The organism is Cryobacterium sp. Hh7 (genome assembly GCF_004403155.1).
Taxonomy (GTDB): Bacteria; Actinomycetota; Actinomycetes; order Actinomycetales; family Microbacteriaceae; genus Cryobacterium; species Cryobacterium levicorallinum.
Genome location: NZ_SOHG01000014.1, coordinates 1 through 56,816 on the forward strand (window position 1 = coordinate 1; position 56,816 = coordinate 56,816).

At 65.7% G+C, this 56,816-nt stretch carries 54 protein-coding genes and 2 tRNA genes (1 of these 56 running past the window's edge); 30 read left to right on the forward strand and 26 right to left on the reverse strand.

Translation table 11 applies throughout. The features are described from left to right. Window positions 1-94: 94 nt before the first annotated feature. From E3T43_RS03255 to E3T43_RS03265, 3 genes are all read right to left on the reverse strand, one after another. A complete protein-coding gene (locus tag E3T43_RS03255) occupies window positions 95-1,738 on the reverse strand; it encodes a DNA repair helicase XPB (RefSeq protein ID WP_092451068.1) in 1,644 nt (547 codons plus the stop codon). Between the two features lie 91 nt (window positions 1,739-1,829). Further along, window positions 1,830-3,692: a helicase-associated domain-containing protein gene (locus E3T43_RS03260; RefSeq protein WP_134471317.1), complete on the reverse strand. Its 1,863-nt coding sequence runs from the start codon at window positions 3,690-3,692 to the stop codon at window positions 1,830-1,832. Further along, a complete protein-coding gene (locus E3T43_RS03265) occupies window positions 3,692-3,964 on the reverse strand; it encodes a multidrug ABC transporter ATPase (RefSeq protein ID WP_134443801.1) in 273 nt (90 codons plus the stop codon). The genes E3T43_RS03260 and E3T43_RS03265 overlap by 1 nt, the downstream gene beginning before the upstream one ends. Window positions 3,965-4,057: 93 nt before the next feature. On the opposite strand from E3T43_RS03265, the gene E3T43_RS03270 reads away from it, so the two are divergent. After that, window positions 4,058-4,438, forward strand: coding sequence for a cold-shock protein (locus E3T43_RS03270; RefSeq protein WP_092451191.1), 381 nt, complete (start codon window positions 4,058-4,060; stop codon window positions 4,436-4,438). After that, window positions 4,431-5,009, forward strand: coding sequence for a DUF3027 domain-containing protein (locus tag E3T43_RS03275; protein ID WP_134471318.1), 579 nt, complete (start codon window positions 4,431-4,433; stop codon window positions 5,007-5,009). Before E3T43_RS03270 ends, E3T43_RS03275 begins: the two co-directional genes overlap by 8 nt. On the opposite strand, the gene E3T43_RS03280 is transcribed toward E3T43_RS03275, so the two are convergent. Next, a complete protein-coding gene (locus E3T43_RS03280) occupies window positions 5,006-5,260 on the reverse strand; it encodes a DUF2530 domain-containing protein (RefSeq protein ID WP_134443799.1) in 255 nt (84 codons plus the stop codon). The genes E3T43_RS03275 and E3T43_RS03280 overlap by 4 nt on opposite strands. 28 nt (window positions 5,261-5,288) lie before the next feature. Next, window positions 5,289-6,407, reverse strand: coding sequence for a phosphoserine transaminase (gene serC, locus E3T43_RS03285; RefSeq protein WP_134470121.1), 1,119 nt, complete (start codon window positions 6,405-6,407; stop codon window positions 5,289-5,291). A 133-nt stretch (window positions 6,408-6,540) separates the two neighbouring features. On the opposite strand from serC, the gene E3T43_RS03290 reads away from it, so the two are divergent. From E3T43_RS03290 to E3T43_RS03315, 6 genes are all read left to right on the forward strand, one after another. Further along, window positions 6,541-7,260 (forward strand): metal-dependent transcriptional regulator, encoded by a 720-nt coding sequence (locus E3T43_RS03290; RefSeq protein WP_134471319.1) that lies wholly within the window; start codon window positions 6,541-6,543, stop codon window positions 7,258-7,260. Window positions 7,261-7,593: 333 nt separating this feature from the next. Next, window positions 7,594-8,346: a C40 family peptidase gene (locus E3T43_RS03295; protein WP_241978788.1), complete on the forward strand. Its 753-nt coding sequence runs from the start codon at window positions 7,594-7,596 to the stop codon at window positions 8,344-8,346. Window positions 8,347-8,689: 343 nt separating this feature from the next. Then, on the forward strand, window positions 8,690-9,187 hold the full coding sequence (locus tag E3T43_RS03300) for an HNH endonuclease (RefSeq protein ID WP_092451054.1): 498 nt from the start codon (window positions 8,690-8,692) through the stop codon (window positions 9,185-9,187). Window positions 9,188-9,373: 186 nt separating this feature from the next. Then, window positions 9,374-9,445, forward strand: a tRNA-Arg gene (locus E3T43_RS03305). Window positions 9,446-9,839: 394 nt separating this feature from the next. Further along, window positions 9,840-13,739, forward strand: coding sequence for a Pls/PosA family non-ribosomal peptide synthetase (locus E3T43_RS03310; protein WP_241978797.1), 3,900 nt, complete (start codon window positions 9,840-9,842; stop codon window positions 13,737-13,739). Window positions 13,740-13,746: 7 nt separating this feature from the next. Then, complete coding sequence (locus tag E3T43_RS03315) at window positions 13,747-15,075, forward strand: M1 family metallopeptidase (protein WP_134471320.1); 1,329 nt, start codon at window positions 13,747-13,749, stop codon at window positions 15,073-15,075. Window positions 15,076-15,285: 210 nt separating this feature from the next. Here E3T43_RS03315 and E3T43_RS03320 read toward each other — a convergent pair whose 3' ends face one another. Further along, window positions 15,286-15,927: a 4'-phosphopantetheinyl transferase superfamily protein gene (locus E3T43_RS03320; protein WP_134471321.1), complete on the reverse strand. Its 642-nt coding sequence runs from the start codon at window positions 15,925-15,927 to the stop codon at window positions 15,286-15,288. A gap of 47 nt (window positions 15,928-15,974) precedes the next feature. Between E3T43_RS03320 and E3T43_RS03325 the strand changes: the two genes are divergently transcribed. From E3T43_RS03325 to E3T43_RS03335, 3 genes are all read left to right on the forward strand, one after another. Further along, the gene (locus E3T43_RS03325; protein ID WP_134471322.1) at window positions 15,975-16,991 is read left to right on the forward strand and encodes a magnesium and cobalt transport protein CorA; all 1,017 of its coding nucleotides are present in this window, start codon (window positions 15,975-15,977) and stop codon (window positions 16,989-16,991) included. Window positions 16,992-17,058: 67 nt separating this feature from the next. Further along, window positions 17,059-20,838 carry an ATP-binding protein gene (locus tag E3T43_RS03330; RefSeq protein WP_134471323.1) on the forward strand — a complete coding sequence of 1,260 codons (3,780 nt, stop codon included), beginning with the start codon at window positions 17,059-17,061 and terminating at the stop codon, window positions 20,836-20,838. Next, entirely contained in the window at window positions 20,835-21,053 is a 219-nt protein-coding gene (locus tag E3T43_RS03335; protein WP_241978043.1) for a hypothetical protein, read from the forward strand. Before E3T43_RS03330 ends, E3T43_RS03335 begins: the two co-directional genes overlap by 4 nt. On the opposite strand, the gene mscL is transcribed toward E3T43_RS03335, so the two are convergent. The 3 genes from mscL to E3T43_RS03350 all read right to left on the reverse strand — a co-directional run bounded on the left by mscL (window position 21,054) and on the right by E3T43_RS03350 (window position 22,575). After that, the gene (mscL, locus tag E3T43_RS03340) at window positions 21,054-21,539 is read right to left on the reverse strand and encodes a large conductance mechanosensitive channel protein MscL (RefSeq protein WP_241978789.1); all 486 of its coding nucleotides are present in this window, start codon (window positions 21,537-21,539) and stop codon (window positions 21,054-21,056) included. It abuts the gene before it with no gap. A gap of 3 nt (window positions 21,540-21,542) precedes the next feature. After that, window positions 21,543-21,887 (reverse strand): FmdB family zinc ribbon protein, encoded by a 345-nt coding sequence (locus E3T43_RS03345; protein WP_134470107.1) that lies wholly within the window; start codon window positions 21,885-21,887, stop codon window positions 21,543-21,545. Between the two features lie 109 nt (window positions 21,888-21,996). Beyond that, window positions 21,997-22,575, reverse strand: coding sequence for a 5-formyltetrahydrofolate cyclo-ligase (locus tag E3T43_RS03350; RefSeq protein WP_134471324.1), 579 nt, complete (start codon window positions 22,573-22,575; stop codon window positions 21,997-21,999). A 34-nt stretch (window positions 22,576-22,609) separates the two neighbouring features. On the opposite strand from E3T43_RS03350, the gene galU reads away from it, so the two are divergent. From galU to E3T43_RS03370, 4 genes are all read left to right on the forward strand, one after another. Further along, entirely contained in the window at window positions 22,610-23,503 is an 894-nt protein-coding gene (galU, locus tag E3T43_RS03355) for a UTP--glucose-1-phosphate uridylyltransferase GalU (protein WP_134471325.1), read from the forward strand. A gap of 51 nt (window positions 23,504-23,554) precedes the next feature. Continuing rightward, window positions 23,555-24,214, forward strand: a complete 660-nt coding sequence (locus E3T43_RS03360) for a GNAT family N-acetyltransferase (RefSeq protein WP_134471326.1) — start codon at window positions 23,555-23,557, stop codon at window positions 24,212-24,214. A gap of 105 nt (window positions 24,215-24,319) precedes the next feature. After that, window positions 24,320-25,249 (forward strand): hypothetical protein, encoded by a 930-nt coding sequence (locus tag E3T43_RS03365; RefSeq protein WP_134471327.1) that lies wholly within the window; start codon window positions 24,320-24,322, stop codon window positions 25,247-25,249. Between the two features lie 65 nt (window positions 25,250-25,314). Continuing rightward, window positions 25,315-25,387, forward strand: a tRNA-Ala gene (locus E3T43_RS03370). A 402-nt stretch (window positions 25,388-25,789) separates the two neighbouring features. Here E3T43_RS03370 and E3T43_RS03375 read toward each other — a convergent pair. Further along, on the reverse strand, window positions 25,790-26,572 hold the full coding sequence (locus E3T43_RS03375) for an IclR family transcriptional regulator (protein WP_241978798.1): 783 nt from the start codon (window positions 26,570-26,572) through the stop codon (window positions 25,790-25,792). Between the two features lie 402 nt (window positions 26,573-26,974). Between E3T43_RS03375 and E3T43_RS03380 the strand changes: the two genes are divergently transcribed. The 5 genes from E3T43_RS03380 (at window position 26,975) to E3T43_RS03395 (ending at window position 29,572) form a co-directional block, all read left to right on the forward strand. Beyond that, the gene (locus E3T43_RS03380; protein WP_134471329.1) at window positions 26,975-27,703 is read left to right on the forward strand and encodes a CoA transferase subunit A; all 729 of its coding nucleotides are present in this window, start codon (window positions 26,975-26,977) and stop codon (window positions 27,701-27,703) included. Between the two features lie 3 nt (window positions 27,704-27,706). After that, window positions 27,707-28,357, forward strand: a complete 651-nt coding sequence (locus E3T43_RS03385; protein ID WP_134471330.1) for a CoA transferase subunit B — start codon at window positions 27,707-27,709, stop codon at window positions 28,355-28,357. Window positions 28,358-28,447: 90 nt separating this feature from the next. Next, a complete protein-coding gene (locus E3T43_RS03390; protein WP_241978799.1) occupies window positions 28,448-28,594 on the forward strand; it encodes a DAK2 domain-containing protein in 147 nt (48 codons plus the stop codon). A gap of 10 nt (window positions 28,595-28,604) precedes the next feature. Then, window positions 28,605-28,997 (forward strand): hypothetical protein, encoded by a 393-nt coding sequence (locus E3T43_RS19015; protein ID WP_198414296.1) that lies wholly within the window; start codon window positions 28,605-28,607, stop codon window positions 28,995-28,997. Continuing rightward, the gene (locus tag E3T43_RS03395) at window positions 28,931-29,572 is read left to right on the forward strand and encodes a PDR/VanB family oxidoreductase (protein WP_198414297.1); all 642 of its coding nucleotides are present in this window, start codon (window positions 28,931-28,933) and stop codon (window positions 29,570-29,572) included. Before E3T43_RS19015 ends, E3T43_RS03395 begins: the two co-directional genes overlap by 67 nt. Before the next feature lie 127 nt (window positions 29,573-29,699). On the opposite strand, the gene E3T43_RS03400 is transcribed toward E3T43_RS03395, so the two are convergent. The 9 genes from E3T43_RS03400 to E3T43_RS03440 form a co-directional block, all read right to left on the reverse strand. Then, complete coding sequence (locus E3T43_RS03400) at window positions 29,700-30,590, reverse strand: sugar phosphate isomerase/epimerase (RefSeq protein WP_166791221.1); 891 nt, start codon at window positions 30,588-30,590, stop codon at window positions 29,700-29,702. A 19-nt stretch (window positions 30,591-30,609) separates the two neighbouring features. Beyond that, window positions 30,610-31,392 carry an SDR family NAD(P)-dependent oxidoreductase gene (locus E3T43_RS03405; protein WP_134471332.1) on the reverse strand — a complete coding sequence of 261 codons (783 nt, stop codon included), beginning with the start codon at window positions 31,390-31,392 and terminating at the stop codon, window positions 30,610-30,612. Between the two features lie 95 nt (window positions 31,393-31,487). Then, a complete protein-coding gene (locus tag E3T43_RS03410; RefSeq protein WP_134471333.1) occupies window positions 31,488-32,321 on the reverse strand; it encodes an SDR family NAD(P)-dependent oxidoreductase in 834 nt (277 codons plus the stop codon). Between the two features lie 81 nt (window positions 32,322-32,402). Further along, window positions 32,403-33,371: a sugar ABC transporter substrate-binding protein gene (locus E3T43_RS03415; RefSeq protein ID WP_134471334.1), complete on the reverse strand. Its 969-nt coding sequence runs from the start codon at window positions 33,369-33,371 to the stop codon at window positions 32,403-32,405. A 78-nt stretch (window positions 33,372-33,449) separates the two neighbouring features. Continuing rightward, entirely contained in the window at window positions 33,450-34,436 is a 987-nt protein-coding gene (locus tag E3T43_RS03420) for an ABC transporter permease (RefSeq protein ID WP_134471335.1), read from the reverse strand. Window position 34,437: 1 nt separating this feature from the next. Further along, window positions 34,438-35,952: a sugar ABC transporter ATP-binding protein gene (locus E3T43_RS03425; RefSeq protein ID WP_134471336.1), complete on the reverse strand. Its 1,515-nt coding sequence runs from the start codon at window positions 35,950-35,952 to the stop codon at window positions 34,438-34,440. After that, entirely contained in the window at window positions 35,949-37,019 is a 1,071-nt protein-coding gene (locus E3T43_RS03430; protein WP_134471337.1) for a zinc-binding dehydrogenase, read from the reverse strand. Before E3T43_RS03430 ends, E3T43_RS03425 begins: the two co-directional genes overlap by 4 nt. 47 nt (window positions 37,020-37,066) lie before the next feature. Then, entirely contained in the window at window positions 37,067-38,032 is a 966-nt protein-coding gene (locus E3T43_RS03435; protein ID WP_134471338.1) for a transketolase family protein, read from the reverse strand. After that, on the reverse strand, window positions 38,032-38,910 hold the full coding sequence (locus E3T43_RS03440; RefSeq protein WP_166791222.1) for a transketolase: 879 nt from the start codon (window positions 38,908-38,910) through the stop codon (window positions 38,032-38,034). The genes E3T43_RS03435 and E3T43_RS03440 overlap by 1 nt, the downstream gene beginning before the upstream one ends. Before the next feature lie 380 nt (window positions 38,911-39,290). Here E3T43_RS03440 and E3T43_RS03445 point away from each other — a divergent pair, with 380 nt between their 5' ends. The 4 genes from E3T43_RS03445 to E3T43_RS03460 all read left to right on the forward strand — a co-directional run bounded on the left by E3T43_RS03445 (window position 39,291) and on the right by E3T43_RS03460 (window position 42,774). Beyond that, a complete protein-coding gene (locus E3T43_RS03445; protein WP_134471340.1) occupies window positions 39,291-40,778 on the forward strand; it encodes an aldehyde dehydrogenase family protein in 1,488 nt (495 codons plus the stop codon). Between the two features lie 73 nt (window positions 40,779-40,851). Continuing rightward, window positions 40,852-41,442 carry a MarR family winged helix-turn-helix transcriptional regulator gene (locus E3T43_RS03450; RefSeq protein ID WP_134471341.1) on the forward strand — a complete coding sequence of 197 codons (591 nt, stop codon included), beginning with the start codon at window positions 40,852-40,854 and terminating at the stop codon, window positions 41,440-41,442. Between the two features lie 184 nt (window positions 41,443-41,626). Next, a complete protein-coding gene (locus E3T43_RS03455; RefSeq protein ID WP_134471342.1) occupies window positions 41,627-41,881 on the forward strand; it encodes a hypothetical protein in 255 nt (84 codons plus the stop codon). 146 nt (window positions 41,882-42,027) lie between these two features. Continuing rightward, a complete protein-coding gene (locus E3T43_RS03460) occupies window positions 42,028-42,774 on the forward strand; it encodes an IclR family transcriptional regulator (protein ID WP_198414298.1) in 747 nt (248 codons plus the stop codon). Between the two features lie 39 nt (window positions 42,775-42,813). Here E3T43_RS03460 and E3T43_RS03465 read toward each other — a convergent pair whose 3' ends face one another. From E3T43_RS03465 to E3T43_RS03480, 4 genes are all read right to left on the reverse strand, one after another. Beyond that, window positions 42,814-43,650, reverse strand: a complete 837-nt coding sequence (locus tag E3T43_RS03465) for an ABC transporter ATP-binding protein (protein WP_241978790.1) — start codon at window positions 43,648-43,650, stop codon at window positions 42,814-42,816. Further along, window positions 43,640-44,425 (reverse strand): ABC transporter permease, encoded by a 786-nt coding sequence (locus E3T43_RS03470; RefSeq protein WP_241978791.1) that lies wholly within the window; start codon window positions 44,423-44,425, stop codon window positions 43,640-43,642. Before E3T43_RS03470 ends, E3T43_RS03465 begins: the two co-directional genes overlap by 11 nt. Further along, window positions 44,422-45,261, reverse strand: a complete 840-nt coding sequence (locus E3T43_RS03475) for an ABC transporter permease (protein WP_134471343.1) — start codon at window positions 45,259-45,261, stop codon at window positions 44,422-44,424. The genes E3T43_RS03470 and E3T43_RS03475 overlap by 4 nt, the downstream gene beginning before the upstream one ends. Window positions 45,262-45,353: 92 nt before the next feature. Next, window positions 45,354-46,466: an ABC transporter substrate-binding protein gene (locus tag E3T43_RS03480; protein ID WP_134471344.1), complete on the reverse strand. Its 1,113-nt coding sequence runs from the start codon at window positions 46,464-46,466 to the stop codon at window positions 45,354-45,356. A gap of 155 nt (window positions 46,467-46,621) precedes the next feature. Between E3T43_RS03480 and E3T43_RS03485 the strand changes: the two genes are divergently transcribed. The 6 genes from E3T43_RS03485 to E3T43_RS03510 all read left to right on the forward strand — a co-directional run bounded on the left by E3T43_RS03485 (window position 46,622) and on the right by E3T43_RS03510 (window position 53,583). Further along, entirely contained in the window at window positions 46,622-47,785 is a 1,164-nt protein-coding gene (locus E3T43_RS03485; RefSeq protein WP_198414299.1) for an NDMA-dependent alcohol dehydrogenase, read from the forward strand. Continuing rightward, a complete protein-coding gene (locus tag E3T43_RS03490; protein WP_134471345.1) occupies window positions 47,782-49,245 on the forward strand; it encodes an aldehyde dehydrogenase in 1,464 nt (487 codons plus the stop codon). The genes E3T43_RS03485 and E3T43_RS03490 overlap by 4 nt, the downstream gene beginning before the upstream one ends. Window positions 49,246-49,356: 111 nt before the next feature. Beyond that, entirely contained in the window at window positions 49,357-49,842 is a 486-nt protein-coding gene (locus E3T43_RS03495) for a MaoC family dehydratase (RefSeq protein WP_134471346.1), read from the forward strand. A gap of 23 nt (window positions 49,843-49,865) precedes the next feature. Then, window positions 49,866-50,777, forward strand: a complete 912-nt coding sequence (locus E3T43_RS03500; protein WP_134471423.1) for an SDR family oxidoreductase — start codon at window positions 49,866-49,868, stop codon at window positions 50,775-50,777. Continuing rightward, a complete protein-coding gene (locus E3T43_RS03505) occupies window positions 50,774-52,390 on the forward strand; it encodes an AMP-binding protein (RefSeq protein ID WP_166791223.1) in 1,617 nt (538 codons plus the stop codon). The genes E3T43_RS03500 and E3T43_RS03505 overlap by 4 nt, the downstream gene beginning before the upstream one ends. Continuing rightward, window positions 52,387-53,583, forward strand: coding sequence for an acyl-CoA dehydrogenase family protein (locus tag E3T43_RS03510; RefSeq protein WP_134471348.1), 1,197 nt, complete (start codon window positions 52,387-52,389; stop codon window positions 53,581-53,583). The genes E3T43_RS03505 and E3T43_RS03510 overlap by 4 nt, the downstream gene beginning before the upstream one ends. A 115-nt stretch (window positions 53,584-53,698) precedes the next feature. Here the strand turns inward: E3T43_RS03510 and mdlC are convergent, their stop codons facing one another. The 3 genes in view from mdlC to E3T43_RS03525 are tightly spaced (at most 9 nt apart) and all read right to left on the reverse strand, a layout consistent with a single transcriptional unit that may run on beyond the window. Next, window positions 53,699-55,285 carry a benzoylformate decarboxylase gene (gene mdlC / locus E3T43_RS03515; protein WP_134471349.1) on the reverse strand — a complete coding sequence of 529 codons (1,587 nt, stop codon included), beginning with the start codon at window positions 55,283-55,285 and terminating at the stop codon, window positions 53,699-53,701. A 9-nt stretch (window positions 55,286-55,294) separates the two neighbouring features. Beyond that, window positions 55,295-55,735 carry an aconitase X swivel domain-containing protein gene (locus tag E3T43_RS03520; RefSeq protein ID WP_134471350.1) on the reverse strand — a complete coding sequence of 147 codons (441 nt, stop codon included), beginning with the start codon at window positions 55,733-55,735 and terminating at the stop codon, window positions 55,295-55,297. Beyond that, window positions 55,732-56,816 carry the 3' portion of an aconitase X catalytic domain-containing protein gene (locus E3T43_RS03525; protein ID WP_134471351.1) on the reverse strand. It continues 199 nt past the right edge of the window, so the window shows 1,085 of its 1,284 coding nt (coding positions 200-1,284); its start codon lies beyond the right edge, outside the window; the stop codon is at window positions 55,732-55,734. Before E3T43_RS03525 ends, E3T43_RS03520 begins: the two co-directional genes overlap by 4 nt.

Below are 56,816 nucleotides of genomic sequence, written 5' to 3' on the forward strand. Positions count from 1 at the left end.
CGAAGAAAAGTTAGGTCATACAAAACCCAGCCGCCAAAACCCGAGTTGACCAGCACTTCTGGAACTCTGACCGAGGCTAGCTAGGAAACTCCCGCTAGGCGGCCTCGAGGCTGTGCGAGTCGAGGATCGTGTAGCTGTAGCCCTGCTCGGCGAGAAAGCGCTGGCGGTTCTGGGCGAAGTCCTGGTCGACCGTGTCGCGGGCGACGAGGGTGTAGAAGTTCGCCGACAGGCCGGACTCCTTCGGGCGCAGCAGCCGGCCGAGACGCTGGGCCTCTTCCTGGCGGGAGCCGAACGAGCCGGACACCTGGATGGCCACGGTCGCCTCGGGCAGGTCGACCGAGAAATTGGCAACCTTCGACACCACGAGCACCTTGACCTCGCCCACCCGGAACGCCTGATACAACCGTTCTCGCTCGTCGATTGGGGTGGCACCGGTGAGCTGGGGAGCGTTCAAGACCTCGGCGAGTTCGTCGATCTGGTCGAGGTACTGGCCGATCACCAGGATACGTTCGCCCTCGTGCTTCTGGATCAGGGCCTGCACCACGCCGAGCTTGGCCGGTGCGGTTGCGGCCATGCGGTACCGCTCGTCGTCCGCTGCCGCGGCATAGCTGAGCCGCTCCGACTGTGGCAGGTCGATGCGCACCTCGTAGCAGTTGGCGGGCGAGATGAAGCCCTGGGCTTCGATCTCCTTCCACGGTGCGTCGAACCGCTTGGGGCCGATCAGGCTGAACACGTCGCCCTCGCGGCCGTCCTCGCGCACCAGGGTGGCGGTCAGGCCGAGGCGGCGGCGCGCCTGCAGCTCGGCGGTGAGCTTGAACACGGGTGCTGGCAGCAGGTGCACCTCGTCGTAGATCACCAGGCCCCAGTCCATGGCATCGAGCAGCTCGAGGTGGGCGTACTCACCCTTGCGCTTCGCGGTGAGAATTTGGTACGTCGCGATGGTGACGGGCTTGACCTCTTTGACCTGCCCGGAGTATTCGCCGATCTCGTCGGGCGTGAGCGTGGTGCGCTTGAGCAGTTCGTCGCGCCACTGTCGCGCCGAGACGGTGTTGGTCACCAGGATGAGGGTGTTGGTCTTCGCTGTGGCCATGGCTCCGGCACCGACCAGTGTCTTACCGGCGCCACAGGGCAGCACGACCACGCCGCTGCCACCGTCGAAGAAGCTCGCGACGGCCTTGTTCTGGTAGTCGCGCAGCGCCCAGCCGTCTTCGCGCAGGGCGATGTCGTGCGGGGTGCCCGGCGTGTACCCCGCGAGGTCCTCGGCCGGCCAGCCGAGCTTCACCAACTCCTGCTTGAGCTGCCCGCGCGCCCACGGCTCCACCAGGTACGTTTCCGGCGACGGATGCCCGATCAGCAGCGGCGCGATGCGCTTGGCTCCTGCTATCTCGGTGAGAACGGCCTGGTCGCTGCTGTGCAACACGAGAGCGCCCTCGGAGTCGCGTTCAATGACGAGACGCCCGTAGCGGCCGACCGTCTCGGTGATGTCCACGCTGACCGTCTGGGGTATGGCGAATTTAGAATATTTCTCCAGCGTGGCGAGCATGTCCGAAGCGTCGTGGCCGGCCGCCCGGGCATTCCACAGACCCAGCCGCGTGATGCGGTAGGTGTGGATGTGCTCGGGGGCGCGTTCGAGCTCGGCGAAGACGGCGAGGTCGTGACGAGCATCCTCGGCAAGAGGGTGGGCGACTTCGAGCAACACCGTGCGGTCACTTTGGACAATCAGGGGGCCATCAGACATAGCGCCTAATCCTACTCGCGTCGGGTGACGTCCCCGGCACCCGGCTGGTTCCGCGCACTCAGCCAATGCTCGCGCTGGGTGTCGCGATCGGTCAGGGTGCCGGGGTGATGCTCAGGATGCTCTTGAGCGGCAGGGTGCGCTCGATGTCGGCGCGTCGGTCGCGAGCTCGGAAGCGGCCGTTGCTGACACTGGCCGGTTGCAGCAGATAGTCCACGACCGAGCCGCCGGGCATCGCGATGCTGACCAGGATGGTCTGCTTCGCTTTGATGGCGGAGTCGAGCTGGCGGGCGAGCCAGGCATCCGCTACCGACACGCCGTGGCCGTCGCCGGCGCGGAGTTTCTCGACCAGGTTCAGGGCCGGATCTTTCGGCGGCGTCTCGGTGATCCGGGCGACCTGGTGTCGCCGCAGGTGCACGATCTCGCCGTGTTCATTCTCGGCGGCAACGGGATAGCGCGCATCGCTGAGCGCCCAAAACACCGCGTCGCCGCCGAACCGACTGAGCAGGCGCTCGCCGTCGTCGGCGCGCACCAGCCCGAGTGGGGCGAGGGTCTGATCGACCGCGATCGTGTTCAGCAGCGCGGCATCCGCTGAAGAGACATAACTCAACGCGAGGGCGGCGTCCTCGGCCAGGGTACCCACCCGCACACGACCGTAGCGGGCGGCCGACTCGTTGATGAGGTAGTCCACCGGCTGGGGAATTCCGGTGAGCGAGATCGATGCCAGGAAGGCCAGCAGGGACTTAGCGTCCTCGCCCGCGGCCAGCGCACGATTGACGGATGCCGCGGTGATGCGATAGCTCGACGCCAGTTCCCGACTCTCCACGTCGGCCATCCCGCGCAGGCGGGCATCGATCGACGGGGCCAACGGGCCGGGGGACACCATTGACAGGTCGTGCTGGAGATACACGGCACCGACCTCGGTGGGCAGGGCGGCCACCATGGTCGCCACGGCCGCCTCGGGGTCGCCGCGCAGCACGCTCGCGCCGGCGGTGCTCGTGGTGTCGTGGGCGGTGATTCCGATCAGTTCGGCGTCACGGGCAAACTCGGCCAGCTGCGTCTGCATCCACTCGCCGCCTGCCGGATAGAGCCAGGCTATGAATCCCGATAGCGCCTCGCCCCAGAACAGTCCAGCCTGCCGCGGCAGAATGTCAGCGACGATCGGCGGAAGGGCCGCCTGCCAGGCCGCAGCCAGGGCGGCCCAGCGGGAGGTAGTGCCCTCGAGCAGCCAGGCCTCGCCGGCCTCGGTTTCCATCCAATACCCGTCGGAGCGGGCCAGCAGGTCTGCGCGCGCGGCCAGAGCCACAATCGGGGCGACCAGCTCGAGTTCGACGGTCATAATGGCGGCCAGGCGCTTCGTGTCGGGCAGGCCGAGTCCGCCGCGGCTGAGCTCGCGGGCCGGCTCGCGGCTGAGCTCATTGACCAGCTCGGCGATCGACGATACAACCGAGAAGGCGCGCTCGGCGGCGAGCTGGTCGATGAAGGGGATATCGGCGTCCGGCACGGCGGCTACGGCGGCGGGGGAGACCGTGATGGCCAGATCGGCGGCTCCCGGAAGGCCCTGGGCTGGCCATTTAGCCAGGTGAGCCGAGACGGCGTCGTAGGGGATGCAGCATCCGTCCGCGCGAACGGTGAGCAGCAGGGCGTCGAGGGAGTCGGCGCGGGCGGCCACATCGACGGCCGTGACCTCGGCGGAACTCAGTGCTGAGAGCCGCCCGGCGACGGCGTGCAGGCTGGGTACCGAATCAGCGCTCGTGCACTCGCCGGCGACGGCCAGGACGGCCAGGACGGACCGGTCCAGGTGGCTGAGCGCCAGCTGGATGCTGTCGGGGTGCAGCAGTGCCTCGGCCAGGTCAAAGAAATCGTGGATGCCGCTCGCGCTCACACCGCGCACCCCGATCACGTGCCGCAGCTCGGCATCGGACAGGGCCCGGAGTCGTGACGCGAGGCCGAGCATTACTCGCGGTCTCGTCGGGCTTCGCGACTGCGGCGAACTCCCACCGTGACCATGAGCGCGATGACCAGCAGGAATCCAACCGGCAGGCCGAAGGTCGGGAGCACGATAACGGATGGCCAGATGCCCTGCCCGAATTGCGCAGCCTTGACGCCCATCGCCGTAGCCGCGATCACCGCGATGAAGGCGAGGATCGACAACCCGACCACGCTCGCAACCATGTAAGCGAGAACACGTTCTATCCGGCTGACGGGTCGTGGAGTTTGATTGGTCACAGCCTAAGGATACGGGCACGCTGCGGCCGTAACCGAATATGCTGGGTGCACACCCCGCACTTTTTCGTGCGCCCAAAACTCAGTGAGGTTCAGATGCCTACCGGCAAGGTCAAGTTTTACGACGAGGAGAAGGGTTTTGGCTTCATCACTTCCGATGACGGCCAGGAAGTCTTCCTCCACGCTTCCGCCCTGCCTTCCGGCGTTACCGTCAAGGCCGGCGCGAAGCTCGAATTCGGCATCGCCGATGGCAAGCGCGGCGCTCAGGCGCTCTCGGTGCGCGTGATTGAAGCTCCGCCAAGCTTGTCCAAGATCAACCGCAAACCCGCCGACGACATGGCGATCATCGTCGAAGACCTGGTGAAACTGCTCGACGGCATCGGCACCAATCTCAAGCGCGGGCGCTACCCCGAGTCGAGCCATAGTAAGAAGATCGCGGCGATGCTGCGCAAGGTCGCCGAGGAACTGGATGCCTGACCTGCCGGACGTCCAGCCGACCGACGCCCAGCCGACCGACGCCCGGCCGACGACGGCGAAACCGACCGACGCCACCCTGCTGGCGGCTGTCGATCTGGCCCGCGCTGCGCTTTTGGAGATCACCGACGAGGACACGGTCGGCGAGGTGATCGGGCACCTCGATGAGGGCGAACTCGTGATCTCGCTGCTGTTCGACTGCCTGATGACGGGCTATCCGGGCTGGCGCTGGACGGTATCCCTGGCCCGAGTCGATGAAAACGCCGCGCCGACGGTGCTCGAGACAGAGCTCACCCCCGGCGACGATTCCCTGCTCGCACCCGAGTGGGTGCCGTGGTCGGATCGACTGGTCGAGGACGACTCGGAGGCGGATGTCGACGATTCAGATTCAGAGAATTACGACGACTCTGACGACGACGACTCTGACGACGACTCGGACGACGACAACGACGATGAGTCCGACGACGACGACGACAACGACGATGAGTCCGACGACGACGACGACGACGACGACGATGANCCAACGACGACTCGCTTGACGCCCTCGACGGCATCGATTTCGATGAGGCGCTAGCGGCGGCGGAACTGAACCCAGGCGAGACCGGCGAGTCCGAGCCCGACGCCGATCACAGCGCACCACAGCCACCAACCCGGTCCCGCCGCGCTCGCCGCCCCTGACGCCCGCGGCGCCGTGAACTCAACGACGAGTGCGGCGCCGAGGGCCATCAGCCAGAGCAGCGTGCCCACGACCAGTGCCGTGCGGGCATCCGTCCTGGCGGGCAGCGGATCGGGTCGCCGTTCACTGTCTTTCAACCAGAGACGCATGGCCCGATCCTTTCTCCCGCGGTTCGCGCTAGTTGCCGAGGTGGCCGACGACGTGTTCGATCGACGCGACGAGCTTCTTGACGTCCTCAGGATCGATCGCGGTGAAGGTCGCGATGCGCAGCTGGTTGCGGCCGAGCTTGCGGTACGGCTCGGTGTCGACAATGCCGTTGGCGCGCAGCGTCTTGCTGATCGCTGACGCATCGATGGCGTCGTCGAAGTCGATCGTGACGACGACCTGCGAACGGTGGGTCGGGTCCGCCACGAACGGGGTCGCGTAATCGACGCCTTCCGCCCAGTCATACAGAACGGATGACGATGCCTGGGTGCGCGCGGACGCCCACGCCAGTCCGCCGCTCTGGTTGATCCAGTCGATTTGGTTCTCCATCAGCAGCAGCGTGCTGAGGGCTGGAGTGTTGAGCGTCTGGTTCAGGCGCGAGTTGTCGACGGCGTTCTTGAGGCTGAGGAATTCCGGAATGTAGCGGCCGCTCGCAGCGATACGTTCAACTCGTTCGAGGGCCGCCGGGGAGAACAGGGCGATCCACAGGCCACCGTCGGAGGCGAGGTTTTTCTGCGGGGCGAAGTAATAGACGTCCGCCTGGCTGGCGTCGAAGTCGATGCCGGCGGCGGCGCTCGTTGCATCGATGACGGTGAGGGCGCCAGCATCGCCGGCGACCCGGGTGACCGGGGCCATGACGCCGGTCGAGGTTTCGTTCTGGGGCCAAGCGTAAACGTCGATGCCGCCCTTCACGATGAAGTCGCTGCGCGAGCCGGTGTCGGCCTTGATCACGTCGGGGGCGTCGAGCCACGGGGCGGCAGCCGCCTTGGCGAATTTGCCGCCGAACTCGCCGAAGACCAGGTTCTGCGCGCGCTTCTCGATCAGGGAGAACGCCGCGGCGTCCCAGAAGGCGGTCGAGCCGCCATTGCCGAGCACGACTTCATAGCCGTCCGGAATGCTGAACAGCTCGGCGAGGCCGCCACGTACTCGGCCGACGAGGTCCTTCACGGGGGGCTGGCGGTGCGAGGTGCCGAGCACTCCCGTGCCGAATCCGAGCAGGTGGTCGAGCTGTTCTCGCCGGATTTTCGATGGGCCGCAGCCGAATCGTCCGTCGAGGGGGAGCAGATCGGTGGGTATCAGAAGGTCGGCCATGCCGTAATTCTAGTTGCCCTCCCACTGACAGGTAGGCTTGTGACGCTGTGCGGGCCATTGCCGAGGCCGCCAACGAAGCACCCTTCCGTCACCAGATGAGCGGTGCGCGCACGAGCTGAACGAAGGGCTGCGGATGAGCGATCTGATCGACACCACCGAAATGTATCTCCGCACCATCCTCGACCTGGAGGAAGAGGAGATCGTGCCGTTGCGGGCGCGCATATCCGAGCGCCTCGGGCACTCCGGCCCCACGGTCTCTCAGACCGTCGCGCGCATGGAACGGGACGGCCTCGTCGTCGTCTCCGGCGACCGGCACCTGGAATTGACGGTGGCGGGCCGCAGTAAGGCCGTGCACGTGATGCGCAAGCACCGTCTGGCCGAGCGCCTGCTCAGCGACGTGATCGGGCTCGAGTGGGAGTTCGTGCACGATGAGGCCTGTCGCTGGGAGCACGTGATGAGCGAACAGGTGGAACGTAAGATTTTGGAGTTGCTCGGTCACCCCACCGAGTCTCCGTATGGCAATCCGATTCCGGGTCTCGACGAGTTCGGCGAATCGGCGGCGGTGGCGTTCATGGCGGGAGTGACCAGCGTGGTGGCGGTGGTGGCGAGTTCACCCGATCCGGTGACCGCGGTCATCCGTCGCCTGGGGGAACCGGTGCAGTTCGACCCCGAGCTGCTGCTGCAGCTCAAGCAGAGCGGCGTCATGCCCGGCGCCACCGGAGTCTTCTCGGTGGCCGGATCATACGTTCTAGTACAGGTCGAAGGTTTTGGTGCCGGCCTGGAATTGCCCAGCGAGGTCGCCAGTCACATTTTCGTCAGCACACCGGACGGCTACATCCCGGTCGTTCACTGAGATCCAGCCGGCATCGCTGGTCGACGGATGCCGCCGGTCGCCTCCCGGGGACACTCGTTCCGTTACCAATTCGTTAGAAAAATGGTATTTCAGGGTGACAAATGGGTGTGCTTCTTGTAGCCTCGGGGAGTCCCACAGATCAGAAACGGTCGAAGGACTCTAGTTAGGACGCCTGTTCGCCCCGTCTCTTGACTAGGAACACACCCGCGATTAGCGAAGTGGACGGGACAACAACCTAGTGTTGTCGAGGCGCCGGAGGTTAAAACTTTGGCTGCATTAGGAACGAGAAGGTCCCGCCGCGGGCTGAGCCGAACATCCGATGCCCTGGCAACAGTGGAATCGACGGCACACACCCACCGAGCGCTGCCCCGCGCGGCCCCGAAGAAGCGCCGCAGCCGCCTCGGCAATGCCGTCGTCATGACCCTCGCTACCGGCATGATCGCCACGATGGCCCTCCCGGCCTATGCCTTCGCCCCCGGTTCGAACGAAGCCAGCTTTCAGGCCAGTGAATCCTCCGAGATGTCCAAGGCTCAGGCTCAAGCCGTTGAAGTCGACGCGCAGGCAGCGACCGTGAGTGTTGCTCGCGAGGGATTCACCGCCACCACCCCGGAGGAACTGGAAGCTGCCGCTGCTGCTGCCGCGGCCGAAACCCGCCGCATCGAAGTTGCCGCGCAGATGACCTCGTACGCCGCGAGCTACTCCGGCCCGAGCGTCGCCGACTACCTGGCCAACCCGACCTACCCGAATTTTGATCTCGCATCCGTTTTCAATGTGGCCTCGCAGTATCAGGGCGTGCCCTATGTCTATGGCGGCGCCACCCCGGCCGGCTTCGACTGCTCCGGCTTCATTATGTACGTCTATGCGCAGTTCGGTATCAGCCTGCCCCACTCCTCGACGGGCCAGGGTGCAGCCGGAACCAAGATCGCGATCGAGGATGCCGTGCCCGGCGACCTCGTGATCATGGACGGCCACGACGGTTTCTACGCCGGCAACGGCAACATTTTGCACGCGCCCTATACGGGCCAGTCCGTGCGGATCCAGCCCATCTGGACCAGCGACTACTACATCGTGCGGATCGGCATCTAAGTCGCCCCCGCGGTGAACACTGGGTAACAGCTCACACCGATGGCGCACACAGGTTTCCCTGTTGCGCCATTTGTGGGTTAACCTAGTGCCCTGATGTAGTTGTAGGTCTTTAGGAGAGCCCATGCATGAGCGACGCACTATCCACACCATGGATGTGCGCGGTCGCGAGTGCTTTCGGCATAGTTGTCAGAGCGAGAAGAGCTGCGTGAGCAGCCGTAAGGCGTTGTCATTGTGACGGCGCCTTTTTTTGTACCCTCTCTCGCGCTGTCACGCTCCTGTTCTGTACGCATCGGATGTAGTTCGAATGGCTGGAAGCCGTCCAGCCTCCTTCGAAAGGGAGCGCATGCGCACACTGGTACTCAATGCGGGCTATGAGCCCCTCGCCGTTGTCTCATTCAAACGAGCACTCATTCTGGTGATGAACCAGAAGGCGACGATCGTGCAGTCCGATCAGAATCACCCCGTTTTCGCGGCCTCGGGCTCGTGGGATCGGCCGAGCGTTATTCTGCTCACGCGGTACGTGCGCATTCCCATGTCGAGACTCGTGCCGGTCAGTCGCCGCGGAGTGTTGCGCCGTGACGATCACCGCTGCTGTTACTGCGGTAAGTCCGCGGCCACGATCGACCATGTGCTGCCGCGCTCGCGCGGTGGCCGCGACACCTGGGACAATCTCGCCGCCTGCTGCCTGCGCTGCAATAACCTCAAGAGCGACCACACACCGGCCGAAATGGGGTGGGAACTGCGCTTCACCCCGCGGATGCCGCAAGGCACGACCTGGGTCGTGCGCGGTATCGAGCGACCGCTGGAGGACTGGGACGCCTATCTGGCACCCGCCGCCTGACGGCAGCAAAGCGGATGCGCTGGCGTGCGCCCTTAAGGTACGTCCGCGCGACTGCTGCAGTCCGACTCCTGCAGCGGGGCTACTGCAGTGCGACTCCTGCAGCGGGGCTACTGCAGCGTCCTCGGCACGTGGGGGACTGCGGGCTTTCGCGTCAGCGACGTTGCGCAGGCTAAACTTGCCCGGCCAGCCTCTGTAGCTCAACGGAAGAGCAGTTCCGTCCTAAGGAAACGGTTGGGGGTTCGAATCCCTCCAGGGGCACACCGGTTTACGACCCTGCATCCCTCGCAAAATCTGAGATGCAGGGTTTTTGTGTTTCTCGGGCGCCGGGGGCCAACACCTCGCTGACACACGTTGCCGTGGAGACGCTCGCGGTGAAGGCCGCTGCGAGCCGGGAAATGCTGTTGCGACGCTCCCCGAGGTGTCGACCCAGGGGGAGCGGATGCGCAAGCACGCTTCATTGAGACTCTGCACGCCACTGCCAGGCCGGATGACCCCCGGTGGCGGGGTTGTTCACCTGCGCGTTACCGGTGAGTTCTAGACTGGTGTTTTGGCGCCGTGCACCACTGCCACGACCTGATCAAGGAGCAGTGTGAGCGAGCACCAGAGCCAAAATCACCCGATCACGTCCGACCGGGGCGGGCACGGCCAGGAGGTGCTGGCGGCGGGCCACCGGGCCAAGCCGGCCCGCACCCTCGCCGACATTATTGCGGAAACCGCGGCGCAGCATCCGGAGGCTTTGGCCCTGGAAGATGCGGCCGGAACGATCAGCTATCGCGGCCTGCTGCGACGCGTGCAGGCACAGGCAAATGCGCTGAGCCTGGCCGGGGTGCGGCGCGGCGACACCGTGGGAATTCGCATTCCCTCCGGCACCCGCGACCTGTATGTGTCGATCCTGGCCACGCTGCTGGTGGGTGCCGCCTACGTGCCGGTCGACGCGGACGACCCGGAGGAACGCGCCCGGCTGGTCTTCGCCGAAGCCCACGTGGTCGGCATCATCGGGGAGGGCGGCGTGTTTGCGCCTCGCGACGGCCTCGACGTGCAGGCCCTGCGCGCTCGCCGTGTCGGACCGCACGAGGATCCCGCGCTGGTCTTTCCGACCGGCAACATTCCGACGCCCGATGACGACGCCTGGGTCATCTTCACCTCCGGCTCGACCGGCGTGCCCAAGGGCGTCGCCGTCACCCACCGGTCGGCGGCTGCGTTCGTCGACGCCGAGGCCGGACTGTTTCTGCGGGACGAACCGATCGGGACCGGAGACCGCGTGCTGGCCGGGCTCTCTGTGGCCTTCGACGCGAGCTGTGAGGAAATGTGGCTGGCCTGGCGCAACGGCGCCTGCCTGGTTCCCGCCCCGCGCTCGCTCGTGCGCAGCGGTGCCGACCTTGGCCCGTGGCTGATCACCCACGGCATCACCGTCGTCTCGACCGTGCCGACCCTCGCCGCGCTCTGGCCGGAAGAGTCGCTCGAGGCCGTTCGGCTGCTCATCTTCGGCGGTGAGGCCTGCCCGCCCGAACTGGTCGCCCGCATTGCCACCCGCGGACGCGAAGTGTGGAACACCTACGGCCCGACCGAAGCGACCGTCGTGGCCTGCGGCGCCCTCGTCGACGGCATCGGCGAGATGCGCATCGGCCTCCCGCTCGACGGCTGGGACCTCGCCGTCGTCGACGCGGCCGGGCACCGGGTCGCCGCGGGGGAGACCGGCGAGCTCATCATCGGCGGTGTTGGTCTGGCCCGCTACCTCGACGCCGAGAAGGACGCCGAGAAATATGCGCAGCACCCGCAGCTCGGCTGGGATCGCGCCTACCGCAGCGGGGACCTGGTGCGCTTCGAAACGGCGGGCCTTGTCTTTGCCGGGCGCGCCGACGACCAGGTGAAACTCGGCGGCCGCCGCATCGAGCTCGGTGAAGTGGATGCGGCCCTGGGTGCTCTTCCCGGAGTCGCCGGCGGCGCCGCCGTGGTCCAGACCACTCCGGCCGGCAACCACATTCTGGTCGGCTATATCGCCCTCAATGCGGACGCCGCGTTCGACCGGCCGGCCGCGATTGACCGGCTGCGCGAGGAACTCCCCGCCGCACTGGTGCCGCTGCTGGCCATCGTCGACGCGCTGCCAACCCGCACCTCGGGCAAGGTCGACCGGTCTGCATTGCCCTGGCCGTTGCCTCAATCGGCCGACGAGACCGCGGCGCTGTCACCGACAGCCGAGTGGCTGGCCGAGGCGTGGGCATCCATTTTGGGCGTGCCGGTGACCGGCCCCGACGATGATTTTTTCGCCCAGGGCGGCGGTTCGCTCTCAGCCGCGCAATTCGTGTCGGCTGTGCGGGCCCGGCACCCCGAAACCACCGTCGCCGACCTCTACGACCACCCGCGCATCGGCTCCCTGGCCGAGGAACTCGACGCGCGCACTCCCGTGGAAGTCCCAGTCGTGCGCACCGTGCTGCCGACACCGGCGCGCAGCCAGCTCGCCCAGACCCTGCTCGGCATTCCCCTGCACGTGCTCAGCGGCGCCCGCTGGCTGGTCTACCTCGCCATCGCGAACAACCTGCTGAGCCTGGCCGGGGCGACCTTTGCGCCGACTCTGTCCTGGTGGTGGGTGGCACTCGGTTTTGCGCTGTTCGTGACGCCGCCCGGCAAAATGCTGATCGCGGTGATCGCATCGAGGCTGCTGCTGCGCAACCTGGTGCCGGGTAACTATCCGCGCGGCGGCTCCGTGCACCTGCGGCTGTGGCTCGCCGAGCAGGTGGCGCTGCTCGTTGACGCAGCGAGCCTGGCCGGTGCCCCCTGGATCAGCTATTACGCCCGGGCGTTGGGCGCCGAGATCGGCCGCGACGTCGACCTGCACTCGCTGCCACCGGTCACCGGTCTGCTCACCATCGGCGCCCAGGCCTCGATCGAGCCCGAGGTCGACCTGGCCGGCCATTGGATCGACGGCGACGTGCTGCGGATCGGCCACCTGCACGTCGGTGCCGACGCCCGAATCGGTTCCCGCAGCACCCTGCTCGGCGGGGCCCACGTCGGGAACGGCGCGGAGATCGAACCCGGCGCTGCAGTTTCGTCCCGCGTGCCGCCGGGGGAGCGCTGGGCTGGTTCCCCGGCCCGCCGGGCGGGGTCGGCAAGGCGTCCGTGGCCGGCCGAGCGGCCGGCAAGGGCCAGCCGGTGGCTCGGCGCGTTCGCCACCGGGTCCGTCGCGATGACGGCCATTCCCACGCTGGCCCTCGCGCTCGGCGCCGTCATCGTCGGCGGTGCCGTCGGCGACGCCAGCAGTCTCGGTGTCGCCGCGCTGCGGGCAGCGCTGATCATGCCGGTCGCGGTTCTGGCCGGTGGACTCGCCTACGCCCTGCTCGTGATCGCCTTCGTGCGAGCCCTCGGTATCGGGCTGCGCGAGGGCTACTATCCGGTGCGCAGCCGCATCGGCTGGCAGGTCTGGATGACCGAACGTATCCTGGACGGCGCTCGCAACGTGCTGTTTCCGGTCTACGCGAGCCTGATCACCCCGACCTGGCTGCGCCTGCTCGGCGCCAAGGTGGGCGCCGACGTCGAGGCGTCAACCGTGCTGCTGCTGCCCTCGCTGACGACGATCGCGCCGGCCGCTTTTCTCGCCGACGACACCATGGTCGCCTGCTACGAACTCGGCGGCGGCTGGATGCACATTGGCCCGGCCAAGATCGGCCGCAAGGCTTTTCTCGGCAACAGCGGCATGGCCGGGCCCGGTCGTACCGTGCCGCGCAACGGGCTCGTCGCTGTGCTCTCCTCGACGCCGCGCAAGGCCAAGCGCGGTTCCAGCTGGCTCGGTAACCCGCCGGCCCGCCTGCGGCGCAGGCAAACGGATGCCGACGACTCGCGAACGTTCCACCCTCCCGTTCGCCTGAAAGTTGCCCGGTCACTCTGGGAACTGCTGCGGATCGTGGCCGGCTTCACGACCGCCTGGATCGCGCTGCTCGTGCTTGCCCTGCTCGACCTGGTCTGGCTCTGGCTCGGACTTGGCGCGGCCATCGCCCTGTCCGGCGTGGTCATGCTCGTGGCCGGCGCGGTCGCCGCCGGGGTCACGACGGTGGTCAAGTGGACGCTGGTCGGGCGGATCGACGCGTCGGAGCATCCGCTTTGGTCATCGTTCATCTGGCGCAACGAGGTGTCGGACAGCTTCGTGGAGATGGTGGCTCGCCCGTGGTTCGCCGAGAAAGCATCGGGCACGCCGGCGCTCGCCGTGTGGCTGCGCACCCTCGGCGCCACGGTGGGGCGCGGTGTCTGGTGCGAAACCTATTGGCTGCCCGAAGCCGATCTCGTGCGACTCGGTGCCGGCAGCACGGTCAACCGCGGCTGCGTCGTGCAGACCCACCTGTTTCACGATCGGATCATGCAGCTTGACGCCGTCGAACTCGCCGAGGGTGCCACCCTGGGCCCGAACGGTGTCATTCTGCCAGCGGCGTCAATCGATGCCGGAGCGACCGTCGGCCCCGGCTCGCTCGTGATGCGCGGCGAACGCGTGCCGACCGGGTCGCTCTGGTCCGGCAACCCGATCACGCCGTGGCACCAGCCGCCGTGGTCGAGCGTGGAATAGTTGACTGATGGGCCAGACTCTGCAGACCACTTACGGTGCCGCCAGCGCCGGCGATCCCTATATTCCCACCTCCGGCAACGGCGGCTACAGCGCCGAGCACTATGAGCTGACCCTCGACTACCGAGTGGCCACCAACCGGCTGAACGCCACCGCGATCATCACCGCGCGGGCGCTGATGCGGCTGGACCGATTCAGTCTCGATTTCGCCGGCCTCAGCATGGAAAAAGTCACAGTGAACCGCGCGCGGCCGGCGAGGGTGACGCACACGGCCCGCAAACTCGTGATCACGCTCGCCACACCGGTGGAAGCCGGGGCCCTGTTTGAGATCGTGGTGCGTTATCGCGGGGCGCCGCATCCGGTGCGCAGCAATTGGGGTGATGTCGGCTGGGAAGAACTCGACGACGGCGTACTCGTCTCCGGGCAGCCCTGCGGGGCCCCCTCCTGGTTTCCGTGCAACGACCATCCGAGCAACAAAGCCACCTTTCGCATCACCGTCGGCTGTGAATCCGGGTACACCGTGGTGTCCAACGGGGCGCTGTCGGCACAGTCGAGCCGCTCCGGGCGCACCAGCTGGACCTTCGACGTGCGGGAGCCAATGGCCACCTACCTCGCGACCGTGCTGATCGGTCGGTACCGCCGCCGCGACCTCGCCGCCCGGCCGGTCGCGCACAGCCTGTACTTTCCGGCTGAACTGGCCACCCGGGTCGGCACCGACTTCGCCCGCCTCACCGAGATGATCGCGTTCTTCGCCGACCGATTCGGGCCGTATCCGTTCGCGTCATACTCCGTCGTCGTCACCGAGGACGAGCTGGAGATTCCGCTCGAGGCGCACGGCCTGGCCGTGTTCGGCAGCAACCACGTCGACGGCAACCACGGCGAAGACCGGCTGATCGCCCACGAACTGGCGCACCAGTGGTACGGCAACAGCCTCACCGTGGCCCGCTGGCAGGACATCTGGCTGCAGGAGGGTTTCGCCTGCTACGCCGAATGGCTCTGGGAGGAGGAACGCGGCGGTCGCACCGCCGACGTTCTGGCCGCCCTGCACCGCGGCAAGGTCGCTGCGCTGCCCCACGACATCGTCGTCGGAGACCCGGGCCCGCACGCCATGTTCGACGACCGCGTTTACAAACGGGGAGCGCTCGCCCTGCACGCCATTCGCAAGTCGCTCGGCGACGAGGCCTTCTTTTCGGCCCTGCGCGCCTACACGTCGGCCCGGCGGCACGGGTATGTCTCCACCGATGACTTCATCGAGTTCTTCGCCGAGCACACCGGCAGTCGGGCAATCGGCGGGTTCGTGGCTCGCTGGGTGCAGGAGCGGCCCCTGCCAAGCCTCTAGCTGCGCTGGGTGCGGTAGCGGGCTCTGCCGAGCCGATAGCCGCGCTGGGCGGGTCGCACGTATCGCGGGTGTTGCGCCAGTGCGCGGGAGTTGGGCGGTAGTTGTCGGTAGTTGTCAACCTGCGCAGCGGCGCAAGTCCCGCGCAGCATGAAATGGATGCCGGCGGCGGCGCCTGTGGGCACCAGCAACAGGCATCCGTTACGCTGCGCCTCACGTTTGGGGGAGCAGCACGATCCGGGGCGCGTCCGGGCCGAGGGTGGCCACCGTGCCGACCAGGCCTGGGCCGGCGTCGAAGCCCGCCAGGTGCAGGTCGGCCAGATCGAGGGAAGCGCCCGGCCAACTCAGCAGCTGCCACCGCGGCTCCATCACAAAAACGGATGCCGCCGCTTTCGGGTATACAACGGTCAGCTCCCGCGGGTCCACCGTCAGCCCCGCCCCGGAAAGCTTGAGCACCGCTTCCTTCGCCGTCCAGAGCGTCGCGCGCACCCGGTCGCGTGCCGCCATCGGCGCCGCCCGCAGGGCTTCTTGCTCGGGCCCGTTGAACGCGACGTCGTCGAACCCGGCCCGGCCGACCGCGCTGACGCTCTCGATATCGACACCGATCGGCCCGGCCAGCGACACGGCGACGGCGACGGTCGAGGCGGCGCGGCTCAGGCTCACGAAGGTGCCCGGCGGCCGCAGCACGCGGGGTTTTCCGTGTGCGCCGCCGCAGCGCTCGCAGCGCTGCGCGATGGTGACCTCGGTGAGCTCAACCCGGCAGACCCGGGCGACGGCCTCGGCCAGGTGCAGACGGTCGGTCTCGGGGAGCGGCGCCCGCGGAGCCAGGAAGAGGGAGACATCCGTTTGCGTCACTCTGCAACCGTACGCGGTGGCAAACTAGGAGCGAACAAGGAGAGCCCATGGCCCTGGTGGACAACGCGGTTTACGTGGACGGGCATCGGGTTTCGACACCGCCCAGCCTCGACGAGACCTTCGAGGTCATGAAGGAGCATAAGGGCTTCGCCTGGATCGGACTGTACCGGCCGAGCGAGGAGGAAGTGCGGGCCGTCGCCACCGAGTTCAGCCTGCACCACCTGGCCATTGAGGATGCTTTCAAGGGCCATCAGCGGTCGAAGATCGAGCGGTTCGGCGATATTTTGTTCGTGGTGCTGCGCCCCGCTCGCTATATGGACGACGAGGAACGCGTTGAATTCGGTGAGCTGCACGTCTTCGTCGGCCCGGACTTCGTCGTCACCATCCGTCACGCGGAATCGCCCGACCTCGCCCAGGTGCGCCAGCGGATGGAGCAGGCACCGCACCTGCTCGCCCTCGGCCCGGAAGCCGTGCTGTATGCGATTCTCGACCAGGTCGTCGACGAGTACGGGCCGGTCGTGGCCGGCCTCGAAAATGACATAGATGAGATCGAAGACCAACTTTTCGACGGTGACCCCGAGGTCAGCCGACGCATCTACGCCCTGTCCCGCGAAGTGATCGAGTTTCAACGAGCCACCCAACCGCTCGTGGGTATGTTTGAGTCCATGCAGCGTGGCTTCGACAAATACAACGTCGACCTGGAACTGCACCGGCACCTGCGCGATGTGCTCGACCATACCCTGCGCATCGTTGAACGTGGCGACGCCTTTCGGCAGCTGCTGCAAAACGCGCTGACCGTGCACAGCACCCTCGTGGGACAGGCCCAGAACGACGAAATGCGGCACCTGTCGGAGACCAGCCTGGCGCAGAGCGAAGAGGTCAAGAAAATTTCCAGCTGGGCGGCGATCCTGTTCGCGCCGACCCTGGTCGGAACCATCTACGGCATGAACTTCGACCACATGCCCGAACTACATTGGACCCTGGGCTACCCGTTCGCGCTCGCCCTGATGCTCGCGATGGGATGCGCCCTGTACATCGTCTTCAAGCGTCGGGACTGGCTGTAAGGGCCAAATCACGCGAAACCCCGGCCGCCTCAGGCAAAAACAGTGGTTTCGCAATTAGGGTATCCCTGTGTGGCACCTCGATAGAAAACAAGACGACGACGACGTGCTTTCCAAGTACCTGGACGTCGTCCCCATCGACCCGCAAAACGTGACCAGTCCCCACAATCTCAGTCTGGGCGATCCGGCGTTCACCGCCGGTAACATCGCCGAGCCGGTCTGGCAGCGCTGGCGCGATGAACTCGCCGCGCTCGGCGGGCGCTCCCCGCTGCTGCACTTCACCGACGAAGCCCGCACCCGCATCGAGCTCAGCGCCACCCATCCCGGGGGCCTGCCGCAGTTCATCATCGGCAAGACCACCCTGCTGTCCAACCTCATTCGCGATGAACTCGCGCTCCGCAACGCCCGGCTGGCCGCGAACGAGATCACCCAGAAGGGCATCGAACTGCGCTCGATGCGCGGCATCGAGTCGGTCAACCTCGCCATCGGCCTCGCCGAGTGGCGTTACCAGGACGTCGAGTACAGTGCCCCGGTGCTGCTGCGCCCGCTTGCGATCCGCCGCTACGGCCGTGACTACGAGCTCAAGCTCAAGGGTCAGCCCTTTCTCAACCCCGAACTGGCCCGCGCTCTGAAGGACCAGTTTCAGATCGTCCTCGACGCCGACGCTTTTGTGGCGCTCGCCGTCACGAACGGTGCGTTCAAACCGCAGCCGGTCATCGACCGCCTGCGCGGCTTGACCTCCCACCTGCCCTGGTTCAACGTCGTGCCCCGGCTCGTCGTCTCGAGTTTCGCCTCCTGCGGCCAAGCACTCGCCGCCGACGCCTCGAACCTCGACCACCCGCTGCTCGACGCCGTCGCCGGCAACATGACCGCCAAGCGCAATATCGGGTCCGCCTACAACCCGGTGGTGCCGATCGGCCAGGATGCCCGCCCGCCCGCCACCGACACGCTGCTCGGCGACGCAGACCCCGAGCAGGAGAATGTCGTCGCGCAGATCGCGGCGGGAAACTCCCTGGTCGTGAAGACCCTGCCTGGAACCGGCGGCACCCAGACCATCGTCAACGCGATCGGCTCGCTCGTCGCCCAGCATAAGCGCGTGCTCGTGGTCAGCGCCCGCCGCTCCAGCCTCGACGGAATCGCCGGTCGCCTGGTGCAGGTGGGCCTGCCCGGCATCGCCGTGACTCCGCGCACGCTGCGCCGCGACCTGATCCAGTCGATCACACGCAACGAGAAGGCCACCCAGCCGCGGGTCGGCGACGTGGACGATGCCCTGGTGCGCTTGCGCAAGGTGCTGCTCGACTATCGCTCGGCGCTCACCCGCCGCGATTCAGCGCTCGGCGTCTCTGTCCTCGACGCCCTCGGTGAGCTCGCGCGCCTCGCGCAGCTGCCGCAGCCGCCGTCGACGACGGCCCGGCTCGACCGGCACGCTCTCGAACTGCTCGCTCACTCCCGATCCGCCGCCGCCAATACCCTGATCAAAGCCGCTATCCTCGGCGAGTTTCGGTACGGCCCCGGCGACTCACCCTGGTACGGCGCCTCCTTCACCTCCTCAGCGGATGCCGCCAACTCGCATCAACTCGCCAAGCGCATCAACCAGGTTGAACTTCCGCGGTTGCTTGAACGCGCCAACGGCCTGATCGGCCAGACCCGGCTGCGCCCGTTCGAGACGATCAACGAACTCGGCATCTACCTGCGCCTGCTGCTCGATATTCGGGAAACCCTCGACAAATTCCAGCCGGGCGTCTACGACCGCTCGCTGACCGAACTGATCGCCGCCACGTCGTCGCGGCGTGAATCCTCCGAGATGAGCTCGGCCAGCCGGCGCCGCTTGCGCAAGCTCGCCGAGGAGTACCAGCGCCCCGGCGTGCGGGTCAGCGATATGAACGAGAGCCTGCGCCGCATCCAGGACCAGCGCACCCTCTGGCAGCGCTACGCCGCCGCGGGAGTCACGCCCGAGGTGCCGGTCGGCATCAACGATGTGCACGTCGCTTTTCAGCGCGTCTCCGAAGACCTCGGTCTGCTCGACGTTCCGCTGGGCACCACTGGCACACCGCGCATCCTCGCCGGGCGTCAGATCGGTGAGCTGACCGCGATGATCTCGGGCCTCGCCGCCGAGAGTGAGGTGCTCGCCAACCTGCACGAGCGCACCGCGCTGCTCGCGACGCTGCGCGAGCACAACCTCGACCCGCTGATGACCGACCTGTCCCAGCGGCACGTGTCGGAGGAGAACGTCGCTGCCGAACTCGAACTGGCCTGGTGGCAGTCCGTGCTCGAGATCATGCTCGCGAGCGACCGGGCACTGCTGAACGCGAACACGGCGGTACTGGACCGCCTCGAAGCCGATTTCAAACTCGTCGACGAGGCGCACGCATCCGCTTCGGGCAAGCTGCTGGCCTGGCTGCTGGCCGAAACCTGGAAGATCGGTGTCGTCGACTTTCCCGAGGAGGCCGACCAGCTGCGCCGCCTGCTGCGCGCCGACCGGGCCACGCCGGCGCGGCTGAACGAGGTCGCCCCGCACCTCGGCCGCGTGCTCGCGCCGGTCTGGCTCGCCTCGCCCTACGAGATCGCCGGCATCAGCGACCAGATCACCTTCGACACCGTGCTGCTCGTCGATGCCGGAGCGACGACCCTCGCCGAAAACGTCGGCGCGATTCGCCGCGGACGCCAGATCGTGGCGTTCGGTGACCCGGTCACCCAGACACCGTCAGCGTTCGAGACCGGAATTTCGGCCTCGGGCGAGGCCGCGCCGACCCCCGACGTGTCGGTCGACGCCCTGCACGCCGACTCCGCCCTGGCCCGGCTCGGCGAACTACTGCCGACGCTGACGCTCACCCGCAGCTACCGGGCCGGCGGCGAAGACCTCGCCGAACTGGTCAACCACCGCTTCTACGGTGGCCGCATCGATTCGCTGCCCTGGGCCGGAAGTTTTCTCGGTCACGGCAGCCTCACCATCAACTATGTGGCCGGCGGTCGCGGCATGCCCGACGCCGACAGCGGCGCGATTGAGAGCGTGGATGCGGAGGTCGTGAAGGTCGTCGACCTCGTACTCGAACACGCCTCGAAGCGCGCGCGCGAATCGCTCATGGTGATCACCGCGAGCACCCGGCACGCCGTCCGCGTGCAGCAGGCGGTGCTGGCCGCGTTCGCCAAGCGCACCGACCTGTCCGACTTCATTCTGAAGGACCGCAGCGAACCCTTCACCGTGCTCACCCTCGAGCAGGCCGTCGCGCAGAGCCGCGACCGGGTCATCTTCTCGATCGGCTACGGCCGCACCCCGCACGGGCGCCTGCTGTCCAACTTCGGTTCGCTCGGCGAACCCGGCGGCGAACGCCTGCTCGCGATCGGCATGACCCGGGCGCGCCGCGCGCTCGACATCGTCTCCTGCTTCCGTCCAGCTGACATCGACGAGGATCGCCAGCGCCACGGCATCCTGGCGCTGTCGCAGGTGCTCAGCGAGACCGAGGCACGCCGCGACGAGGTGCAGGTGCCCGACGCGAGCGAGGCCATGCTCGTCGACCTAGGCGGCCGCCTCGAAAAGCTCGGCCTCAGCGTGCGTCTCGGGCACCGCGGCAAGCTCGCCCTGGCCGCCTCCTACGGCACGCGCGCCATCGTCGTTGAAACGGATGCCGTGGTCGGCCGCGCGAGCCTGCGCGAGTCCCTGCGGCTGCGCCCCGAAGTGCTGCGCCGCCTCGGCTGGCACTATCTGCGCGTGCACAGCTTCGAACTGTTCAGCAATCCAGACGCCGTCGCGGCACGCGTGGCCGCGATCGCCGGCGTTCCTCAAGCGGATGCTCGTCCCTTTGCGACCGGTGACGCGCCCACCATCGACCCGAGACGGCCCAACGCGTGAGCGCTTCAGAAGGTGCACAGCGCCTGGGTACCGAGCGTCAGCCGATCGTGAAGGCGGCCGGCAATGCTCGCCGCGCCAAGCTGCTGCCGGCACCGGACACCGACCCGAACCCGCACCCGCCGGTGCTGCGCGAAGAGGGTGGCGTTGCGCACACGGGAAGTGGGCCCAGCGCGAATGAGGCACAGTTGCGGCAGGATCGCCCGCCGCACTGGTAGTTAGTGCTTGGGACCCTGGTCGGGCGGCGTTGCGGCGGCGTTTTTGGCCAGCAAGTCGCGGATCTCGGTGAGCAGGTCGAGCTCGGTCGTGGGGTCGGCGACGACCTCGGAGGGAACCCCGGCGGCGCGGCGTCGGTCCTGGGCTTCCTTGAGCTTGTTCAAGGGCAGCACGATCAGAAAATAGACGACCGCGGCGATCAGTAGAAAGTTGATCAGGGCACCGATGACGGCGCCGAACAGAATTTTGTCGCCACCGGGAAGAGTCAACGGGAGCGCTTTAGCGAGCGAGTCCGCCTTGAAGATCGACGCGATGAGCGGGTTGAAAATGCTCGTGACGATCGACGTGACGAGGGCGGTGAACGCCGTGCCGATGACGACGGCGACGGCGAGGTCGATGACGTTGCCGCGCATGATGAATTCTTTGAAACCATTGATCACGGGGTGCTCCAAACGAATGACTCGGGCGACCGTCTTGGTCAGCGCCATGCTCTAGGACGCCTTGGCGGCCGGAACGGAGGGGGCCGCAGACTTGGCGGGTGTGCTGTCCGCCTTCTTCTCGGTCTTGGTTTCGGCCGGTTTACTCGCCGAGGAGTCGGACTTGTCGCTCGAGCTTTCGCTCGGCTTGCGGTCGAGATTCGGGTTGGACCGCTTCGCATCCGATTTGGAGTCGTTGCTGTAGAAACCGGAGCCGCTGAAGGTCACGCCGATCGACGAAAACACCTTGCGCAGTTTGCCCTGGCAGGTCGGGCACACCGTGAGCGAGTGGTCGGTGAAGGCCTGCTGGATGTCGAAGGCGGTGTCGCACTCGGTGCAACGGTAAGAGTAGGTAGGCACTGCATCTCCAGCTGGTTGAGCCGACAGGCAAAATGCCCGCCAGAACTAAGGTTAGGCGCGCTGGCGCCCCGTCACATGCAGAACGGGGTTCACGAGCGGTATTAAATGGTCAGAACGCGATGATTCTGGTCGGGGTGACGAGCCCGTTGACCGGTTGGTCGTGCACCTCGCGGGGAACCTCGTCGAGGTATTCGCTGTCGAAGACGACGGCGTAGACCGGCGGGCACTTTTCCATCGAACCGAGGGTCTTGTCGAAGTAGCCGCGGCCCCAGCCCATGCGCAGACCGGACTCGTCGATGGCCGCTGCCGGCGCGATGATGAGGTCGACATCGTTGATGGCGATCGGGCCGAGCAGGGTTCCGACCGCTTCGGGAACCCCGGAAATGCCGGTGAATTCTTCTTCGCCGTCGCCGACGGTCCAGTCCAGCAGACCGTCTTCGCGAGAAATGGGAAACAGAATACGTATGCCCTCTGCCGTTGCCCAGTTGAGAAAGGGCCGGGTATCGGGTTCATTGCGCGCCGACAGATAGCACGAAATCGATCGGGCGGAGAGGTCCAGGACGAGGCTCTGCAGGTTTGCGGTGAAGCCGGCCGTGGCCGATTCACGCTCCGAGGAGGTCATATTCTGGCGACGCTCGCGCAGCTCCGCTCTGAGCGCACGCTTTCGATGACCAATGTCGGAGTCCATATAAGGCATCCTACTTGCCACTAACCTAGTGCCCATGGGTACCCCGATTACTAAAGCCGTCATTCCCGCAGCTGGGCTGGGAACACGATTCCTGCCAGCGACCAAGGCCATGCCGAAGGAGATGCTGCCCGTCGTCGACAAACCGGCCATCCAGTATGTCGTTGAGGAAGCCGTTGCGGCCGGGCTCAGCGACGTGCTGATGGTCACCGGGCGCAACAAGAACGCCCTGGAGAACCACTTTGACCGCATGACCGAGCTGGAGGCCATGCTCGAACGCAAAGGCGACCAGACCCGGCTCGCCAAGGTGCGCGAATCCAACGAGCTTGCCGATATCCACTACGTGCGTCAGGGTGACCCGCGCGGCCTCGGCCACGCCGTTCTGCGCGCCCGCATGCACGTCGGCCACGAACCCTTCGCCGTGCTGCTCGGTGACGACATCATCGATGCCCGCGACCCCCTGCTCACCCGCATGCTCGAGGAGCAGGGCAAGCGCAACACCAGTATCGTGGCGCTGCTCGAGGTCGACCCGTCGCAGATTCACCTGTACGGCGCGGCCGCGGTCGAAACGACCGACGACCCTGACGTCGTGCGCATCACCGGGCTGGTCGAAAAGCCCAGCCAAGAGGATGCTCCCTCAAACCTCGCCATTATCGGCCGCTATGTGTTGCGTCCGGAGGTGTTCGACATTCTCGAGCACACCGCGCCCGGCAAGGGCAACGAGATTCAGCTCACCGACGCCCTGCAGAAGATGGCCGTCAACCCCGAAACCACCGGCGGCGTGTACGGCCTCATTTTTCGTGGGCGTCGTTATGACACCGGCGACCGGCTCGACTACATCAAGGCCATCGTGCAACTCGCCGTCGATCGCGAAGACCTCGGGCGCGACCTCAAGCCCTGGTTGCACGAATTCGTCGCCACGCTGGACTAACGTTTTACAGAGCCCCACCGGGGTTTTCAGCCCACGACAGACAGGCGAACCGTGCCGATCGCTATTCCCACCCTTCGCGAGGGGGCCGTCACCCTGCGCCCGATCCGATTGCGCGACGCCCGCGCCCTCGAGGGCGAACTTCTGGCCAACCGTTCCTGGCTGCGCAAGTGGGAGGCGACGAACCCGTACGCGCCGATGTCTTTCGACACGCGCGCGAGCATCCGGAGCCTGTTGACGCATTCGCGGTCGGGCAACGGTCTGCCATTCATCATCGAAAGCAACGGCGAACTGGCGGGCCAGCTGAACGTGTCGTCGATCACCTGGGGATCACTGTCATCGGCGACCATCGGCTACTGGGTGAGTGAGAAGTTCGCCGGCCAGTCGATCACGCCGATGGCCGTGGCGCTCGCGACCGACTACTGCTTCTATCAGCTCGGCCTGCACCGCATGGAGATCTGCATCCGCCCGGAAAACAAGGCGAGCCTGCGGGTCGTGGAGAAACTCGGCTTTCGCTATGAGGGATTGCGTCGCCGCTACATTCACATCAACGGTGACTGGCGCGACCATTTCTGCTTCGGTTTGGTCGCCGAGGAACTCACCCAGGGCGTGCTGCGCCGCTGGCACGATGGTCTGGTCCCAGCGGATGCCGCCACGGTCACCGCGGCCGATCTCGAGTCGGCCGCGCATCCGTTGCCGGTCATCGTTCGATGATCGCCCCGATTTGCCCCGTTCGGGGGCGGAATCAGCGTATTAACTTCGGTGACACGCCACCGGTAATCATCGGCTCTGGCCGCTGCGCCTCTTACCGTTGTCAACATGAGTAATGAGGCATTGGGTGGCGGGGTCATGGTGGCGGTGGCCGCCGTGCTCTGGGTTGCCTACCTGATGCCCACCTGGTCGCGCCGCAAGCAGTACCAGGCGACCGAAAAAAACGCCGTGCGGCTGCAGCAAACGCTGCGCATCCTGGCCGAAACCGCCGAGGTGCCGCACCAGGTGCGACTCGAAGCCACCGCCCGCACCGTGGCCGAGCAGCAACGCGTTCTGGCGCGGGCTGAGCAGAGCGAACGAGTCGAAGCGCAAGCGGTGGCGGATGCTGCCCGCGACGTTCGCCGCGCCGCCGCGGCCGTCGCTGCTGCCGCAGCGCCGCGCGTGGCGGAGTCGCCCGTTTCGAAGCTTCGGCGGCTGCGCCGTTTCCGCGGCCTGGTGTCGCTGATTCTGCTGGCCGGATTCGTGCTGGCCGTCACTGGGGTCGCTCCCGCCCTGGCTGGCTCGTTCACCGCTTTGGTCGGTGGCGGGGTTGTCATGGTGGCCACGTTCGGCATTCTCGGCCGGCTGTCCACGGTCGCCCGCTCGGCGCGTGTGGTGCGCGTGGACGCCCCGGTGGTGTTGCCCGTTCTGGTCGGCCAGGCCTTTGAGCCCGTGCAGCTTGAGGAGACCCCGGTTGCCGCGGCGACTTGGACGCCGCAGCCGGTGCCGCGAGCGATGCATCTCTCGCGCGGATCCATTGCGCAGACGGCGATGGCATCCGTTGAAGCGGCCAATCAGCTGCGCAAGGCCGCCGCCGAGGCGGAGGTCACGCGCCGCGCCGCAGCGCTCGCCGAGGAAGCAATCCGGGCCGCCACGCCGATCGCCAGGCCCGCAGCGGCTGCGGTGCCGAGCCGTTTCGCGTCGATGGGGATCGTTGGCGAAACCAGCCCCGGCATGACCGACCTCGACGCCGTGCTGCGTCGTCGTCGCGCCGTCTAATTGGCGGCTCGGGCGGGAAGCGGAGAAAGTGGCGGCCAGCCCGTGATATTCTTCAAAGGCAGTTTGGGGCTATGGCGCAGTTGGTAGCGCGTCTCGTTCGCAATGAGAAGGTCAGGAGTTCGAATCTCCTTAGCTCCACTCAGACTGTAAGAACAGCCCCGGCCTCGGTCGGGGCTGTTTTCATGCCCGGTCCGGGAGGGTGCGCTGTGGGCATCAGTCATCGTCCCAGGAAGTTCCAGGACAATCTGGTCCAAGTTGCTCCACTCAGCTTGACATCGCGCGAGGTGCCAACTTCGGCCCCATGGTTTTTGTGAGGTGCCACCTTTGGCCCCTTGCCGAGGACTCATGGGGCTAAAGGTGGCACTTCGCCGCATGATGCCCCTGGTCATGGGGCTAAAGGTGGCACCTCGCGTGGCCAGGCTGAGTTCATGGGGTTTAAGATGGCACCTCATGCAGGGCTGCACGGGTACTGGGGCCGACGGCGTCACGCTGCGCGCGACAACGAGGGACGCGGGGCCGAAACTGGCATTGCGCGGGCGGTCAGGCTATCGGGGGGCGCTGCAGGGTCTGGGTGATGCGGCTGGCCTCGTCGAGCAGAAGTTGACCCAGAATCTTCTGCCGCTCGGGCTTGAATCGTGGCTCGATGCCGGTGAGGGAGAGCGCCCAGCCCGGGCGACCGCTGCGATCGAAGATCGCGGCGCCCATGCCCCAGCTGCCCTCGAGGATGAGTCCTGGGTTGACCGCATAGCCCGTCACTCGGGTGCGTTTGAGATTGGCGCGGATGCTCACGGGGGAGTGCTGGGCGCCCCAGCGAGCCGCGAAGGTCTCGGTGTCGACGGATCCTGTGTCGGCCAGGAGGGCATCCACTTCGGTCTCGGGCAGGTAGGCCAGAATGGCCATTCCAGCGGAGGCCACCCCCAACGGAAAGCGCACCCCCTCGTGCAGCACGAAGGAGCGGATGGGAAAGCTGCCCTCTTCGCGGAGCAGACACACGGTTTCGGCGCCGCGTCGAATGGACAGGAAGGCGCTCTCCCCGGTCTCTTCGGCCAGGCGCACGAGGCTCGGCCGAGCGAGCTCCTCGATCGGATAGCGCGCCGCGGCGACGGTGCCCATGACGAACACCTCGGGGCCGTAGTGCCAGGTGCGGCGCACGGCATCATGATCGAGCAGGCCCTCGGCGGCGAGCGAGGTGAGTAGCCGGTGCACGGTGGGCCGGGTCAGGCCGGAGTCCCGCACGATCTCGGCCAGGGGCGTGCCGGCGGGGTTGCGCCCGACCAGGCGCAGCAGCAGGGCGATCCGGCCGACGACCTGTGCTCCCGGCACCGACTGTGCGGGTTGTGCGCCACGGTCGGGGTGTGCGCTCTGAGCTGGCTGGCCGCCGTGTTCTGGGCGGGCGTCGCGACCCGAGGCGGCGCGAACCGAGGCGTCGCGACCCGAGGCTCCGCGAACGGCGGCGGCTCTACCCGAGGCATCGCGACCTGATTGCCCGGCCGGTGCTGGCGACGCGCCGGGTGGCGTCGGCACGTCCGATGCGGATGGCTGAGAGATTATTTCGCCTCCTGTGTCCATATTGTGGATGATTAATATCCTACTGTTCACGAGATGGAAACGACGGAATCTAGGGTTTGACAGGGCTTATCGGGCCTGAATAGCATGACGATATCGGCCGATGTCCACAAGGTGGACACTACGGCAGGCGCGACACCAACTCGATGAGGAGACCGTATGTCCAAGGTTCAGGCCAGCGCCAGCGAGGCGCTGCACGACGTTCTGCGCGACGGGATGGTGCTTGCGGTCGGCGGCTTCGGCCTCAGCGGCATTCCGGCGGATCTCATCGACGCGGTGCGGGCATCCGCTGTGAAGGATCTCACCGTCGTCTCGAACAATATGGGCGTCGACGGCAAAGGCCTGGGCGTGTTGCTCGAGGCCGGGCAGGTGCGCAAAGTCATCGCGTCCTATGTCGGCGAGAACAAGCTGTTCGCCGAGCAGTTTCTGGCGGGGGTGCTCGAGGTGGAGTTCAGTCCGCAGGGCACCCTGGCCGAGCGGTTGCGGGCCGGCGGCGCGGGAATTCCGGCCTTCTATACCAAGACCGGAGTCGGCACGCTCATCGCCGAGGGCAAGCCGCTCGCCGACTTCGACGGCGAAACGTATCTTCAGGAGCGCGGCATCGTCGCCGACGTCGCGCTGGTCAAGGCCTGGCGCGCCGACACCCTGGGCAACCTCGAGTACCGCTTTACCGCGCGCAACTTCAACCCGGTGGTCGCGACCGCCGGCATTATGACGATCGCGGAGGCCGAGATTATTGTGCAGCCCGGCGAGATCGATCCGAATCACGTGATTACTCCGGGCGTCTACGTGCAGCGCCTGGTTCCGGCCTCGGCCCGGGTCAAAGACATCGAACAGCGCACCGTGCGCAGTCGGCCCGTGCTGGCCGGTGTACAGGCAGGGGAGTAGATCATGGCGTGGACCAGAGATGAAATGGCCGCGATCGCGGCGCAGGAACTGAGCGACGGCGACTACGTGAACCTCGGCATCGGCATTCCAACGCTCGTGGCCAACAACCTGCCCGAGGGAATTCAGGTGACGCTGCAGAGCGAGAACGGGCTGCTCGGCATGGGGCCGTTCCCGTGGGAGGGCGAGGAAGATGCCGACCTCATCAACGCCGGCAAGCAGACCGTTACGGTGCTGCCGGGGGCGTCGATTTTCGATTCGGCGACCTCGTTCGGCATGATCCGCGGCGGGCACGTGAAGGTCGCCATCCTCGGTGCCATGCAGGTCTCCGGCCAGGGTGACCTCGCCAACTGGACCATCCCCGGCAAGATGGTCAAGGGCATGGGCGGCGCGATGGATCTCGTGGCCGGCACCCCGCGCGTGGTCGTGCTGACCGAACACGTCGCCAAGGATGGCACCCCGAAGATCGTCACCGAGTGCACCCTGCCGCTGACCGGCGTACGCGTCGTGGATCGCATCATCAGCGACACGGCCGTCTTCGATGTGACGCCGACCGGCCTCGTGCTGCGGCAGCGCGCCCCCGGCGTGAGCCTGCAGGACATCGAGGACACCACCGAGGCCGCCTTCACGGTCGAGGAGCTGGCTCCGAACTGCTAGCAGGGGGAGCTTGCTCCGAGCTATGAGCACGCGGCGCCGGCTCCGACCCGCTCGCGCGAGCCTCGATCATCTCAGTGCACGGTCGCCCTGATCGCGAAACGCGGCCGGGCCAGTTATACCGGCGACCGTGCCATCGGCCACGTCGACCCAGGCGCACGTGCGATCGAGGTCTGGCTGGGCGCCATCCACGAGGTGAACGACGTCCAGGGCTCCAACCAACACCAGCTTCAGGAGTAGGAGTATTCCCATGCGCACCACACACGCGCTGGAGGTCGACCTTGACCTTCGAGTCACCGCAGCCGAAGAGATTTCGGACGGCGTCATCAAGCTGACCCTGGAACGCGAAGACCGGGGCACCCTGCCCGACTGGACACCCGGTTCTCACATCGACCTGCGGTTCGGCGCGGAGCTGGTGCGCCAATATTCGCTCTGTGGTGACGTCGCCAATGCGGACACCTGGCAGGTCGCTGTGCTTCGAGAGCCGCTCTCCCGGGGCGGATCCACCTTCGCCCACGATTCCATCGCGTCGGCGATAACCTGGCCGCGCGAGGGCCGCGAAACCAATTTGCGCTCGTGGAGGGCGCCGAGGAATACATCTTCATCGCCGGTGGAATCGGAATCACCCCGCTGCTCTCGATGATTGCTTCGGTGAACGCGTTGGGCCGCAAATGGACCTTGCACTACAGCGGCCGCAGCCGCAGCACGATGGCATTCGCCGAGGGGCTCGTGTCACAGTACGGCGAAAATGTGTGCGTTCATTCCTCCGCCGAGTTTGATCGACTGGATCTCAAACAGGTGCTGGGCGATGCCCAGCCGACGACCGCCGTCTATTGCTGCGGGCCGGAGCGTCTCATCGAGGCCGTGCAGTCAGAAATGAGCGGATGGCCGGCGCACGCACTCCACGTGGAACGGTTCCTACCGCGAGTGCTTGAGCTGCCCGTGCGTGAAGAGGCGTTCGAGGTGGAACTCACCCTGTCGAGCCTCGTTTTGATCGTTCCCCCGGAGAAATCAATTCTGCAGGTGGTGCGCGAGGCCGGAGTGCAGGTGCTGTCGTCGTGCACGGAAGGTACCTGTGGCACCTGTGAAACCAACATTCTGTCGGGGAAGGCCGAGCGTCGAGATTCCATTCTGACCGACGAGGAACGCGCGGATTCGCCGTGCATGTTCATCTGCGTCTCGCGGTCGTGTTCGCCGCGCCTGGTCCTGGAATTGTGACGCGGGAGAGGCATCCGCTTCACATCACCCTCGGCTGACAGAGCTGTCGCGGCCGACCCGTTCGGGTCGACCGCGGCGATGCTGATCAGTGCAGCCGTTGACCAGGCCGGGCGTCCACCGGGCGGGCCTAACCCCGGCTCAGGTCGAATCCGCGCTGGATGACCCGGGCTGCGTCGGCGGCGAGCTCCGCTCCCGACAGGTACGGCGCACGCCAGATCGCGAGCATGTCGCTCGCGCCCGCTGGAAGGATGCTGCGCGAGAAGGCCTCGATGCCGAAGATCCCGGAATACCCGGACTCAACAGCGAACCGAACGATGCCGGCCACATCCACAACGCCGGTGCTGAGCAGCCCCCGACCGGACTGGCCCAGTTCCAGGTAGCCGAGCAGCGGCAGAGCCAGGCGGATCGCCGCGAACATATCGGCCTCCTCGATCGCCATGTGAAACGTATCGAGGTGGATGCGCAGGTGCTCAGATTCGCTCTGGCGTACGAAGTCGACTGCCTGTTCGGCCGTGTTGATGACGGAGGTCTCATACCGATTGAGCACTTCAAAGGTCATCGTGATGCCACGCTCGTTGGCGTAGTCGGCGATGGCGCCGACCCCCCTGGCCGAACGGGAGAACGCGTCAGGGTCCGTGGGCGCAGCTGGGCGACCGAACACCCCGTAGGGCACCCCGTTCATCTGCGTGCCGCCGACCTGCACGGTGAAATCAACCGCGGCGCGGAGCAGCGCCGCACCGGCTTTTCTCACCTCGCCGTCGGCGGAACCGACATCTGCCCGAGCGGACAGGCCGCCGGCCATGGTGATCGGATTCAGTCCACGCTCGTTGATCAGGCGACCCAGCGCGGCAGCATCCGTCCCGGCCGGGTCGAGGGGTGGCAACACGACGTGGGAATAGCCGTGCTCAACGATCGCATCCAGAGCCCCGGGGAGGGCCTCAATCGAGGCCTCTCCCACCAGGATGTTGGCGTGGCAGGCGACGGCAACGGGAAGTCGGTTACTGCTGCTGTGGGTCATCTGGGTCACCGGACGAAATTCAGAACGACGGCAGCTCGAGGCGCTGCTTGAACGCGGAATAGCCATCGTCGACGTGAACGACCGTGCCATTGATGACGTTGGACTCGTCCGAGGCCAGGAAGGCGACCACGTTGGCAATTTCTTCCGGGGCGGTCATCTTGTTGCGCATCTGCTCAGCAGCGAACGTTTGCTTGAGCTCGTCGCTGAACTGATTGATAATGGGCGTTGCGACGCGGCCCGGCGTGATGGCGACCGCACGAATGCCGAACTCGGCCAGTTCATAAGCTGCTGAGCGGGTGAAGGAGATGACCGCGGCCTTGGCCGCGCTGTAGGTGAACGACAGCTCGGCCGCAGATTCGCCGTAGATCGACGAGGTGCTGATGATGACGCCGGGGGTGCCCTGGGCACGGAATTGCCGACCCGCAGCGAGAATGCCGTAGTAGACGCTGTCTTGGTCGATGCGGATCATCGGTAGGTAGTCGACCTCAGGGTCCTGATCGAGCAGCGGCTTGCCACCGGCGATGCCGGCATTGTTGAAGATGACGTCGAGCTTTCCGAAGACCTCGACGGCGCGGGCGACGACGGATTCAACCTCGGCGAACACCGACACGTCGACGCGGGCGGCGGCTACCTGGCCGACGAAGCCCAGCGCCTCGATTTCGGCGACGACAACCTCAGCCTGCTCGAGGTTGATATCGGCGACGAGCACCTTCGCTCCCTCCTGCACGAACTTCTTGACGGTTGCCCGTCCAATTCCGCTGGCGCCACCGGTGATGATGGCAACTTTGCCTTCTAAACGCATGTGCAGACTCCCTAATATTGTGCGGTCGTGTGAAAAAGCAGGGGTGGCTGTGGATGGCCGCCCCTGCTTCCATTCAATTTGTGTTCGTGCTGGTCTTAGAACAGGGTGTGCGAGAGCGCGAGCGCTCCGCCATCCACTGCGAGGATTGTGCCGGTGACGAAACCGGACCCCGGTGCGACGAGAAACAGCATCGGTGCCTGGATCTCGGCCATGACCCCCATCCGACCCAGCGGAATCGTGGCCGCCCACTGGCGTTCACCCTCGGCATCGAGCTTCGCGCCCCCGCCGATTAGGGTGTCTTTGAACGGGCCGGGAGCCAGCGCGTTCACCCGGATACCGCGCGGCGCCAGCTCCAATGCCGCTTGACGAACGAGATTGAGGATCGCGGCCTTGGTGGCAACGTAGGCGTAGGACACCATCGGATCAGTGCGGAGCCCGGCGGTGGATGCTGTCACCAGGATCCGACCGCCATCGGGCAGCACCTTGGCTGCAGCGCGGATCGTCTCGAACGTTCCAGTGAGGTTGGTCGCGACCACGCTGTCCCACTCATCGTCCTGATAACGGGCCAGTGACCCGTCGGGCGTGAGGTAGCTGCGACCTCCGGCGATGCCGGCATTCGCAACCACAACGGTTGGCTGGCCGACCTCAGCGCTGATGCGCTGGAGGACCTCGTCGATGTCGCCACGCACTGCCTGGTCGGCGACGTAGGAGTGCGCCGTCCAACCCGAAGCGATGATGCCGTCGCGAACCTGCGCCAGTCGAGCCTCGTTTCGGCCGATGATGACGACGGTTGCTCCCGCGGCGGCATAGATCTCGGCAGCGGCCTGGCCGATCCCGCTTGACGCTCCGGTGATGACGGCGATGTCGCCGCTCATGGAGAAGAGATCGAAAATTCGGTCTTTGTCTCGGACATTCAAAGTTTCGTTCATCTTTATCCATTGACCTTTCAGTTCGTCCTGCAGCGTGGAACACCATGAGGGCGTCACCCGGAGGTGACGCCCTCACCCAACTCAGATGGTCGGCGTGAAGTCGGCCACGTTGCTGAGGTCGATCAGTTCACCGTCAACCTCGACGAACTTCTCGGTGGGCAGGGTGCCGTCCTCGGCATAGGCGCCCATGAGATCGGTCATGGAATCGACGACGGCCGACCAGTTCTGGAAGACCGATCCGACGAACGGGCCGTCCTTCTCGATCTCCACAGCGGCGATGCCGAGTGCGTCGATGCCGGTGACGAAGATATCGTCGCGACCGGCCTCTTCGATGGCCTGCACCGCTCCGAGCGCGGCGTCGTCCCAGCCGACCCACACGCCGTCAAGGCTGTCGGGGTTTGCCTGCAGGTAGTCGGTGACGAACTTCAGGGCCTCTTCGCGCGAGGTGCCGGGGTTCAGCACCTGCTTCATCTCGCCGCCGGCGATGTTCGCGCCAGCTTCCTCGAGCATGTCCGCGGCCAGGTTGCTGCGGGTCATGATTCCGATGTGCGGGTCGTGGCCGATGACCATGACGTCCTTGCCTTCGAGGCCGCCCATCGCCCCCACTGTCAGTTCGGCGAGTTGCTGCTGCTTGAAGGTGATGTCGACCACGAAGTCATCGTTCTGCACGACGCCGCCGTCGATCGAGAAGATGGGAATGCCCGCCTCGTTCGCCGCGTTCACCAGCGGTGTGATCTGACGGGGGTCGGGGAATCCAGCCAGGACTGCGTCGACACCCTGGTTGATGGCGGCCTGCATGTCCGAGTTGATCTTGTCGTAGTCGAAGGCGCTCGTGTAGAGCGTGACATCCCAACCGAGCGCGGTGCCGCGCTCGACGAACAGGTCAAGCGTCGACTTGCCGCCGGGCGTTGCATAGCCGGCGGTGAACGCTGCGACCTTGAACACGTCGTCACCGCCCGTGCTGTCGTCGCCGGTCGCGCTGGTGCATCCGGTCAGTGCAAGGGTCGTAGCGATGACGAGACCCGCGATTTTGAAACTTTTTGTGCGCATTCAGACACTCCTTTGTTCGTGATTGCTGTGTTTCCGAGCCAGAGGGATCCAGCCCAGCTGGGTGCGACCGCGGTTTGACTAGCGGTCGCGAGCTTTGAAGGCCGACAGGGTGACGGCTGCGATGATGATGAGACCGGTGAACACCTGCTGGTAGTAAGTGTTGACACCGAGGATATTGAGGCCGTTGTTCATGACGCCGATGATTGCGACGCCGACGAGGGTTCCACCCAGATTCGCCTGGCCGGATTTGAGGATTGTCATGCCCAGGAAGACGGCAGCAACGGCGAGCAGCATGTAGTTGTTCGCGCTCGCGGCGCTCGCACTGGCCAGACGGCTGACCAGGATGATGCCGCCGATAGCTGACGCAAATCCAGCGACCGTGAAGGCGAGGAACTTGGACCGTTGCACGTTCACGCCGGACAGCCGCGCGACCTCGGCATTACCGCCAACGGCGTACCAGCGACGACCGATTGTGGTGAACTTCAGAACCAGCCAGATGACCACGGCGACCGCAATGGCGAAGAAGATCGGCATCGGGATGCCGAGCGGTCGGCTCTGGCCGAGGATGAAGAACGCCTCAGGCATGCCGTACAGCGTCGTGCCGTCGGTGGCGATGAAGGCCAGGCCGCCGACGGTCGTCATAGTCGCGAGGGTGGCGACGAAGGCGGACAGTTTCATGTAAGCGACCAGGAAACCGTTGACCATTCCGACCAGGGTGCCGACCGCCAGCGCCGCGAGGATCGCCAGGGGGATGGGCGTGCCAGCGATCATGAGCGCCGCAGCCGTGGCTCCCGACAGGGTGGCCGTCGTGCCGACGGATAGGTCGAAGTCGCCGACGACCATGACCACGGTCTGCGCGGCCGCGATGATCGTCAGGATCGCGATCTGTTCAAGGATGTTGCGCACGTTCCCGAACCCCAGGAATACGTCGGGGCGCATGATCGTGAAGAACGTGATCAGCACGACGAGAGCGATCCCCGTGCCTCCCTGCAACAGGAACTGGCCGATCGGGGTGCGCTCGTGCGGCGTCGACGTTGTCGTCGCGATCGAGTCTGTCTTGGTCATGTCAATCGACCCTTCCGTAGGAATATGAGAGCAGGAGTTCTTCGTCAGCGACATCGGCCCGGACTTCTCCGGCGATGCGACCTTCGTGCATGATGAGGATGCGGTCGGACATGCCGATCAGTTCGGGCAATTCGGAGCTGACGGCGATGATGGTCGTACCGCCCGCGACGAGCTCGCGCATGAGGCGGTAGATCTCCGCCTTCGTCCCGACGTCGATTCCGCGCGTCGGTTCGTCCATCAGCAGCACCTTCGGGCTGCGTGCGAGCATTTTGGCCAGCACGACCTTCTGCTGGTTGCCGCCGGAAAGCTGCCCGACAGCCTGCCGTGGTCCGCGGGCCTTGATCTGAAGATTCGCGAGACCGCGGCGGGCGAGGTCGACGATGCTGCGATTGGACATCCAGCCGGACGAACTCACGGCCTGAAAGTTGGCGATGGCAATGTTGTCTTGGATCGAGGCGCTGAGGATGACGCCCTGGCTGCGACGCTCTTCGGGAACGAGCGCGACCCCGTGATCGAGAGCATGACCGACTCCTTTGCCGTGCCGGAGCGTTGTGCCAGCGACGGTGATCGATCCTGACGTGTGTTTCTGCGCGCCGGCGATCAGGCGGAGGAGTTCGCTGCGTCCGGATCCGGCCAGACCGCCGATCCCTACGACCTCTCCGGCATGCGCCTGGAACGACACATCCTTGACGCGGCGTCCGTTGAGAGCGTCGACACTGATGAGGACGTCGTCCGTTCTGGTGTTGCGTTCGGGATACAACTCGCCTCCGGGGCGTCCGACCATCGTCGAGATGACTTCCTCCACCGTGGTGGCCACGACGTCTTTCGTCATGATCGTTTCACCGTTGCGCATGACCGTGAGGCGGTCGCACAGCTCGAAGACTTCCTCGAGCCGGTGTGACACATAGATGATCGCAACGCCGTCATCACGCAGGGATCGCAGCACTCGGAAGAGGTCATTGATCTCGTGATCGGTCAAAGCCGCGGTCGGTTCGTCGAGAATGAGGATGCGGGCATCCGTTGCGAGTGCGCGCGCCACGGCAACCATCGTCTGCTGCACCGGCGAGAGGCTCCCGGCCAGCTTGCTGAGGGGAACCCGCAGGTTCAGCCGGTTGAGCTGCTCTTGCGCTCGCTGGCGGAGTAGCCGACGGTCGACCAACATGCCCCGCCTGGGGGTTTGCTCGCCGAGCAGGATGTTTTCGGCCACGCTGATGGTGGGAATGATCGAGAGCTCTTGGTAAAGCGCAACGACGCCGGCCCGGTTCGCGTCCCGCACGTTCGAGAAGTCCATCTCGTCGCCGTCGCGCAGGATCGTGCCAGAGTCCGGGGTATACAGGCCGGTCAAAATTTTTACGAACGTCGACTTGCCGGCACCGTTCTCACCGAGCAGCGCGTGGATCTCACCGGCTCGGACGGCGAGGTGCGCACCGTTGAGGGCGTGCACACCGTCGAAGCGTTTGACGATGCCGTGCGCTTCGAGGGCCATCTCGCGTTCGAGGGTGATGCTCGCGGTCATGCGACACCGTCGATGTCTGGCAGGTCGTTGCAGCGGATGACCACCTTGGGATAGCGGCCGCTCACGTGCATGGCGAAGGCCTCTTCCGCATTCTCGAGATCGAAGATCAACTCGGTCAGCTCGGTGAGGTCGAGGTGGGGCAGGATCTGCAGGGCTCGCGGGAACGCGTAGGGAGAGACGAACACCCCGGTGAGCGTCAACTCCTTGAGATACAGGTAGTCGGAGAGGTTCAAGGGCATCTCGAAGTCCTGCGGATACATGGCGCCGTAGATGACCGTGGCGCCGTGGCCGGCGATATCCAGCAGCCCGCCGACCGCGCGAGACGATCCTGAGGCGTCGATGACGACGTCGAAGCCGCTCCCGGCGGTGATCTCGTCGGCGCGGGTGGCCTGGTCTTCGGTGATGGGGTCGATCACAAAATCGGCGCCATGACGGAGAGCCATGTCACGTCGCGCGGCGATGGGCTCAATGAGCGTCAGCGATGTCGCGCCATTCATCTTCATGACCTGCAGCACCAGTTGCCCGATCGGGCCGCCGCCGCAAATGGCGACGCGATCACCGACCCTGATCCTGGTCTTGTCGGCGATTCGCACCGCAACCGACGTCGGTTCGAGCAGGCATCCCTTCAGCAGACTCACGTCGGCCGGGAGGGGATAAACCTGGGATTCGTGCCAGGTGACCGTCTCGGCCATGCCCGGCCGGTTGTAGTCCTGGACATGTTCGCAGAACTGCTGCCGGCCGGAACGGCACGGTGTGCAGGTGCCGCAGAAGCGAAGAAAATTACCGGCGACCCGATCGCCGATGCGCAGTCCATTGCGCGTTGCATTCTCGCCCAGTGCCTCCACAATGCCGGAGAGTTCATGACCGAGCCCGATCGGAACGTCGGTGCCGAAGAAGCCCTCGGCGAGGTGGGGGTCCGATCCGCAGATCGCCGAGTAGGCGACGCGGATGCGCACATCCTCGGCTCCCAGCGGCTGCTCGGGAAAGTCGACCACACCGATACGGCCTCTGGTCTCTTCATCGGCATCCCGCAGGCTTCCGATCTTGGTGACGGCGACAGTTCTCATGAAGTTTCTCCGTTGATTCTCATGACAGGTTTTGCGTTGTCGGTCGGTTATGGCTGAGCGGCGATCACACGCTGCGTGGCCGCGATGGTCGCGCTCAGGCCGTAACCGTGCTTATCGCGCAGTTCTTCGTCATCGCCAAAGCCGGCATAGACCTGGGGGATACCGAGTCGTTCGAAGGCCGTCAGGTGCACGTTACGGTCGGCGACTACGTCGGCGATGCGCGAGGCGAGGCCGCCGTAGGCCAGGTGGTCTTCAACCACCACAAAGCGACCGTTGGTCTCGGCGGCGCAGCGGATGATGAGTTCCTCATCGATCGGTTTAAGCGTGAACATGTCCACGACCCGAACCGAGTGGCCAGCCACGGCGAGCTCTTCGGCTGCCTGCAGCGCCTGCGCCACGACGGTGCCGTGGGTGAAGATCGTCGCGTCCGTACCTTCGCGCGCCACGATGCCCTTGCCGATTCGAATCTCGTGCTGGCCGGGCTCGTAGAGCACCTTGTCGTTCTTGCCGACGGCTAGCCGGATGTAGATCGGCCCGGCCATCGTCATGGATTGGCGAAGGATTTCGCCCACCATCAGTGGGTCGCCGATGGAGGTGACCGTCATGTTGGTCAGGGCACACATCAGGGCGAGGTCTTCGACCGCGTAGTGGGTGGAACCGCCATTGCCCACCAGCCCGCCGTGCGTGCCGATGATTTTGACCGGAAGGTTGGGGTAGCACACGTCGCTGCGCACCTGTTCGAGGGCGCGCATGCTCAGGAACGGCAGCATCCCCGAGACGACCGGGATGTTTCCGTCGTAGGCCAGGCCGGAGGCAATGCCGACGCAGACCTGCTCGGCGAGTCCCACGTCGAGAAAACGTTCAGGGAACTTGTTGCGAAACTCCACCAGGGTGGCGCCGATGTCCGGGGTCAACACCCACAGGTTGTCGTACTCATCGCCGAGCTCGGCGAGTGTCGATCCAATGACGGAACGAGCGGACAGTATTTCTCCGAATGTAAATGTCTCGGCCATTAGACGAGCTCCTTCGTTCGCGTGGCTTTAAGCGCGGTCATCGCACGCTCCAGGTCGGCCGCACCCAGGGAACCGGCGTGCCAGGCGAGGTTCTTCTCCATGAAATCGACACCCTTACCCTTGATCGTTTCGCAGATGACAACCGTGGGCCGGTCGCTGTCCGTCGGCGGAAGCGCATCGATCGCCGCAACGAGCTGACCCATGTCGTGGCCGTCGACCAGAACGACGTTCCAGCCGAATGCCGCCCACTTGTCCGGGTAGGGCTCGAACGCCACACGCTCTTCGGCGAAGCTCGTCATGAGCTGGCGGTTGCGGTCGACAAAGGCCACCAAGTTGCCCAGTTTGTTGCTTCGGGCAGCCATGGCAGCCTCCCACACGGAACCCTCACCGGTCTCGCCATCGCCCAGGACACAGACGACCCGGTGCGACTCGCCCCGGCCGAGCGCGCTCAGCGCCATGCCGACGGCAATGGGCAGGCCGTGGCCGAGTGAACCGGTCGAGCACTCGACGCCCGGCAACTGCACCTTGCACGGGTGCATACCGTACGCACTGTCCAATTGCCCGTACGTGTCCACGATCCCCTCGTAGGAGAAGAACCCGCGCATCGACATGGCAATGTACATGCACACGGCGGCGTGCCCCTTGCTGAGAACAAAACGATCGCGCTTCGGGTTGGCGATGTCGGTTGGATCAACATTGAGTCCGTAGTGGAACAATGCCGTCAGGATATCGGCCACGGAGAGATCGCCGCCGATGTGAACGGCACCCTCGTAGGTGCCACACAAATTCAGCAGCTTCGATCGAAGCTCGAATGCGAGGTCTTCCAATTCCTCGACGGTGTGCACGGGTTGGCCCGCTTGAAGGGACTCTTCGCCCATAACATGCCTCCTCATTGATGACACGTCGACTGGCCCCCGCAGATGGCGACGTCGTCGGCTCTAATTTTCGGTCGAACACGCCCGTCTCGGGCGCCGACCTGAGAAATGTAACACGATCTGGTTTACAAGTAAACAGGATCTGGTTTACAAGTAAACAAGTTTTTTACATGCTCACTTTCCCGGTGGCCGTCGTGGAGTCGGGGGCTGTGGGGCCCCGGCGGGCGGAGTCCTCCGGAGGCTCTGCCCGAGATCCGGGTGGGCGGTGACCCGTCGGTGACAGAATCTGGTTTACAAGTAAACAGGATTGATCTAGGCTGACGGGCACATGCAGACGACTGAGTCCGCAGCGAGTCACAAGACACAGAGAGGTGCTTGGGTATATGACTAAGACAGTGGAGACCGTTCAAACTGGTCTATTCATTGGTGGCGTTCAACGCGACACGGAGGACGTCCTGGAGGTCGCCGATCCGGCGAAGCCGGGTGAAGTGGTGGGGTATGCCGCGTCTGCCTCCAAAGCGGATGTTGCCGATGCGGTAGCAGCAGCCAAGGCCGCATTCCCTGCCTGGTCGGCATTGTCGGCGGCGGAACGCGCCGCCATCATGGCAGACGCGATCGCTGGCATCGCCGATGACCGTGACAATGACGCCGAAATTCTCTCCCGGGAGAACGGAAAAGTGCGGTTTGAAGGATGGGTTGACGCACTGGTGTTCGACATTCGGTGGCAACTCGCGCTCATGCTGGCCGATGAGATCGACACCGGTAAGACGCTCCCGGTGGTTCCCGGAATTCCGGTGTCCACAGAGGTGAGCTACCAGGCACTCGGTGTGGTCACGGTGATCGTGCCGTTCAACTGGCCGATTGCGATCCTCGGGGCAGCCCTGCCGCAGGCACTGCTCGCCGGAAATACGACAATCGTCAAGCCGCCGCCCTCGGCCCCGCTGGCGACGACCCGCCTGGTGCAGCGCCTCGCCGAGAAGCTCCCCGCCGGTGTGCTGAACATCGTCACTGGTTCCGACCAGAACATGGCCGGCCTGATCGAGAGCCCCGACATTGCCAAGGTGTGTTTCACCGGCAGCGTCAATGGCGGCAAGCGCATCATGGAGATGGCCGCCAAGTCGCTCACCCGGGTGACGCTCGAACTCGGTGGAAACGATGCCGCGATTTTCCTCGAGGACGCCATTATCGATGACACCCACCTCGACCGCCTCTATGCGGCGATCTTCGACAGCACCGGGCAGATCTGCATGAACGCCAAGCGCGTCTACGTGCACGCTTCCCGCCTCGACGAACTCGTCAACGGGCTGACAGCACGTCTCGACAAGGTGCAGCTGGGCTACGGTCTGGATGCTGACACGAACATGGGACCGCTGCACTCTCCCGTGCAGAAGGCGTTCGTCGACGAGCTCATCCAGGAGGCCAAGGGCTCGGGCGCCGAGGTTCGCGAGTTCGGGGAACTTCCCACCGGAGACCTCACCGGCGGTAACTTCGTGCGCCCCGCCCTGGTGATCAACCCCGATCCGTCCTTGCGGGTTGTTACCGAGGAGCAGTTCGGCCCGGTCATTCCCGTTATCTCGTTCACGAACGAGACGGATGCCGTCGCGGCCGCCAACGACACCTGGGCTGGGCTCGGCGGTTCGGTGTGGACGGCAAGCGCCGACTCGGCTCACCGCGTCGGCTCGCAACTGGCCTGCGGCTACGTCTGGGTCAACGACCACGGAGCCACGCGCCTCGACCTCCGCGCACCGTTCGGTGGCATGAAGCAGTCCGGCTTCGGACGCGAGCAGGGCATCGAGGGAATCCGAGCCTTTCAAGACACCCGTGCCATCGCCACGATAGACGACGCAGCGCTCGCCGCTCAGGCGCACTAGTGTGCGGTCATGGCCGGCAGCCTCGGCTCCTCGGACCGAGAATGCCGGCCATGACATTCCACCCGGCGATCGCGTGACCGGCCTGGAAATTGCATCCCACCCCTTCGAGAACAAGGTGAATATGGCCAGCGGCCCGCACTTCCCGGCCACGGAGCTCGCCCCGGCCTCGGAGATCATTACCGAACCCCTCGACGACGTGATCGACACCGAAAGCTTCACGCCTCGCCTCCTGGCGTTGATCTCCACCGCGCTCGTGCGGCGGGAATCACGGCTGCTGCTTCGCGACTTCTCCCTGGGAACCAACGACTGGCGGGTTCTCTCGGCGCTCGCCGGGCATCCTGCCGCGACCGCGACCGAGATCTCGGATTTTCTGGCCGTGAACAAGGCGGTTATCTCCAAGAGCGTCAATCTACTCATCGCCCGGGACTTGATCGTGCCGACGGATGGCCCGCGCGGGTCGCATCCGCTCTACCTGACGCGCGCGGGTGCCCGCATGCACGACGCGATGAAACCGATCTCGCTCGGGGGACAAGACATTCTGCTGGCCGGGCTGACGGCCGACGAGGTCGCGCAGCTGAACGCCATGCTCGGTCGCATCCTTCTGGCGATGCCGATGCTGGACAGCGACGTGGGTGCGCCCCAGGTCGAGACGCAATCCTATTAATAAGCGGCCCGAAGTAGCGGGCAGGCGCGCAGCTTTCCGCCACATGAAAACGGGTGGCAACCCGGGAGGTTCCCGGTGATTAACTCAGCACGATGATGCGGCCGTGATAATTCGACTCGGCTCGGTCACAGACCTCGGGATCGCCCACCGCGCGCCCGCATCCCGCGCACGTTAGGAGAGTTGAATGTCTGAAACGATTATTGGCCGCGCCACGGTCGACACCGCGTTGGCCGGTTTCCGCGACATGCTCGCGACCGACGGCTACCTGCTCTCCTGGGAGGAGACGAAGCCGCAACTGGTGGTCGTGCGGATTGCCGCCGGCGAAGACGCCTGTGCGGACTGCCTCGTGCCGCAGCCCGTCATGGAGGCGATCATGACCCAGGCGCTCGCGGGCACAGACTACACGCTCGACCACGTTGTCCTTCCGGGAGCTCACTAGGGTGATCGGTGTTAGGGAGCAGGGCGATGCGACCCGAGGCTAGCTACGGGCACGCATTTAGCCCTTTGCGAGCCGTGCCCGGGATAATGGGTGTCGTGATACCGAGCGACACAGAGGATGAGAATGATCGCGGCGCGCCCCGATCGGTGATCGACCGCGCGTTGACCATCCTCGGAACCTTCAATGGCGGCCGAGGACGACAATCTCTCTCCGATATCAGCCGTCGCACCGGACTTCCGATTGCGACCTGCTTTCGCATCGTGCAGCGGCTGACCGAGTGGGGTGCCCTGGAGCGCGATGGCGAGAGCAAATATCGCATCGGTCTCCGCCTGTGGGAGGTAGCGTCGCTCGCGCCGCGTTCCGTTGGTTTGCAGCGCCTGGCGCGGCCGTACATGCAGGATCTCTATGAGACGACTGGATATTCCTCGCACCTGGCGATCAGGGAGGGGCTCGAGCTCGTATCGATCGAGCGGTTTCAAAGCCCGCGGCGAACGGACAAACGGCCACTGGTGGGCGGACGCTATCCTTTGCACGTCACGGCGATTGGGCAGGTGCTGCTGGCCAATGCGCCGCCCGAAGTTCAGGACGAAGTGCTGTCGGGGGAGCTCGAAGCGGTCACCCCGCGCACCTACGCCGATGGTGACCAGCTTCGGGGTGTGCTCGCGGACATCCGCTTAAACGGCTATGCCGTGAGCGACAGGCAGGCGGATGATGTGCACACCGGGGTGGCCGCTCCCGTGCGCGCTGCAGACGGCCGCGTCATCGCGGCGGTGTCGCTGGCCTTGACGCAAGCCGACATCGACGGCAAGAACATGATTCACCTGGTGCGGTTGACCGCGACCTCCATCTCGCGGGCCCTGGCAACGGCGCACTTCGACGAGGGCAGCGACTGAGCACGATTTGCCGATCCGCATCGAGGTCGGCGTCCTCCCTCAGCCGACGACGGGGACAGACTGGGTATCGCCCGTGTAGGTCTTCGCCTTCTGGATTTGCGCATAGACGTGGTGACGCAATTCGACGAAACGCGGATCCGACCGCGTCTCCAGCTGGTCGCGCTGCGCTGGCAGGTCGATCGCGAGATCTTCGAGGATGACGGTCGGCGACGACGACAGGACGATGACGCGCTCGCCGAGATACACCGATTCGTCGATGTCGTGGGTCACGAACAGCACGGTGAGGCCGAGCCTGGCCCAGACCGAGCGCACGAGGTCTTCAAGGTCGGCCCGCGTCTGCGCGTCGACCGCCGCGAAGGGCTCGTCCATGAGCAGCACCTCGGGCTGGTAGGCGATGGCGCGCGCGATCGCCACGCGTTGCTGCATTCCGCCGGAGAGCTCCCAGGGGTACGACTTCGGCACGTGCGCGAGGCCGACGGCGTCGAGGGCCTCGGCGACGCGCGACTGCCGCTCGGCCTTCCCCACACCCGCGACCTTCAGGGGCAGTTCGACGTTCTCCGCGACCCGAAGCCACGGGTAGAGCGAACGTCCATACTCCTGAAAGACGAGCGCCATGTTGCGGGGTGGCCCATCGACGACCGTGCCGTCGAGCAGGACCTGACCCGTGGTGGCAGCCATGAGACCCGAGATGACCTTGAGCAGCGTCGTCTTGCCCGACCCGGACGGGCCGACGAGGCAGACGAACTCGCCCTTGTGCAGGTCGAAGGTCAGGTCGCGCACGGCTTCGACGCCGCCCCCCGCCGACGGGTAGATCTTCTGGATCCCCTGGACGGACAGCAGGACGGGGGCCTCGGCCCCCTTGTGGTCAGCGCTCACTGGATTCCACCTCTCGTTGTCCGAAATACCATCCCAGCACCCGGCGCTCGGTCACCCGAAAGACGACGGAGAGCGCGATGCCGATCAGGCCGATGATGAAGATGCCGGCCCACATGGGGCCGGTCTGGAAAGTCTGCTTGAACAGCATGATCTGGTAGCCGAGCCCGTCGATCGCCGCGTACATCTCCGACACGACCATGAGGATGATGGCGATCGGCAAGGCGAGCCGGATACCTGTCATGATGCGCGGCATCGACGCCGGCAGCACGAAGTATCGGAACCGTGACCAGCCCGCAATGCCATAGGTGCGTGTCGTATCAGCGAGCACCTGGTCGACGGCGCGGGTCCCGTCGATCGTGTTCAGCAGGATGGGCCAGAGGCATCCGAGGAAGATCAGGAAGATCTTTGAGCGGTCGTCGATTCCGATCACCAACAGCAGCACCGGTAGCAGGACGGGCGGCGGCACCGCGCGGACAAACTCGAACAGCGGGCCAGTGAGCTTGCGCACGACACGGCTCGAGCCGATCAGGACGCCGAGCAGCACTCCTCCGATGATCGCGCCCCCAAACCCGATGGCGAGCCGGTAGAGCGACGGGACGACCTGCTCGATCACGAGCGGGCCGGCCCACACCGTGACCAGGTCGGTGACGATATTGACCGGCTTGGGGACGAACGGGTTCGTGTCGTCGACCGTGCCGACCCACCAGACGAGCACGATGATGATCGGCAGCGCGAGCGCCATGCAGACGCGGGTCAGAAACTTGCGGGCGGTCACGGGACGACCTCCCCGCGCACGGAGGGATGCCACGCGAGCACGGAGTTCTCCAGGCGGCGCAAAGCGAGGTTGATGATGAGCCCGAGGACACCGGCGAGCAGGGCGAGCGCGTAGACAACCGCGGAGTTTCCGGCCGACTGATACTGCGCGATCATCTGACCGATTCCCGGCGCTTGCACAACGATCTCAATCGTAACGGCGACGACGAGGGCAATAGTGCCCGAGAGGCGCACTCCCGTCATGAGGTACGGCAGCAGAGTCGGCCAGACGACATATCGTGCGCGCGCCAGCGGCCCGAACCCGTAGCTCCTGGCCGTCGACTCCGCGACCGGATCGACGTCGGCGACGCCGTAGATCACGTGGATGAGGATGACCCAGAAGCACGCCCAGACGACGATGGCGATCGTCGCGGTGGGTCGAACACCGAAGACGACGATGGCAATCGGGATAAGACCGACCGATGGAATCGGGCGCAGGAACTCAATCGTCGAGTGGGTGAACTCACGCACCCGGTGGTTGGAGCCGATGACGAGGCCGACGACAATGCCGAGTACCAGAGAGATCGCGAGACCAACGCTCCATCCGAGCATCGTGTTGCCGAGAGCCGTCCAGAACTGGGCGCGGTACAGGTCGCCGGCGACGACCTGTACGACCGTTACCGCGACTTCGCTGAACGGGGGCAGATAGAGCGGATTGACGACCTCGAGCCGGGAGGCGAGCTCCCAGATGACGATAAACGCCAGGGTCCCGACTAGTCCGAGCACGGGCGTCGAGACCGGGGTCTGGCTGAACGGAACGCGGGTCGTGCGTTCCGCGGGCGCCGCACGTGTCGGCATGGGTATCCTCCGTGAGTTGTCGTGGAAGGGGAGTTTGGTGCGAGTCCGCGGACTTGCAGGTTTCCGGGGCCGCGGACTCGCCTGTCAGCGGATCAGGGCACCCAGACGAGTGATTCCAGGTCGACGTCGTTCTTGACGTACCCGAGTTCAAACGACCAGTCGGCGATGGCCTGCAGGTTCTCGATCGTCAGCGGCAGCTTGCCGTACGACCCGAGACGGATGCGGGCAGCAAGTTTGGCATCGATCTTGGTGAATTCGGCGATGTTCTCGCGCAGCTCCTCGTCGTTGCCGAGCGCGTACTGGTTCGCGGCGTCGATCGTCTCAGCGACGTTCGCGTAGTAGTCCGGTCGCTCCTCGACCTGTGCGCGCAGCGCGTACCAGACTCCCGCCACGACGGCGCTGTCGGAGAGAGCCGTGAACGGGTTCGCGAGTGTACGGAATCCGTTCTCCTCTCGGCCGAGGGTGCCGAAGGGCTCACCCGCGACAAAAGCGTCGATCGCCCCGCTCGCGAGGGCGGCCGGCTGGTCGGGGACGCCCATCTGCACGTACTTGACCAGGCTCGGGTCTCCGCCATCCTCGGTGATGGCGATGTCAGCGAGGAGCTGCGTGTAGCCGCCGGGGGCGTTGACTGCGACGGTCTTGCCTTCGAGGTCCTGTGCGGACTTCAGCGGGCTGTCGGCCGTGACGAGGAGGTCGTTGATGCCGTTTTCAGGGTCATCCGAGGTTGCGCTCGCTGCGGCAATGATGACGAGATCGACGCCATTCTCAATGGCCTGGAACACGCCGGTCGAGCCGCCGTAGCCGATCTGCACCTGACCCGATTGCATGGCTTGGATAATCTCGGTCGACGAGCCAGCTGGCTGCAGGGTGAGGTCGAAGCCAGCCTCGTCGAAGACCCCATTCTGCTGCGCCATATAGACGGGGCCGATGTCGGTGACGGGGATGACCCCGGCGACGAGCGGCTGGATCTCCGCTGGAGCGTCGCTGGTGTCAGTGCCGGTTCTGGCGTCGGTCTGAGCGCTGCACGCGGCGAGACCGAGAACTGCGAGAATGCTGATCCCCAGAGTGAGGGGTGCGCGGGTGCGTAGCGACTTCATTACTGCCTCCATTGCCAGTCGGGATACTCCGCGCCACTGCGCGGAGACCGGTCCCGGGGTGAGTGCACTCCGCCCGGTGCGGTCGTGCACGTCGACTTCGACCTGCACGATGCTAGTGATGTTGCCACATGCACCGGGGTTATTTCAACACATTGCGTACTTTTGTACGCAGAGTGGTGCGCAAGGGGGCGTTAATGGCTATCGTGGTAGTGAAGCCGCACGTCGGTTGAACGTGCGGCCGGCCCCGTTTCAAAGGAGAAACAATGCCCATTCGCACGCGTGCGGCAATCGTCCGGGAGCAGCCTGGTCCATTCGAGGTCGTCGACGTCCTGCTCGATGACCCCCGCCAGGGTGAGATCCGAGTGAAGATGGTGATGAGTGGCCTGTGCCACTCCGACTACCACCTCGTGACCGGCGACAGCACGGCGGGCCACCTTCCCATGGTCGGCGGCCATGAAGGCACCGGCATCGTCGAATCCGTCGGGCCCAACACGCCGGACTGGGCTGTGGGCGACAAGGTCGTGTTTTCGTTCATAGCCAGCTGTGGCAAGTGCCGTTGGTGCAATGAGGGAATGACGAACCTCTGCCAGCTCGGCGCCTTCCTGATGCTCGGAAGCCGCTTCACCGATACCGACAGCTTCCGGTTCTCGCTCGAAGATGGCACTCCGGTTGGCCAGATGTGCGGTCTGGGCACCTTCGCCGAGCACACCGTCGTCGATGTCAACTCGGCGGTCAAGCTGCCCGCCGACGCTGATCTCGACAAGGTCTGGTTGCTCGGCTGCAGTGTCGGCACCGGATGGGGTTCGGCGGTCTACGCAGCGGACGTGAGCCCGGGTGACGTCGTCATTGTCATGGGAGTCGGCGGCGTGGGCATCCACGCGGTCCAGGGCGCTTCACACGCGGGGGCAATGGCTGTCATCGCCGTTGACCCCGTCGAGCTCAAGCGCCAGAAGGCCCTCGAAGTCGGTGCCACGCACGCATTCGACAACATTGCCGACGCCGCTGAATTCGCCCGCACCATCACCGACTGGCAGGGTGCCGACAGCGCGATCATCACCGTCGGCACCTTGCGGGGTCAGGACATCGCAGACGCGTTCTATGCCATCCGCAAGGCCGGCACCGTCGTGGTGACGTCCATCGCCCCGAGCAGCGAGGTCAGCATCCCAATCGCGCCGCTCGATATCACGCGCTTTCAGAAACGCATCCAGGGTGCGATCTACGGGGCGAGCAACCCGCGAGCGGACATCCCCCGTCAATATGCCATGTACCTCGCCGGGCAGTTGAAGCTCGATGAGCTGATCTCGGCTACCTACTCTCTTGACGACATCGAGCAGGGGTACATCGACCTGCTGGAAGGACGCAACATGCGCGGCGGCATTGCCCACCCCGCGTCAGATTCCCCCCACACTGCAGAAGGCCGTTCATGACGACCGCAACCGAGGCCAGGGCCACCCGCTCGGTGTCGCGCGAAAGCATCTTCGCGGGAGGCGAGTGGGTTGCCCCCGCCGGCCCCGCCGAGATCGTCGTCGAGAGCCCCGTCGACCTCAGCGAGGTCGGTCGGGCGCCCGACGCGATCGCCGCCGACGTCGACCGCGCCGTGCGCGCCGCGCGCGAGGCGTTCGACCACGGCCCGTGGCCCCGCCTGACGCCCGCCGAGCGGGCCGACTGGCTCGACCAGCTGGCCGACGAGATGGAACGACGCGGCCTCGATACGGCCAACCTCATCACCGCCGAGATCGGCCAGCCTATCTCGGTCTCCAGGCCCTGGGCGAGCGTGCGGCCGATCACGCACCTGCGGTACTACGCGAAGGTAGCTCGGCGACCGGACTTCGAAGAGGAGGAACGGCCCAACATCCACGGCACCGGCAACTCGATCGTGCGGCGCGAGCCACTCGGGGTCGCGGCCCTCATCGTGCCGTGGAACCACCCGCACGCTTCGCTGACTCTCAAGCTCGCGCCTGCTCTCGCGGCGGGCTGTACCGTCGTCATCAAGCCCGCCGCCGAGACAGCGCTCGACGCCTTCACCTTCGCCGACGCGAGCCTCGCCATCGGCATGCCGCCGGGCGTCATCAATATTGTCTCCGGTGGCCGCGAGACGGGGCAGGCACTTGTGGCGCATCCCGGCATCGACAAGATCAGCTTCACCGGATCGGCCGAGGCGGGGCGTCAGATCGCGTCGATCGGCGGCCAGCGACTCATCCCGGTGACTCTCGAACTTGGCGGCAAGTCGGCGGCGATCGTGCTCGAGTCGGCTAATCTGGACGCCGCGTTCGCGAGCCTGCGGAACGCCATATTCGATAACAGCGGCCAGATCTGCGCCATGATGTCGCGCGTATTGGCGCCGACGAGCTTGTACGACGAGGTGCGCGACCGACTCGTCGCCCTCGCTGGCGATCTCAAGGTCGGCGACCCGCGGGACGAGATCACCGAGCTTGGGCCGCTCGTCTCGCAGCGCATCCATCAGCGCGTTTCGGGCATGGTCGACCGTGCGCGAGCGGCGGGCGCCACGATCGTCACCGGTGGGCAGCCGCTGCCGCGCACCGGGTACTTCTACGCGCCGACGGTCATCACCGACGCCGCCGAAGACAGCGAAATCGTGCAGGAAGAGGTTTTCGGCCCGGTCGTCACGCTCCTCCCGTACGACAGCGTCGACGACGCCGTGCGCATCGCGAACGACTCGCGCTACGGCTTGGCCGGCGCTGTCTATGGCGCGGAGGACGAGATCCTCGGAGTTGCCCGCCGCGTACGCACCGGCTCGATCGGTCTGAACGGCTACCGTCCCGACTTCAATACTCCGTATGGCGGCTACAAGGATTCGGGCTTGGGCCGCGAGTTCGGCGCCGAGGCGGTCCGCAACTACCAAGAGGTCAAATCCATCTGGCGGTAGCAGCCAGGCGAGGCGCCGTAAGTCGCCTCGTATGGCTCGGCGGTGCGCTCAGGATCAGCCGGCCGTCGCCGCCGGGCCGCGAACGGCGGCCCCGATCAGAAAGAAGCCCGAATGTCAGACTCCTCCGTCATGCCTGCTGAGCAGGCGCATGTGTTCACCACGATCGATGAGGTCGGCGATATCGTCGGCCGCGAATTCGGCCCCTCGACCTTTCGCGCCATACCGCAGGAGGACATCGACCTGTACGCGCAGCTCTCCGGCGACGACAACCCCATTCACGTCGACGCCGAAGCCGCTGCGAAGTCGCAGTACGGCGGGCGCATCGCCCACGGCATGTTGACGCTCAGCATGGTGGTCCCGCACCTGCGCGAGATCTACAAGGTCTCGGGCACCACGACGGGAATCGTCTACGGGTTCAACAAGATCCGCTTCCCCAACGCCGTGCCCTCTGGCGCGAACATCCGGGTGCGCGGGACGGTCGTGCAGATCGACGAGGTCCCGGGTGGCTGGCAGGTGACTCTGGCCCTGATCTTCGAGGTCGAGGGCGAAACGAAGCCCGCGGTCGCGGCCGAGCTCGTCCTGAGGCACTACCGGTGAGCGCCGTGAGCCCAGTCGACGACATCCGTCTCGACGGCCGTGTCGCGATCGTCACGGGCGCGGGCCGGAGCCTCGGGCGATCCTATGCGATCGCACTCGCGGACGCGGGCGCAGCGGTCGTCGTCAACGACGTTGATGCAGCGTCGGCGGCCGATGCCGTCGCCGAGATCGAGGCCCGCGGCGGCAGGGCCGTCGTTTCCATCGGCCCCGTCGGTCCGGCCGACACCGCCGAGCAGCTCGTCGATGACGCGGTCACGACCTTCGGGCGACTCGATGTCCTCGTCGCCAATGCCGGCGTACTGCGCGACCGCGTGCTGTGGAAGATGTCCGACGATGACTTCGACGCCGTCGTCGCAACCCACCTGCGCGGCACGTTCACCACGGGTCGAGCCGCCGCCATCCGGATGCGCGAGCAGGGCGAGGGCGGCCGCCTGATCGTGATCGGCTCCCCGGCTGGCCAGTTCGGCTCGTTCGGTCAGACCAATTACGCGGCAGTCAAGGCGGGCCTCGTGGCGATGGCCCGAACCTGGTCGCTCGAGCTCGCTCGCGCCGACATCACGGCGAATGCCGTCATCCCCATCGCCATGTCACCCATGACCGGCACCATTCCCGCATATGCGGAACTCTACGAGCGCTATCTGGCGGGGGAGCCGATCCCGACCGAGATCCGACGCGAGAAGGGCCTCGGCAGCCCCGAAGACGTAGCCCCGCTCATCGTCTGGCTCGCTTCGGATGAATCGCATTCGGTCACCGGCCAGGCGATCGGCATCGGCGGGGACCGGCTGTCGCTGTACTCGCATCCCGAGGTGCTCGACGTCGACTATTCGGACGGAGGGTGGAGTGCCTCCGGGATCAATGCAGCCTGGCAGGCCCGCTTCGCCGCGCAAGCGCAGACATCCGGACCACCCTCCCGCGCAGCAGGGGTGACACAGTGACCCGCATCCACTATTCCGACCTCTGGCAGGGCATCGCAGCTGCGGTACCAGAGCGCACGGCGATCATCACCCGCGACGGCGAGATGACCTGGCGACAGTTCGCCGACGAATCCGGCGCACTCGCCCGTTATCTCACCGAAGAGTGCGGACTGCAGACCGGTGACGCCGCCGCGACATTGCTCTATAACCGGCCCGAGTTTTTGACGTTCATCTGGGCCTGTCTCGCCACCGGTGTCGCGCCGGTCGCACTCAACTACCGCTACACGGCGAGCGAGGTGCGGGCGCTGCTGGTCGACTCCGGCTCGAAAGTGCTCGTCGCCCCCGCATCATTCGGTGCGAAAGCGACGGAGGCGGCGGCTGGGCTCGGGATTTCCATCGTGGTCGTCGCCGACGGTGCCGATCCCCTCGGCACTGACCGGATACCGGGCGCGGTGCGATACGACGACATCATCGCAGCCGGTGGATCGATGCCGGCCTCGGCTCCCACGGGCGCAGACCTGCGCCTGTATACGGGGGGCACGACGGGGGCGCCCAAGGCCGTCGAGTGGGATCTCGACACCCTGCTCGAGGCCAGACGCCAATCCACCTGGGCGGTGACCGGGATCGAGCCGCCCGAGACCCTTGAACGAGCCATCGCGATCGCCGTCGACCCGGCGACCCCGAAGATCGTGACGCTGCCGATGGCTCCGATGCTGCATGGCACGGCGCAGTCGATGACGATGGGCACCCTCGCCCTCGGCGGCACGGCCGTACTGCATGCCCAACCGAGTATGGACATCGACGAGGCCTACCGTCTGATGGGCGCGCACCAGGCGACGCGGCTCATCGTCGCGGGCGACGTTCTCGCTCTCCCCCTCGCCGACTGGGCCGAACTGAATGGTGGGCTCCCGCACGTGCGCTGGATCTTCTCCTCGGGCATGCGGTTCAGCGACGACGTGAAGCGTCGGCTGCATCTGCTCGGCGACCTCGAGATCATCGACCTGCTCGCCTCGAGCGAGGGCGGCCCGTACGCATTCGGCATCACCAAGAGCGTCGAGGACCTGCCTGCCCGGCTCGTGCTCACGCCCGATGCCGTCCTGCTCGACGAGGACTACAACGAGATCTCGTTCGACGACGGGGCGCTCGGCGTCCTCGGCTACCGCGGAGTGCTACCCAAGGGTTACTACGGCGATCCCGAGAAGACGGCACAGGCCTTCCTTCAGATTCGCGGGCACCGCTACGTAGTGCCCGGCGACTGGGCGCGCTCGAATGGCGATGGCACGATCGAACTCCTGGGCCGGCTCTCGGCCGTCGTCAACACGGGCGGCGAGAAGGTCTTCCCCGCCGAGGTCGAGCAGGTGTTGCTCGAGCATCCGAGCGTCGGCGACGCGATCGTGTTCGGGCTGCCGCATCCGCGATTTGGCGAATCGGTGTGTGCGATGGTCGCACCGGTCGAGGATGCCGCGATCGACACCGCAGAGCTGCTGGACTTCGTCGCCGAGCGTCTCGCTGGGTTCAAGAAGCCGCGGCACCTCTTCGTGCGCGCGAGCCTCGATCGCTCGCTCACCGGCAAGGTAGAGCTGGCCCGAGTGAAAGAGGACGCGATGCGAGAAATGCAGGAGGCGGACGCATGAGCCCGATTCCCGACCCGAGCGCGCCGCCCACCGACCTGCTCGGTTACGCCACTGAACTGCTGACGGGTCGCGAGCTGGCAAAGTTGCAGGCGCTTCGCGACCTGCTTGAGGAGCGTGCTCGACCGCATTTGGCGGAATGGTGGGAGGCGGGCGAATCGCCCGCTCACCTGCGCGCCGAACTAGCCGCCCTGGGCCTCGAGGACGACCCCGAGCTGCTGGGCGCCGACGGGCAGTTGAGCCCCTATTACGTGGGGTTCAAGCACTTCGAGTTCCAACGTTTCGACGCCTCGATCGCCACGCTCTACGGCGGCCAGGTCGGCATGTTCCGCACGGTCGTTCGCGAGGGTGGCAGCCGCGAGCAGGTGGCGCGCCTCGATCCGCGCATCCCGTCGTTCGATCTGACCGGATGCTTCGCCCTGACCGAACCCGACCATGGGTCGGACGTCGCGGCGGGGATGGAAACGACGGCGACGCGGGACGGCGAGAACTGGCACATCACCGGGCACAAACGCTGGATTGGCAATGCCGCCCTCTCGGACGTCATTCTCGTCGTCGCGAAGGATGACACCGACGGGGCTGCGAAGGCGTTCCTCGTGCCGCGTGAGGCCCCCGGCGTGACGGTCACCGACATCCGCGGCAAGATCGCGCTGCGCATGGTGCGGAACGGCGACATCACCCTCAACGACGTGCGGGTGCCAGAGTCGGAACGACTGCAGCGCATCAACTCGTTCCGAGATGTCTCGGCGATTCTCGCCCAATTGCGCTATGTCGTCGGCTGGAACGCTGCGGGCATGCAGATCGGCGCCTACGAGGCGGCGCTTCGCTACGCTCTCGGCCGACACCAATTCGGTCGACCAATCGCGGGATTCCAGCTCATCCAGGAGAAGCTCACCCGAATGCTCGGCAACGCGACCGCAACGCTCGCTCTCGCCGTGCGACTCACCGACCTCAAGGTGCGCGGCGAGCTGACCGAGACGGTGGCCGCGCTCACGAAGACGTGGGCGGCGGACCGCGTGCGGGAGACCGTCGCGCTCGGCCGCGAGATCGCCGGAGCCGAGGGCATCCGCGTCGAACATGATCTGGCCCGCTACTTCACCGATGCCGAAGCGGTCTACACCTACGAGGGCACGCACGAGATGAACTCGCTCATCGTCGGTCGTGCGGTCACCGGCCTGTCGGCGTTCACGCGCTAACCGTTGAGGGCGTCGACGCGGGTGGGAAATCGCCGTATCGAGGTGAGCGAAGCGCCAGACCGTGGCGGTCTCGGCCGCCTTCCCCAGGCCTCACATTCCCGGTCCAGGCGGTACTTCAGTTCGTCGGCGTCGCGCGGATGGGGATTTCGATGAGAGTCGGAACGTCTCCGGCGAGGGCCGCGGTCAACGATTCCCGCAAAGACTCGGCCGAGTCCGCGACGCTGGAGCGCACGCCGTAGCCGGTCGCCAGAGCGCAAAAATCGACGCCGCCGAGGTCCATGCCGGGCACGCCCTCGACCCCGAGCTGGGTCGCAAACGCGCGCAGTGCGCCGTAGGTCCCGTTGTTCAGAATGAGGAAGGTCGCGGGAATCCGGTATCGGGCTGCCGTCCAGAGCGCGGGGATCCCATAGTTGGCGCTCCCGTCCCCGATGACGCCGATCACCTTGCGGTTCGCGCTGGCGAGTTGTGCGCCCACGGTGGCGGGCATGCCGAAGCCGAGGCCACCAGCCGCTGGGAAGAAGTAGCTGCCGGGATGCCTCATCTCGATGCGATCCCAAAACGCTTCAGCGGTGGTCGTCGCCTCACGCACATAGATCGCGTCATCCGGCGCCACCGCATTCACCACGTCGAACGCAGCCTCCAGGGTCAGCACTCCATCCACGGGTGCCAGCCCAGGCACGGTGCGCGCGATCGGCATCGCGCGCGCGGCGATGGGGAGACTCGAAACCAGCGCCGCCAGGGCGGAGTGGACGTCGGCGATCACGGCGTCCCCCATCGGGGCACGGGCGGCCTCCCCGGGATCCGAGGTGATCTGGATGAGAGCGGCTCCCGCTGGCAAATATCGGCCCGGCTGAAACTGGTGGTAGCGAAAGACCGGTGCGCCGATGACGAGGATGAGGTCGTGCCCAGCCAGCCGGCTTGACAGGCCGGCGATCGAAGCGGGCAGCACGCCGCGGAAACACGGATGGCGGGTCGGAAACGGACAGCGGGATGCAGACGGCGCCACCCAGACCGGCGTCCGTTGTCTCTCGGCCAGCTCAACAGCGAGCGCTCCGGCGCCAGCCGCGTCGACGTCCGCTCCGAGGATCAGAACGGGGTTCACGGATGCGCCGATCAGCTCGGTGATATCAGCGAGCTGACCCGGCGACAGGGAACCTGCGGTCGTCACGACTCGGGAGGAGAGAAACTCACTGGCCTCCCCGGCATCTTCGGTCCAATCGTCCCAAGGGATGGACACGTACACCGGCCCGCGAGGCGCGGCTGTCGCGGTGTGGATGGACTGGGCGATGGCGCGCGGAACGTCGGAAGCGATCGATGGCTCGAGGCTCAACTTCACGAGCGGCTGGGGCAACTGGGTTGCGTCAACGTTGGAGAGCATGGACTCGAGGCCGATTATCGGCCGAGCCTGCTGCCCAGCCGAGATGACCAGCGGACTGTGCGAGTACCAAGCGTTCGCGATCGCACCCATGGCATTTCCGGTCCCCGCGGCCGAATGGAGGTTCACGAACGCCGGCTCACCGGTGACCAGGCTGTAGCCATCGGCCATCCCGGTCACAACGCCCTCGTGCAGACCGAGAATGTAGCGGAAATCCGCGGGCATCCGGTCCAGGAACGGCAGTTCATTGGAGCCGGGGTTGCCAAAAATGGTCGTCAACCCGTTTTTCCGCAGGATGTCGTAGGTTGCTTCCCGTACTGTGGCCATCGGTCAGCCTCAGCTGGCGATTCTTAGATCGGTGCGCTCAGCCTTTTTCGTCACGGTCACGACGCCTCGGTCGCCGTCGACCGCGACCCAATCGCCGGTCTCGATGAACTCGAGCGGGTCCAGGTCGAACTCGGAGACAGTGGGCACTCGGGTCACAATGGCGCCCAGAACTGCCTTGGAGGTCACGGTGGTGAAAACCATGGCCAGCGGCGCTGTCCCGAGCAGCCTGGTGCTCTGGAAGAAGCCCGACCATCCCGAGGAACCTTTCGCACCCGGGAAGACCAGAATCTTGCCTGTGAAACAGACGCCGACCAGTTCGTGTCTGCTCTCAATAATGGTCCCCGTCATGGGGTCGATGCCACCCCAGCCGGAAATCGTCTCGTGGGTGACGAGCGCTTCGCCCTCCGCAAAACCGCCGACGATGCCCCGGCCTTCAAATTCGATGGTCATGCGAGGTGCCCATTCCACTTGCCGGTGACGGCGGCATCGACGCATTCCTCCAGCGTGCCGAACCAGGCTTCGATGTTCATGATCGCGGCGAGGTAATGCGCCTGCTTGGCGGAATCCGTGGCGAAAACCCGGGTGCCGTCCGGTACAGCTTTGGACATGGCCGGGCACGAGTCGGTCAATACCTTCCCGCCAGCCCTCTGGATAATTTCCGTGTATCCGTTGCGGTCGGCGACGCTGCGCAGCGCACGCGGGGTCATGATCCACAGCTCGGTGCCGGCATTGAGGGATCTGCCCTCGATCGCCCGGGCGAGTCTCGCGATCTGGTCGAGTGAGGCGTGGGGGCAGCCGAGCAGAATGAAGTCGACGTCAGTGGAGGAGCCGATCCCGTTGAGCTCCTCGTACACCGCCCGACGCTCACGCTCACCAAAGAAGATCGGTTCTCCGATGGGCTTTCCGCCGAATGCCGCCTCGATCGTGGGCGCCTCGGGCGTGATCCCGGGGATGTGGAAGAGCTCGATCCCTCCGGAAGTTGCGGCTGCGGCGCCGAAATGCTTGATATCGGCGAGGTCGGGCTGCTGCCAGTCCCCGCGAATGACGGGTCGAGCCTCCTGTACAGCGCCGCCGACGAAGTAGCCGAACATGCCCCAGTCCTGGAACCCCTTGACCGGAATGGTCGCATCGACGAGGTGCGTGCCATATCGGTTCTCGGGCACGTGATTGCCCCAGTACGGAATCTTTCCGGTCAGACTAGCTGCGCCAGTGGAGGCCGCGCCCTCGCAGTTGGTGCGCGCGCCGAGTACTGAGTTGCAGTAAACGACGGCGGAGGATTCCATCCACGCGCAGTGCTCACCGCGCAGCGGCAGATTACCCACCTGGTAAGGCGTGCACGTAGCGAGAATGGTCACGCCATGCTCGGCGTAGAACGCCTCACCATCCTCCTGCAGTTCGACCAGGTGCGGCGAATAAGGTTTGACCGCCTCGGCATCTGCCTGGCCAAAACCCATCTGCAGTTGACAGGTCGGTACCCGCATCTTGGGGATCGTGATGTCATCGTCGCAGTCGAGATTGATCACCGCGTAGG

Excerpts from the sequence above, each read along its gene's own strand:
- E3T43_RS03510 (WP_134471348.1), top strand. The coding sequence starts at position 52,387 with ATGAGCCCGATTCCCGACCCGAGCGCGCCGCCCACCGACCTGCTCGGT.
- E3T43_RS03380 (WP_134471329.1), top strand. The coding sequence starts at position 26,975 with ATGTCCAAGGTTCAGGCCAGCGCCAGCGAGGCGCTGCACGACGTTCTG.
- E3T43_RS03430 (WP_134471337.1), bottom strand. The coding sequence starts at position 37,019 with ATGAGAACTGTCGCCGTCACCAAGATCGGAAGCCTGCGGGATGCCGAT.
- E3T43_RS03325 (WP_134471322.1), top strand. The coding sequence starts at position 15,975 with ATGGCCCTGGTGGACAACGCGGTTTACGTGGACGGGCATCGGGTTTCG.
- E3T43_RS03365 (WP_134471327.1), top strand. The coding sequence starts at position 24,320 with ATGAGTAATGAGGCATTGGGTGGCGGGGTCATGGTGGCGGTGGCCGCC.
- E3T43_RS03410 (WP_134471333.1), bottom strand. The coding sequence starts at position 32,321 with ATGAACGAAACTTTGAATGTCCGAGACAAAGACCGAATTTTCGATCTC.
- E3T43_RS03255 (WP_092451068.1), bottom strand. The coding sequence starts at position 1,738 with ATGTCTGATGGCCCCCTGATTGTCCAAAGTGACCGCACGGTGTTGCTC.
- E3T43_RS03270 (WP_092451191.1), top strand. The coding sequence starts at position 4,058 with ATGCCTACCGGCAAGGTCAAGTTTTACGACGAGGAGAAGGGTTTTGGC.
- E3T43_RS03350 (WP_134471324.1), bottom strand. The coding sequence starts at position 22,575 with ATGGACTCCGACATTGGTCATCGAAAGCGTGCGCTCAGAGCGGAGCTG.
- E3T43_RS03405 (WP_134471332.1), bottom strand. The coding sequence starts at position 31,392 with ATGCGTTTAGAAGGCAAAGTTGCCATCATCACCGGTGGCGCCAGCGGA.
- E3T43_RS03455 (WP_134471342.1), top strand. The coding sequence starts at position 41,627 with ATGTCTGAAACGATTATTGGCCGCGCCACGGTCGACACCGCGTTGGCC.
- E3T43_RS03425 (WP_134471336.1), bottom strand. The coding sequence starts at position 35,952 with ATGACCGCGAGCATCACCCTCGAACGCGAGATGGCCCTCGAAGCGCAC.
- E3T43_RS03490 (WP_134471345.1), top strand. The coding sequence starts at position 47,782 with ATGACGACCGCAACCGAGGCCAGGGCCACCCGCTCGGTGTCGCGCGAA.
- mscL (WP_241978789.1), bottom strand. The coding sequence starts at position 21,539 with ATGGCGCTGACCAAGACGGTCGCCCGAGTCATTCGTTTGGAGCACCCC.
- E3T43_RS03400 (WP_166791221.1), bottom strand. The coding sequence starts at position 30,590 with ATGACCCACAGCAGCAGTAACCGACTTCCCGTTGCCGTCGCCTGCCAC.
- mdlC (WP_134471349.1), bottom strand. The coding sequence starts at position 55,285 with ATGGCCACAGTACGGGAAGCAACCTACGACATCCTGCGGAAAAACGGG.
- E3T43_RS19015 (WP_198414296.1), top strand. The coding sequence starts at position 28,605 with ATGCGCACCACACACGCGCTGGAGGTCGACCTTGACCTTCGAGTCACC.
- E3T43_RS03300 (WP_092451054.1), top strand. The coding sequence starts at position 8,690 with ATGCGCACACTGGTACTCAATGCGGGCTATGAGCCCCTCGCCGTTGTC.
- E3T43_RS03445 (WP_134471340.1), top strand. The coding sequence starts at position 39,291 with ATGACTAAGACAGTGGAGACCGTTCAAACTGGTCTATTCATTGGTGGC.
- E3T43_RS03475 (WP_134471343.1), bottom strand. The coding sequence starts at position 45,261 with ATGCCGACACGTGCGGCGCCCGCGGAACGCACGACCCGCGTTCCGTTC.
- E3T43_RS03290 (WP_134471319.1), top strand. The coding sequence starts at position 6,541 with ATGAGCGATCTGATCGACACCACCGAAATGTATCTCCGCACCATCCTC.
- E3T43_RS03495 (WP_134471346.1), top strand. The coding sequence starts at position 49,357 with ATGTCAGACTCCTCCGTCATGCCTGCTGAGCAGGCGCATGTGTTCACC.
- E3T43_RS03435 (WP_134471338.1), bottom strand. The coding sequence starts at position 38,032 with ATGGCCGAGACATTTACATTCGGAGAAATACTGTCCGCTCGTTCCGTC.
- galU (WP_134471325.1), top strand. The coding sequence starts at position 22,610 with ATGGGTACCCCGATTACTAAAGCCGTCATTCCCGCAGCTGGGCTGGGA.
- E3T43_RS03520 (WP_134471350.1), bottom strand. The coding sequence starts at position 55,735 with ATGACCATCGAATTTGAAGGCCGGGGCATCGTCGGCGGTTTTGCGGAG.
- E3T43_RS03485 (WP_198414299.1), top strand. The coding sequence starts at position 46,622 with ATGCCCATTCGCACGCGTGCGGCAATCGTCCGGGAGCAGCCTGGTCCA.
- E3T43_RS03420 (WP_134471335.1), bottom strand. The coding sequence starts at position 34,436 with ATGACCAAGACAGACTCGATCGCGACGACAACGTCGACGCCGCACGAG.
- serC (WP_134470121.1), bottom strand. The coding sequence starts at position 6,407 with ATGGCCGACCTTCTGATACCCACCGATCTGCTCCCCCTCGACGGACGA.
- E3T43_RS03385 (WP_134471330.1), top strand. The coding sequence starts at position 27,707 with ATGGCGTGGACCAGAGATGAAATGGCCGCGATCGCGGCGCAGGAACTG.
- E3T43_RS03280 (WP_134443799.1), bottom strand. The coding sequence starts at position 5,260 with ATGCGTCTCTGGTTGAAAGACAGTGAACGGCGACCCGATCCGCTGCCC.
- E3T43_RS03440 (WP_166791222.1), bottom strand. The coding sequence starts at position 38,910 with ATGGGCGAAGAGTCCCTTCAAGCGGGCCAACCCGTGCACACCGTCGAG.
- E3T43_RS03315 (WP_134471320.1), top strand. The coding sequence starts at position 13,747 with ATGGGCCAGACTCTGCAGACCACTTACGGTGCCGCCAGCGCCGGCGAT.
- E3T43_RS03260 (WP_134471317.1), bottom strand. The coding sequence starts at position 3,692 with ATGCTCGGCCTCGCGTCACGACTCCGGGCCCTGTCCGATGCCGAGCTG.
- E3T43_RS03415 (WP_134471334.1), bottom strand. The coding sequence starts at position 33,371 with ATGCGCACAAAAAGTTTCAAAATCGCGGGTCTCGTCATCGCTACGACC.